Source organism: Caballeronia sp. LZ034LL, from assembly GCF_031451215.1.
Taxonomy (GTDB): domain Bacteria; phylum Pseudomonadota; class Gammaproteobacteria; order Burkholderiales; family Burkholderiaceae; genus Caballeronia.
In genome coordinates, this window is record NZ_JARUXR010000003.1 from 1,214,190 (window position 1) to 1,271,860 (window position 57,671).

46 protein-coding genes and 1 pseudogene (2 of these 47 cut by a window edge) are annotated in these 57,671 nt (G+C 65.3%); 31 read left to right on the top strand and 16 right to left on the bottom strand.

Translation table 11 applies throughout. The features are described from left to right. From QCE83_RS26680 to QCE83_RS26705, 6 genes are all read right to left on the bottom strand, one after another. Nucleotides 1-145: the start of an enoyl-CoA hydratase family protein gene (locus QCE83_RS26680; RefSeq protein WP_309818375.1), read on the bottom strand. 704 nt of this gene lie to the left of the window's left edge; only the first 145 of its 849 coding nucleotides appear in the window; it begins with the start codon at nucleotides 143-145; its stop codon lies beyond the left edge, outside the window. Nucleotides 146-156: 11 nt separating this feature from the next. Next, a complete protein-coding gene (locus QCE83_RS26685; protein WP_309818377.1) occupies nucleotides 157-717 on the bottom strand; it encodes a MarR family transcriptional regulator in 561 nt (186 codons plus the stop codon). Continuing rightward, on the bottom strand, nucleotides 714-1,487 hold the full coding sequence (locus QCE83_RS26690; protein WP_309818379.1) for a 3-oxoacyl-ACP reductase FabG: 774 nt from the start codon (nucleotides 1,485-1,487) through the stop codon (nucleotides 714-716). The genes QCE83_RS26685 and QCE83_RS26690 overlap by 4 nt, the downstream gene beginning before the upstream one ends. Before the next feature lie 2 nt (nucleotides 1,488-1,489). Beyond that, entirely contained in the window at nucleotides 1,490-3,850 is a 2,361-nt protein-coding gene (locus tag QCE83_RS26695) for a bifunctional salicylyl-CoA 5-hydroxylase/oxidoreductase (protein WP_309818381.1), read from the bottom strand. 110 nt (nucleotides 3,851-3,960) lie between these two features. Beyond that, nucleotides 3,961-4,431 carry a VOC family protein gene (locus tag QCE83_RS26700; RefSeq protein ID WP_309818383.1) on the bottom strand — a complete coding sequence of 157 codons (471 nt, stop codon included), beginning with the start codon at nucleotides 4,429-4,431 and terminating at the stop codon, nucleotides 3,961-3,963. An 81-nt stretch (nucleotides 4,432-4,512) separates the two neighbouring features. Further along, on the bottom strand, nucleotides 4,513-6,789 hold the full coding sequence (locus QCE83_RS26705) for a multicopper oxidase domain-containing protein (protein ID WP_309818385.1): 2,277 nt from the start codon (nucleotides 6,787-6,789) through the stop codon (nucleotides 4,513-4,515). Nucleotides 6,790-7,048: 259 nt separating this feature from the next. On the opposite strand from QCE83_RS26705, the gene QCE83_RS26710 reads away from it, so the two are divergent. Beyond that, a complete protein-coding gene (locus QCE83_RS26710) occupies nucleotides 7,049-7,570 on the top strand; it encodes an ATP-binding protein (RefSeq protein ID WP_309818766.1) in 522 nt (173 codons plus the stop codon). A 27-nt stretch (nucleotides 7,571-7,597) separates the two neighbouring features. Here QCE83_RS26710 and QCE83_RS35180 read toward each other — a convergent pair. Then, nucleotides 7,598-7,822, bottom strand: a pseudogene (locus tag QCE83_RS35180) (response regulator); the annotation flags it as partial. A gap of 202 nt (nucleotides 7,823-8,024) precedes the next feature. Between QCE83_RS35180 and QCE83_RS26715 the strand changes: the two are divergent. The 9 genes from QCE83_RS26715 to QCE83_RS26755 all read left to right on the top strand — a co-directional run bounded on the left by QCE83_RS26715 (nucleotide 8,025) and on the right by QCE83_RS26755 (nucleotide 16,836). Then, nucleotides 8,025-9,338, top strand: coding sequence for an MFS transporter (locus QCE83_RS26715; protein ID WP_309818388.1), 1,314 nt, complete (start codon nucleotides 8,025-8,027; stop codon nucleotides 9,336-9,338). An 8-nt stretch (nucleotides 9,339-9,346) separates the two neighbouring features. After that, entirely contained in the window at nucleotides 9,347-10,585 is a 1,239-nt protein-coding gene (locus QCE83_RS26720) for an amidohydrolase family protein (protein ID WP_309818389.1), read from the top strand. A gap of 185 nt (nucleotides 10,586-10,770) precedes the next feature. Further along, nucleotides 10,771-11,730, top strand: a complete 960-nt coding sequence (locus QCE83_RS26725) for a 4-hydroxyproline epimerase (RefSeq protein ID WP_309818392.1) — start codon at nucleotides 10,771-10,773, stop codon at nucleotides 11,728-11,730. Further along, nucleotides 11,712-12,935, top strand: coding sequence for an FAD-dependent oxidoreductase (locus QCE83_RS26730; protein ID WP_309818394.1), 1,224 nt, complete (start codon nucleotides 11,712-11,714; stop codon nucleotides 12,933-12,935). Before QCE83_RS26725 ends, QCE83_RS26730 begins: the two co-directional genes overlap by 19 nt. Beyond that, the gene (locus QCE83_RS26735; RefSeq protein WP_309818396.1) at nucleotides 12,928-13,188 is read left to right on the top strand and encodes a 2Fe-2S iron-sulfur cluster-binding protein; all 261 of its coding nucleotides are present in this window, start codon (nucleotides 12,928-12,930) and stop codon (nucleotides 13,186-13,188) included. The genes QCE83_RS26730 and QCE83_RS26735 overlap by 8 nt, the downstream gene beginning before the upstream one ends. A gap of 5 nt (nucleotides 13,189-13,193) precedes the next feature. Beyond that, nucleotides 13,194-14,453 (top strand): FAD-dependent oxidoreductase, encoded by a 1,260-nt coding sequence (locus QCE83_RS26740; protein ID WP_309818398.1) that lies wholly within the window; start codon nucleotides 13,194-13,196, stop codon nucleotides 14,451-14,453. A 45-nt stretch (nucleotides 14,454-14,498) separates the two neighbouring features. Then, the gene (locus QCE83_RS26745) at nucleotides 14,499-15,266 is read left to right on the top strand and encodes an AraC family transcriptional regulator (protein ID WP_309818400.1); all 768 of its coding nucleotides are present in this window, start codon (nucleotides 14,499-14,501) and stop codon (nucleotides 15,264-15,266) included. A 179-nt stretch (nucleotides 15,267-15,445) separates the two neighbouring features. Next, nucleotides 15,446-16,390: a dihydrodipicolinate synthase family protein gene (locus tag QCE83_RS26750; RefSeq protein ID WP_309818404.1), complete on the top strand. Its 945-nt coding sequence runs from the start codon at nucleotides 15,446-15,448 to the stop codon at nucleotides 16,388-16,390. 65 nt (nucleotides 16,391-16,455) lie between these two features. Next, nucleotides 16,456-16,836 (top strand): DUF1090 domain-containing protein, encoded by a 381-nt coding sequence (locus QCE83_RS26755; protein WP_309818406.1) that lies wholly within the window; start codon nucleotides 16,456-16,458, stop codon nucleotides 16,834-16,836. A 31-nt stretch (nucleotides 16,837-16,867) separates the two neighbouring features. On the opposite strand, the gene QCE83_RS26760 is transcribed toward QCE83_RS26755, so the two are convergent. Further along, on the bottom strand, nucleotides 16,868-17,689 hold the full coding sequence (locus QCE83_RS26760) for a GntR family transcriptional regulator (RefSeq protein WP_309818408.1): 822 nt from the start codon (nucleotides 17,687-17,689) through the stop codon (nucleotides 16,868-16,870). A gap of 235 nt (nucleotides 17,690-17,924) precedes the next feature. Here QCE83_RS26760 and QCE83_RS26765 point away from each other — a divergent pair, with 235 nt between their 5' ends. The 9 genes from QCE83_RS26765 to QCE83_RS26805 are packed head-to-tail and all read left to right on the top strand — an operon-like array spanning nucleotide 17,925 to nucleotide 24,479. Continuing rightward, a complete protein-coding gene (locus QCE83_RS26765) occupies nucleotides 17,925-18,869 on the top strand; it encodes a glutamate cyclase domain-containing protein (protein ID WP_309818410.1) in 945 nt (314 codons plus the stop codon). 10 nt (nucleotides 18,870-18,879) lie between these two features. After that, nucleotides 18,880-19,542 (top strand): aspartate/glutamate racemase family protein, encoded by a 663-nt coding sequence (locus tag QCE83_RS26770; protein ID WP_309818413.1) that lies wholly within the window; start codon nucleotides 18,880-18,882, stop codon nucleotides 19,540-19,542. Between the two features lie 13 nt (nucleotides 19,543-19,555). Further along, nucleotides 19,556-20,293, top strand: coding sequence for a substrate-binding domain-containing protein (locus QCE83_RS26775; RefSeq protein ID WP_309818417.1), 738 nt, complete (start codon nucleotides 19,556-19,558; stop codon nucleotides 20,291-20,293). Beyond that, entirely contained in the window at nucleotides 20,290-20,982 is a 693-nt protein-coding gene (locus QCE83_RS26780) for an amino acid ABC transporter permease (protein WP_309818418.1), read from the top strand. Before QCE83_RS26775 ends, QCE83_RS26780 begins: the two co-directional genes overlap by 4 nt. After that, the gene (locus QCE83_RS26785; RefSeq protein WP_309818420.1) at nucleotides 20,979-21,656 is read left to right on the top strand and encodes an amino acid ABC transporter permease; all 678 of its coding nucleotides are present in this window, start codon (nucleotides 20,979-20,981) and stop codon (nucleotides 21,654-21,656) included. The genes QCE83_RS26780 and QCE83_RS26785 overlap by 4 nt, the downstream gene beginning before the upstream one ends. Then, entirely contained in the window at nucleotides 21,653-22,381 is a 729-nt protein-coding gene (locus tag QCE83_RS26790) for an amino acid ABC transporter ATP-binding protein (protein ID WP_309818422.1), read from the top strand. Before QCE83_RS26785 ends, QCE83_RS26790 begins: the two co-directional genes overlap by 4 nt. Before the next feature lie 33 nt (nucleotides 22,382-22,414). After that, nucleotides 22,415-23,218 carry a transporter substrate-binding domain-containing protein gene (locus tag QCE83_RS26795; protein ID WP_309818425.1) on the top strand — a complete coding sequence of 268 codons (804 nt, stop codon included), beginning with the start codon at nucleotides 22,415-22,417 and terminating at the stop codon, nucleotides 23,216-23,218. 11 nt (nucleotides 23,219-23,229) lie between these two features. Beyond that, nucleotides 23,230-23,667, top strand: a complete 438-nt coding sequence (locus QCE83_RS26800) for a RidA family protein (RefSeq protein WP_309818427.1) — start codon at nucleotides 23,230-23,232, stop codon at nucleotides 23,665-23,667. Beyond that, entirely contained in the window at nucleotides 23,667-24,479 is an 813-nt protein-coding gene (locus QCE83_RS26805) for a TIM barrel protein (RefSeq protein ID WP_309818429.1), read from the top strand. Before QCE83_RS26800 ends, QCE83_RS26805 begins: the two co-directional genes overlap by 1 nt. Nucleotides 24,480-24,626: 147 nt before the next feature. Here QCE83_RS26805 and QCE83_RS26810 read toward each other — a convergent pair whose 3' ends face one another. Beyond that, entirely contained in the window at nucleotides 24,627-24,881 is a 255-nt protein-coding gene (locus tag QCE83_RS26810; RefSeq protein WP_309818431.1) for a hypothetical protein, read from the bottom strand. On the opposite strand from QCE83_RS26810, the gene QCE83_RS26815 reads away from it, so the two are divergent. Next, nucleotides 24,880-26,466, top strand: a complete 1,587-nt coding sequence (locus QCE83_RS26815; RefSeq protein WP_309818433.1) for a hypothetical protein — start codon at nucleotides 24,880-24,882, stop codon at nucleotides 26,464-26,466. The two genes, QCE83_RS26810 and QCE83_RS26815, sit on opposite strands and share 2 nt — an antisense overlap. A 323-nt stretch (nucleotides 26,467-26,789) precedes the next feature. Next, a complete protein-coding gene (locus QCE83_RS26820) occupies nucleotides 26,790-27,230 on the top strand; it encodes a cupin domain-containing protein (RefSeq protein WP_309818434.1) in 441 nt (146 codons plus the stop codon). Nucleotides 27,231-27,315: 85 nt separating this feature from the next. Here QCE83_RS26820 and QCE83_RS26825 read toward each other — a convergent pair whose 3' ends face one another. After that, entirely contained in the window at nucleotides 27,316-29,505 is a 2,190-nt protein-coding gene (locus QCE83_RS26825; RefSeq protein WP_309818436.1) for a TonB-dependent receptor, read from the bottom strand. 276 nt (nucleotides 29,506-29,781) lie between these two features. On the opposite strand from QCE83_RS26825, the gene QCE83_RS26830 reads away from it, so the two are divergent. Then, nucleotides 29,782-30,345 (top strand): carboxymuconolactone decarboxylase family protein, encoded by a 564-nt coding sequence (locus QCE83_RS26830; protein ID WP_309818437.1) that lies wholly within the window; start codon nucleotides 29,782-29,784, stop codon nucleotides 30,343-30,345. Further along, the gene (locus QCE83_RS26835) at nucleotides 30,342-31,235 is read left to right on the top strand and encodes a helix-turn-helix transcriptional regulator (protein WP_309818439.1); all 894 of its coding nucleotides are present in this window, start codon (nucleotides 30,342-30,344) and stop codon (nucleotides 31,233-31,235) included. Before QCE83_RS26830 ends, QCE83_RS26835 begins: the two co-directional genes overlap by 4 nt. On the opposite strand, the gene QCE83_RS26840 is transcribed toward QCE83_RS26835, so the two are convergent. Both QCE83_RS26840 and otnK read right to left on the bottom strand, forming a co-directional pair. Then, nucleotides 31,219-31,878, bottom strand: a complete 660-nt coding sequence (locus QCE83_RS26840) for an aldolase (protein WP_309818441.1) — start codon at nucleotides 31,876-31,878, stop codon at nucleotides 31,219-31,221. The two genes, QCE83_RS26835 and QCE83_RS26840, sit on opposite strands and share 17 nt — an antisense overlap. Next, nucleotides 31,875-33,179 carry a 3-oxo-tetronate kinase gene (otnK, locus tag QCE83_RS26845; RefSeq protein WP_309818443.1) on the bottom strand — a complete coding sequence of 435 codons (1,305 nt, stop codon included), beginning with the start codon at nucleotides 33,177-33,179 and terminating at the stop codon, nucleotides 31,875-31,877. Before otnK ends, QCE83_RS26840 begins: the two co-directional genes overlap by 4 nt. A gap of 209 nt (nucleotides 33,180-33,388) precedes the next feature. Here otnK and QCE83_RS26850 point away from each other — a divergent pair, with 209 nt between their 5' ends. The 5 genes from QCE83_RS26850 (at nucleotide 33,389) to QCE83_RS26870 (ending at nucleotide 50,361) form a co-directional block, all read left to right on the top strand. Next, nucleotides 33,389-34,768 (top strand): homoserine dehydrogenase, encoded by a 1,380-nt coding sequence (locus QCE83_RS26850; RefSeq protein WP_309818445.1) that lies wholly within the window; start codon nucleotides 33,389-33,391, stop codon nucleotides 34,766-34,768. Nucleotides 34,769-34,814: 46 nt separating this feature from the next. Continuing rightward, complete coding sequence (locus QCE83_RS26855) at nucleotides 34,815-36,164, top strand: gluconate:H+ symporter (RefSeq protein ID WP_309818447.1); 1,350 nt, start codon at nucleotides 34,815-34,817, stop codon at nucleotides 36,162-36,164. A gap of 59 nt (nucleotides 36,165-36,223) precedes the next feature. Next, a complete protein-coding gene (locus QCE83_RS26860) occupies nucleotides 36,224-37,033 on the top strand; it encodes a DeoR/GlpR family DNA-binding transcription regulator (protein WP_309818449.1) in 810 nt (269 codons plus the stop codon). Nucleotides 37,034-37,209: 176 nt separating this feature from the next. Next, the gene (locus QCE83_RS26865) at nucleotides 37,210-38,409 is read left to right on the top strand and encodes a mechanosensitive ion channel domain-containing protein (protein WP_309818451.1); all 1,200 of its coding nucleotides are present in this window, start codon (nucleotides 37,210-37,212) and stop codon (nucleotides 38,407-38,409) included. Nucleotides 38,410-39,231: 822 nt separating this feature from the next. Next, complete coding sequence (locus tag QCE83_RS26870; protein WP_309818453.1) at nucleotides 39,232-50,361, top strand: autotransporter-associated beta strand repeat-containing protein; 11,130 nt, start codon at nucleotides 39,232-39,234, stop codon at nucleotides 50,359-50,361. Between the two features lie 51 nt (nucleotides 50,362-50,412). On the opposite strand, the gene QCE83_RS26875 is transcribed toward QCE83_RS26870, so the two are convergent. Next, the gene (locus QCE83_RS26875; protein WP_309818455.1) at nucleotides 50,413-51,750 is read right to left on the bottom strand and encodes an APC family permease; all 1,338 of its coding nucleotides are present in this window, start codon (nucleotides 51,748-51,750) and stop codon (nucleotides 50,413-50,415) included. A gap of 68 nt (nucleotides 51,751-51,818) precedes the next feature. Further along, complete coding sequence (locus QCE83_RS26880; RefSeq protein WP_309818457.1) at nucleotides 51,819-52,664, bottom strand: carbon-nitrogen hydrolase family protein; 846 nt, start codon at nucleotides 52,662-52,664, stop codon at nucleotides 51,819-51,821. Between the two features lie 159 nt (nucleotides 52,665-52,823). Between QCE83_RS26880 and QCE83_RS26885 the strand changes: the two genes are divergently transcribed. Next, a complete protein-coding gene (locus QCE83_RS26885; RefSeq protein WP_309818459.1) occupies nucleotides 52,824-53,636 on the top strand; it encodes a LuxR C-terminal-related transcriptional regulator in 813 nt (270 codons plus the stop codon). Nucleotides 53,637-53,642: 6 nt separating this feature from the next. Beyond that, the gene (locus QCE83_RS26890) at nucleotides 53,643-54,290 is read left to right on the top strand and encodes an NUDIX hydrolase (protein WP_309818461.1); all 648 of its coding nucleotides are present in this window, start codon (nucleotides 53,643-53,645) and stop codon (nucleotides 54,288-54,290) included. Here the strand turns inward: QCE83_RS26890 and QCE83_RS26895 are convergent. After that, nucleotides 54,272-54,721, bottom strand: a complete 450-nt coding sequence (locus tag QCE83_RS26895; RefSeq protein ID WP_309818462.1) for a hypothetical protein — start codon at nucleotides 54,719-54,721, stop codon at nucleotides 54,272-54,274. The genes QCE83_RS26890 and QCE83_RS26895 overlap by 19 nt on opposite strands. A gap of 325 nt (nucleotides 54,722-55,046) precedes the next feature. Between QCE83_RS26895 and QCE83_RS26900 the strand changes: the two genes are divergently transcribed. Further along, a complete protein-coding gene (locus QCE83_RS26900) occupies nucleotides 55,047-56,630 on the top strand; it encodes an NAD-dependent malic enzyme (RefSeq protein WP_309818464.1) in 1,584 nt (527 codons plus the stop codon). A 90-nt stretch (nucleotides 56,631-56,720) separates the two neighbouring features. On the opposite strand, the gene QCE83_RS26905 is transcribed toward QCE83_RS26900, so the two are convergent. Further along, nucleotides 56,721-57,671, bottom strand: partial view of a lipopolysaccharide biosynthesis protein gene (locus QCE83_RS26905; RefSeq protein WP_309818466.1) — the 3' portion only. Its footprint extends 150 nt past the window's final position; only the last 951 of its 1,101 coding nucleotides appear in the window; its start codon lies off the right edge, out of view — the gene reads right to left on this strand; its stop codon occupies nucleotides 56,721-56,723.

Consider the following 57,671-nt stretch of genomic DNA (forward strand, 5'->3'; position numbering starts at 1 on the left):
CGAAGGTCAGCGGATTCTTGCGTTCGGGCCGGTTCAGCGTGATCGTCCCGACGCCGCCCGCCACCGACCAGAGGACATGTTGCGCGCGATACCCCGCGAGTTCGATGCGGTTGCCGGCGAGAAGCGCGGCGGCGGATGAGGTCATCGATCGCTCCTTCATTCCTTGAATGTCTTCAACAGATGCTGCTTGAGCTTGCCGAGGCGCTGATGCGTCTGCGACTTCTCGTTCAGTTCGAGTCCGCCAAACATCTCGACGACCCATTGCTCGTGGGCGGCGGCCATCTTGTCGAACGATGTGCGGCCTTGCGGCGTGAGACGAACGCTGATCGAGCGGCGGTCGTCGGGATCGGCGTAGCGCGATACGAGCCCTTCCTTTTCGAGCTGATCCGTGATGCCCGTCACGTTGCCGCCCGTCACCATCATGCGGCGCGACAACTCGGTCATCCTGAGTCCTTGCGGATGCCGTTCGAGTTGTGCCATCAGGTCGAAGCGCGGCAGCGTGGTATCGAACCCGGTGCGCAGGCGCTTGCGCAGTTCGGCCTGGACGAGGTTGGTCGTGGTCAGCATGCGCAGCCACAGACGCAGGCCCATGTGGCTGTCCGCGCCGGTGCTCATCTCGAGATCGACGACATTGTCCGCCGGCTTTTCGACGCCCTTGCGCGGGGCTTTTGCGTCGCTGGCGGCGGGCGCTTTTCGGTTGCGTGCGGCTTGCGTCACGTGACTTCTCCACCGGAAACGGAAATGGACTGGCCGTTCATCGAAGCCGATGCGGGCGCGCAGAGCCACAGCACGGCGCTGGCGACTTCGTCGGGCTGGATGAAACGGCGTTGCGGGTTGTTGCGCATGAGCGCTTCGCGTGCGTCCTGCTCGCTGCGTGAAGTCTTCGACATGATCTGGTCGAGCGATGAACGCAGCAACTCCGTCTCCGTATAGCCGGGACAGACGGCGTTGACCGTGACGCCCTTCGTCGCGACTTCGGCGGCCAGCGCGCGCGTCAGGCCGATGACGCCGTGCTTCGCGGCGCAATAGGCCGCGACGTACGCATAGCCGATCTGCCCGGCTGTGCTCGCGACGTTGACGATGCGGCCGAAGCCGCGTTCGAGCATCGAAGGCAGCACGGCGCGGGTGCAGAGAAACACGCCTGTGAGGTTCACGTCGAGCATGTGTTGCCACAACGCGGCATCGGTTTGCGTGAAAGGCGCGGCTTGAGCGTGGCCCGCGTTGTTGACGAGCACATCGACCGGGCCATGGCGTTCGACGGCGCGCGCGAAGGCATCGGCGACTGCGGCTTCATCGGTCACGTCTACCGGCACGCAGGCTGCGTCCGTGTAGGTGCGCATCGCATCGCGTTGCGCTTCAAGGCGGACAAGGTCGCGGCCCATCAACGTGATGCGCGCACCGGCTTGCGCCAGCGCTTCCGCGCATGCGGCGCCTATGCCGCTGCCGCCTCCGGTTATCACCGCATGTTTGCCGTTCAGAGAGGACATGGTCAGACACTTCCTTCAGCGCGTTGCGCGTGTTCGGCGGCGCTGGCACGCTCGCGTTCCAGATTGCGTTCGAGTTGCGATTTCGCGGCGGCATATTGCCGGGGCCACGCGACATCGAAATAGCCGATCTTCGCGGCTTCGTTCAAGGTCCACGATGGATTGGCCAGATGCGGGCGCGCCACCGCGCACAGGTCGGCGCGTCCGGCCGCGATGATGCTGTTGACGTGATCCGCCTCGGAGATCGCGCCCACTGCCATCGTGGCGATGCCCGCCTCGTTACGGACGCGGTCGGCGAAGGGCGTCTGGAACATGCGCCCGTACACCGGCTTCTCGTCCTTGCTGACTTGGCCCGACGAGACATCGATCATGTCGGCGCCCGCCGCCTTGAAAGCGCGTGCGATTTGCACGGCATCGTCGGGAGTCGTGCCGCCATCGACCCAGTCGTGCGCCGAGATGCGGACCGACATCGGTTTGCCCTGCGGCCAGACGGCGCGCATCGCGCTGAACACCTGCAACGGATAGCGCAAGCGGTTCTCCAGCGAGCCGCCGTATTCATCGGTGCGATGGTTCGTCAGTGGCGACAGAAAGCTCGACAGGAAATAGCCATGCGCGCAGTGCAGCTCGAGCCAGTCGAAGCCTGCTTCATCTGCCATGCGAGTGGCGCGCACGAATTGCGCCTCGATCTCGCGCAGATCGTCATGTGAAGCTTCGCGCGACCACTGGCTCACGTCGCGCAGATATTGCTGCGGCGATGCGGAGACGAGCGGCCAGTTGCCGTCCGGAAGCGGTTGATCGATGCCGTCCCAGGCCACCCGCGTCGATGCCTTCGCGCCCGCGTGACCGAGCTGCATGCCGATCTTCGCGTCCGACTGCCCATGCACGAACCCGACGATGCGCCGCCACGCCGCGAAATGTTCGGGCGTGTACATGCCGGGGCATCCCGGCGTGATGCGAGCCTCCGCTGACACGCACGTCATCTCCGTCATCACGAGCGCGGCACCACCCATGGCGCGTGCGCCGAGATGCATCAGGTGATAGTCGCCCGCGATGCCATCGACGGCGGAATACTGCGCCATCGGCGATACGACGATGCGGTTCTTCAGCGTGACGCCGCGCAGCGTGAAGGGCGTGAACATCGGCGGGACGGCGCGTTGGATCGTGTCGCGCACGATGCCCGAGCGCTCCGCGAGCCAGTCTTCGAACGAAGCAAGATAACGCGCGTCGCGCTCGCGCAGGTTTTCGTGCGAGATGCGTTGCGAGCGGGTCAGCAACGAGTAGGCGAATTGCTCCGGCTCGAACGACGCATAGCGATCCACGTTTTCGAACCATTCGGTCGAATTGCGCGCGGCGTTCTGGATGCGCAGGACGTCCACGCTGCGCACGCGGGTGTAGTGATCGAGCGCGCCTTCGAGATCGCCTTCACGCTTGGCGAACGCGGTGTCGATGCTGTTCGCCAGTTCGATCGCGTCTTCCAGCGCGAGCTTCGTTCCCGAGCCGATGGAAAAGTGCGCGGTATGCGCGGCATCGCCCATCAGGACGACGGGCGTGCGCTTGCCGTTTGCGTCCTCTCTCCAGTGAACCCACTCGCGATTCACGACACGCGGAAAGCGTATCCATTGCGCGGAGCCGCGCAGATGCGATGCGTTGGAGATCAGCGGATGGCCGTCGAGATAGCGGGAGAAGAGCTTTTCGCAGAACGCGATGCCTTCTTCCTTGCTCATGTCGGCGAGGCCTGCCGCGCGCCAGACGCGTTCCGGGGCTTCGACGATGAAGGTCGAGGTGCTTTCGTCGAAGCGATACGCATGCGCCTGGAACCAGCCCCATTCGGTCTTTTCGAACGCGAACGTGAAGGCGTCGAAGCACTTGTTCGTGCCGAGCCAGACGAAGCGGCAGTCGCGCAGGTCGATATCCGGCTGATACGTGGACGCGTATTTCTGACGGATCGCGCTGTTGGCGCCGTCGCAGGCGACGATGAGATCGGCTTCGTAGTCTTCGTCGTTCACGACGTGCGTTTCGAAGACGAGCTTGACGCCGAGTGCTTCACAACGCGTCTGCAGGATATTGAGCAGACGTTTTCTTCCGATGCCGCAAAAGCCGTGACCCGACGAGCGGACCGTGCTGCCGTTGATATGGACTTCGATGTCGTCCCAGTGATTGAAGGCATCGAGGATGGCTTCGGCGCTGGGTGCGTCGGCGGCGCGCAGGTTGCCGAGGGTTTGATCGGAGAAGACGACGCCCCAGCCGAAGGTGTCGTAGGGGCGGTTGCGCTCGACCACGATGACTTCGCTGGCGGGATGCCGGCGCTTCATCAACAAGCCGAAGTACAGACCCGCCGGGCCGCCGCCGATGCAGACAATGCGCATGCCGGGTTCTCCAGTTCGCGTTTGCTCGTGGAGATAATTTAGAATCGAATAGTTTAGATGTCAAGTAAATGGGCGGGAGGGATTTCCCGGTGCAAGCGCGCGTCGAGCGCTCAGTCCAGCCGTTCCCGCGTAACCAGCCCGCTCGCCGCGTCCCACTCCTTCGGCGTCATCCTCTTCACTAGCACGCCGATCGTCCAGATATGCCCTTCGGGATCTTTGGCGCGATAGGTTCGCTCGCCGTAGAACTGCGTCTCCGGCTCCGCAACGATAAGGGCGCCTGCAGCACGGGCGTGTTCGCAATGCGCGTCCACGTCCTCGCCCTCCGCGAGTTGCACATGGACCGATTGCGTGTTCTTGCCGTCGATGGAATGTGGGCTGCGATGATCGTCGCTCCATTCGCGCCCGATCATGACAACCGAGTCGCCGAAGGTCAGTTCGCCGTGCACGAAGTCGTCACTGGCGTCGAGGATCACGAACAGCGGTTTGAAACCGAATGCCGCTTCGAGAAAGCGAAAGCCGAGTTTCGGATCGCGGTAGGACACCGCGCTCGACAAACCTTTGGGACGATAGAGTTCGTTCATGTCGATACTCCCGGGCGAGGATTGAATGAAAAGCGTGAACGCCTGCTCATTCTATGCCTCGCGGCCGGGAGGCTTCTTCGGTCAACGTCGTGCGTAATCCCTTGCGGAACACAACGATGAGGCGAGGGCAAGCTTCGTTTCATCCTCGCCACGCAGACGCGCGAGCCAGCGGTTCGCATCCTTCGACATCGCCGTGATGGGGCTCGTCAGACGTTGCAGCATGGCTTGCCCTTTGGTGACCACCTGCACGTTTTCCATCATGCCGCGGTCTTCGTGATCGAGGATATGGCAATGCATGACGAACTCGCCCGTGTAGTCCTCGTAGACGGTGCGCATGGTGAGCGTATAGCCCGCCTTGATGAACAGCGTGTCGCGCACCACGCCCTTAAGATGGCAATACTCGGTATCGGTGCCTTCTCCGGAGTTGCAGTCGCCGTTCGCATCGAAGATGGACGTCGTGCCATTCTTGATGTCCATGATCTTGAACTTGTTGATATGGATATGGAACATGTGCGGAGCAAAAGGCGACGCCGTGATGTTCCATTCATCGGTCGTGCCGAGCGTACCGGTCACGGGAATGGCTGCGGGATCGTAGCCATCGCCATTGATGGTGAAGCCGGTCGGAAGCGTGATGTCGAACGTCGCATTGTTCACCTGTTCGATCGGACCATCCACCTCGGCGGTCGGCGCGAAGGCGGTCAATTGAAGCGAATTCAACTGGCTCTTGACCGTCGACGGCAGCAGCGGATTGGCTGCGACAAGCTGATTGCGGATATAGACCCAGTACTTCGAGTGACTGCCTTCCGTCGTGTTCGGGATGTTCACGCCGGGACCGACCCGCGCGAGCGACAGCAAGCGCCGATCCTTGACCTTGGTCGCGGTAGGCCGGAAGTTGATGGTCTGCGAACTGGGCGCGGCTTCATCGAGAATGCAATAGAGTCCCGGCGATGGGAACGCCACGAGCACGTCGCTACGATAGCCGGGATTCATCGCGTTGACGTCCTTTTCCAGCATGCTCGTCATGGTGATGCCGTCTTCCGCGAATTCCAGTTGCTTGACGACTTCGCCGCTGCACACCTGATCGAGCGTGATGGTTTGCGATGCCTTGGTGCGCGAGTTGGAGAGTGCGTTGGCGGCCGTGTTGGTGGCGGCGTTGACTTGCGCCGCGCTCAGCGAAGTCGAGTCCGCCACACCGAGCACCGCGAGATTCGCACGCACGATCTTCACGTTGATCGTGTCGCGATTACCGCCATGCACCATGCGAAAGCGGCGCACCTCGCCTGCCGGCACGAAGGTCAGCGCACTCGGAAAGACCGGCTGCACTACGCCGTTGATCTGCGTGTAGTGCCCCGAGACGATCCACGATGAATTGGCGCCGGGCGGCTGGCCCACGCGTGTATCGAAGATAAAGCCGAGTTGATTGGTATAGCCGCGAATCTGCCCGATCTTGCCCGCCGGGCAGCTCCACTCGCCGGTCGTGGAATCGAGCAGGGGCGTGGTGGAGGTGGCATCGGAGAAGCACGCGTACTCGATCTGCTGGAACAGCAGGACATGTTCACGCAGCGGCAGCGGGAGCAGACGGCGCTTGAGTATCGTGTCGATATCCGCGCTGCCTGCCTGAGTGCTGCGCGCCTGCCGCGAGCCGCGCACGATCAGCACGCCGGCCATGCCGCTCGATACGTCGATAGCCGTCGAGCCATGCAGGTGCGCGTGATACCAGAACGTCCCCGACGGATGATCGGAAGGAATCTTGTACACGTACTTGTGCTGATACGCGCCCAGCGCAGGGTTGGCCTGGACATCGGCTTTCGGATGGACCGTGAGCAGCACGTTGTCGGCAGGATCCATCGGCGAGACATGCAGGCCGTGCGTGTGGATGTTCGTGTCGTTGAAGCAATGCGGCGTGATGTGCTCGGTCTTCGGATTGTCGCTCGCCGGGCAGGTATCCGCCAGGTTTTTTGGCAGGTTGTTCGTGAAGTTGAGCGTGAGCGTCGACCCGGTCTTGATGCTGATGGTTGGCCCCACCGGACAGCCGTTGTACGAGCGCATGTTCACCGTATCGAATGCGTTCGTCGACGGGTTGTAGAGCTGGTACGTCGCCATTTGCGCCGTCAGGGAAACGCTTGCGGTATTGCCGGATGGATTCAGCCCCGCTGCGCATTGCAGGCGCTGGATGATCGAAGCGAGTCCGTTCGAAGTCGATACGACTGTGTTGTCGGCCGTGCTGTCGGCGGTGTCGTCAACATCGGTGAATGAACGTGCGTTCAGGTTAGCCTGGGCGAAACATAACCCAGGCATGACCGCAAGCGCGAAGATCAGAGCGTGGCATGCCTTGACCATCGATAGAATGGTTTTCATAACCTCTCTCCTCGTTGCGATTCATTGCGATCGCTCATCCGCGCAAAGGGAGATTAGGTAATTACACATTGCGTCGCGCGGCTATCGATTCTCCAACGTGGGGAAACGCACATAGCTTTTTCGTGCACCGCGACGCGGCTGTTTTTTCACTTCTTTATTGCCGTTTTTTGGGCGTGCATTGGCCTCATGAAGCTTCTCAACTACCTCCCCGGTAAATCTCGCGCATCTCCGCAGCCTGGGCGCTGTTCTGGAATTCGGCCTGTTCGCGCGTGAGGGGAGCGGGCGTGTCGGATTGCATGGACGCTGGGTACGGCTCGACGACTGGTTGCGCATCGATGTGCGCGACACGGGAATCGGCATCGCGCAGGTGCATCGCGAGGCGATCTTTGCCGAGTATTTCCAGATCAACAATCCGGGTCGCAACCGCTCGAGGGGATTGGGGCTGGGGTTGTCGATCGTGCAGCGTGTGATCCGCATTCAGTCGGGACACGGGATGAGCTTCGCCTCCGTGGAAGGGCGCGGGTCGCGCTTTTCGCTCTACGCAAGAATGTCCGAAGCGAAGCCTGCGGCGTGCGCGAGCGAGACGGCCATCTCAGCCAACGCGCGCGATCTCGACGGCCTTTACGTGCTGCTGTGCGATGAATTCCCTGGGCGTGAGTCCAAAACCTGGCGCGTCCCACGGCGCGTGTGCTTCCCGCGCTGGCGGCTCCGGCTCCTGACCGGCTTCGAACGCGCGTCTCATGCCGGCGATGCTCATGGCCGGCAGGAACACGCCCCCTGAGAGCACGGCGCCGATCGCGGCATGCCGCGCCGAAGGCGAGAACGACTTCGGCACATAACCCTTAGCGCGCCGTTCGATGCAGCGGCTGACGGTCTCCACGCGTTCATCGGCGGAGATCACGACCACGGGCAAGGCAGGCCGCGGGTCCTTCAGGCGGACGAGGCCCTCGCAGCCGTGGCCGTCGGGCAGTTCGAGAGCGAGGAAGACGATGTCCGGATGATCCTGCGTCGCGAGCTGCGTGCCTTGCGCCAGGGCAAGTTATGCCGAAGCTCAAAGCATGGTACACGCGCCTAGCGGTGCCGGCAGGACGATGTGCCGCATGCCCGGGACTATGCCGAATTCGTCAACCCTTGCGAGGCGATCGCGCAAGACGGGCCAAATTCGGCTCCTTACTATCCGTTTTCATCGCAGGACATCCGTCCCGAATCAACATCCCTATCTGAGACCATCGGTTATGGCAAACGGTATTTCGCAGAAGCCGCACGATGAGAAGGCGCTCGCCTCGTATCGCCGTCGCGCCATCTTTGCAACGATCATCGGCAACGGCTTCGAATGGTTCGACTGGACCGTCTACAGCTTCTTCGCGGTGACCATCGCCAAGCAGTTCTTTCCCACCGGCGACGACCTGTCCTCGCTGCTGATGGCCGTCGCGACGTTCGGCGTGGGCTTCGTCATGCGTCCGGTCGGCGGCATCGTTCTTGGCGTGCTCTCGGACCGGGTCGGCCGCAAGTTCGCGCTCTCGCTGACCATCGTCCTGATGGCGCTCGGCACCGGCATTCTCGGCCTCACGCCTTCGTACGAAACGATCGGCGTCGCGGCGCCGCTGCTGATCGTCGTCGCGCGGCTGCTGCAAGGCTTCTCGGCGGGCGGGGAAATGGGCGGCGCCACGGCGTTCCTCACCGAGTACTCGCCGCCGGAGAGCCGCACCTACTATGCGAGCTGGATCCAGGCGAGCATCGGCTTCGCGGTGTTGGTGGGGACCGGCATTGGCACGCTGGTGACGTCCTTGCTCGAACCCGCGGCGCTCAATGCATGGGGCTGGCGCATTCCGTTCCTGCTGGGCATCCTGATCGGCCCGGTCGGCTACTTCATCCGCAGCCGTCTGGAGGAAACGCCCGTCTACAGCGCCATGAGCGAGAAGGAAAAGACCCATTCGCCGCTCACGGAAATCGTGCGCACCTATCCGCGCCAGACCTTCGCCAGCTTCTCGATGGTCATCCTCTGGACCGTCAGCAGCTATGTGTTCCTCTACTACATGCCGACCTATTCGGTGCGGTCGCTGCATCTGCCGCAATCGGCCGGGCTGATCTCCGGCATGCTGGGCGGACTCGTGTTGTTCGTCGCCTCGCCGATCGTCGGCAAGCTCGCGGACCGCTTCGGCCAGCGCCCGTTCCTCGCCGGCGCCGCCTTTGCCATCATGCTGCTCGCCTATCCGATGTTCGCGTGGGTCGTCAACGCGCCGAGCCTCGGTTCGCTGCTCGTGTTCCAGGCCGTGTTCGGCTTTCTCATTGCGGTCTATACGGCGCCGGTCCTCACCGCGATGGCCGATCTGTTTCCGGCGCGCGTGCTGTCCACCGGGCTTGCCGTCGCTTATAACTTTGCCGTGATGATGTTCGGCGGCTTCGCGCCGTTCTTCATCACCTGGCTCATCGCGAAGACGGGCAGCAGCATGGCGCCCGCGTTCTACGTGATGTGCGCCTGCGCCGTCAGTCTGGCGGGAACGTTTTATCTGGGCGACAAGCGCGACCGCTTGGCCGTCGCAAACTAGGAGAGTGCATGTCCATTACGGTTTTGAAGAACGGTAACGTCCTCGATCTGGAGAAAGGGGCGTACCTGGAAGGGTATTCGGTGGTCATCGAGGGCAATCGCATCGTCGAGGTCACCGACGGCCGCGCCGAATTCAACGATGCGCAGGTCATCGACGTGAAGGGCAAGACCGTGATGCCCGGCTTCATCGACTGTCACGTGCACGTGCTGGCGTCGAACGCGAATCTGGGCACCAATGCCGCCCAGCCGAACATTCTCGCCACCATTCGCGCCTTGCCGCTGCTCGACGCGATGCTCACGCGCGGCTTCACGACCGTGCGCGACGCGGGCGGCGCGGACTGGGCGCTCATGCATGCGGTCGAGTCGGGGCTGATTCCGGGGCCGCGCATCTTCCCGTCGGGCAAGGCGCTGTCGCAAACGGGCGGCCACGGCGACTTCCGTCCGCGCAGCGATACCTTCGAGCCGTGTTCATGCTGTTTCCGCGCGGGCGCCATTGCGCGCGTGGTGGATGGCGTGGACAACGTGCGGCTCGCGGCGCGCGAGGAAATCCTGCGCGGCGCGACGCAGATCAAGATCATGGCATCGGGCGGCGTGGCGTCGGAGTTCGATCCGATCGCCAACACGCAATACTCGGAAGACGAGATTCGCGCGATCGTCGCGGAAGCCGAGGCGGCCAATACCTACGTGATGGCGCATGCCTACACGGGCCGCGCCATTGCGCGCGCGGTGCGCTGCGGCGCGCGCACGATCGAGCACGGCAATCTCGTCGATGAAGCCGCTGCCAAGGTCATGAAGGAACACGGCGCGTACGCCGTGCCGACGCTCGCCACCTATGACGTGCTGGGCGTGTATGGCGAGAAGCTCGGGCTCTCGGCGGATTCGATCGCCAAGGTCGAAGGCGTGCGCGTGGCGGGCCGCGAGTCGCTGAAGATCTTCCGTGACGCCGGCGTGCCGATGGGCTTCGGCTCCGACCTGCTCGGCGAGATGCAGGAGTTCCAAAGCAACGAGTTCCGCATTCGCTCGGAAGTGATCGGCAATCTCGAAACGCTGCGCTCGGCCACGATCATCGGCGCGCAGGTGCTGAACCGCGTGGGTCAGCTGGGCGTGATCGCGGCGGGTGCGCTGGCAGACGTGCTGGTGGTCAACGGCGATCCGCTCGTGGACATCGAGGCTGTCGCGAACGGCGCCGAGCGCATCGAGTACGTGTTCCAGAACGGCAAGCGGGTGAAGCACGCGCCGCCGATGTAACGCGGTCATTCACGCTCGCTGCAATGCCTGCGCCGCCCGCATCGTCCGCATCGTCCGGATCCGTCGGGCATGCGGGCGGCGCCGTTTGATGGATGCCGCGCGGCGCCGCCGCTGTGCCGAAATCGTTATCGGCGCGGGTGTGTTTCGCCAAGACCGCGCGGTGGCCCTTGCTTATGATTTTCGCCATGAAAACACTCTCTCATATCGACATCGTCGATTCGCATACCGGCGGCGAACCCACGCGCCTCGTGATCTCCGGCGGTCCCGATCTCGGCCGCGGTCCGCTCGCAGAACGGCTCGCGATCTTCCAGCGCGACTTCGACCGCGTGCGCGAAGCGGTCGTCAATGAGCCGCGCGGCTCGGACGTGATGGTCGGCGCGCTGCTGTGCGAACCGCACGATCCATCGTGTTCGGCGGGCGTGATCTTCTTCAACAACGTCGGCTATCTCGGCATGTGCGGTCATGGGACCATCGGCCTGATTGCCTCGCTCGCGCATCTGGGCAGGATCGCGCCGGGCGTGCACCGGATCGAGACGCCGGTGGGCGTCGTCGAAGCCGAACTGCATGACGACGCCAGCGTGACCGTGCGCAACGTGCCCGCATATCGCTATCGGGCCGACGTGGCGCTCGATGTGCCGGGCGTCGGGCGCGTGCATGGCGACATCGCGTGGGGCGGCAACTGGTTCTTCCTCGTCGCCGATCATGGCCAGGCGCTCGACCACGCGCGCGTGGAAGCGCTCACCGACGTCACGTGGGCCATCCGTGCCGCGCTCGAAGCGAACGGCGTGACGGGCGCAGACGGCGCGCTCATCGACCATATCGAACTGTTCGCGGATTCGCCCACGCCCGGCATCGACAGCCGCAATTTCGTGCTCTGTCCCGGCAAGGCCTACGACCGGTCGCCCTGCGGCACGGGCACGAGCGCCAAGATCGCGTGCCTCGCGGCGGACGGGTTGCTCGCGCCGGGTGTGTCTTGGCGGCAGGAGAGCATCGTCGGCAGCGTGTTCGAGGCAAGCCATGAACGCGACGACACACTCGCGCCGGGCTTCATCCGGCCCAGCATTCGCGGTACCGCGCACGTGAACGCCGAAGCGCGGCTGATCTTCTCGAACGACGATCCCTTCGCATGGGGCATCCGCACGTGACCATGAGTGCCGGGTCGGGGCTTCGGCATCCGGATGTGATCGTGGTGGGCGCGGGCATTGTCGGGGCGGCGTGCGCGCATGAACTCGCGCTGCAGGGCGCGGATGTGCTGGTGCTGGATCGCGCGGGCATCGGCGGCGGCGTGACGGCGGCGGGCATGGGCCATGTCGTGGTCATGGACGATACGCCGGCCGAGTTCGCGCTCTCTTCGTGGTCGCGGCGCCTGTGGCTCGATCTCGCGCCGCGCCTCGATGCGCGGCAGGCATTCGTGCGTTGCGGCACCGTCTGGGTCGCCGCCGACGACGAGGAATACGATCTCGCCGCCGAACGCCGGGATGCGTTGATGCGTCAGGGCATTGCGTGCGAGATGCTCGACGCGCAGCAGTTGCGCGAGGCGGAGCCGTTTTTGCGGGACGGCTTGCGCGGCGGCATGATCGTCCCCGACGATGCCGTGGTCTACGCGCCCTCGGCGGCCGCGTGGCTGCTTGGCAATGTGCCGGACATGGGCGCGTCGTCGGGGCGTGGAAGCATTGCTTGCCGGACTGGCGTGCAGGTCACGCGGCTCACCGGCGACGGCGTGATGCTCGCCGATGGCGAACGCCTGTGCGCGGGCGCGGTGCTGCTTGCCAACGGTCTGCAGGCCACGGAACTGCTGCCCGGTCTGCCGATGCAGGCCAAGAAAGGGCATCTGCTCATCACCGACCGCTATCCCGGCACCATCCGCCATCAGATTCTCGAACTCGGCTACATCAAGAGCGCGCACAACACGACCGGCACCTCGGTGGCGTTCAATGTGCAGCCGCGTCCGACCGGGCAGTTGCTGATCGGTTCGTCGCGACAGTTCGACAGCGTCGATCCGGCCATCGAGCCGGCCATTCTGGCGCGCATGCTGCGACGCGCGAGCGAGTATCTGCCGCAACTGCCGACGCTCAATGCAATCCGCGCGTGGACCGGTTTCCGGCCCGCCACAAGCGACGGTCTGCCGCTGATTGGCCCGGCGGATGGTGCACAGACCGTGCCGCTGTGGCTCGCGACGGGTCATGAAGGGCTCGGCGTGACGACCGCGCTCGGGACCGCGAAGCTGATTGCCGCGCAGATGACGGGCGCGCAGGGCAGCTTGCCCATCGACGCGACGCCTTTCCTGCCGGCGCGCTTCGGCGATACGCGTTCCGTGCACGGGGTCAGCGAGGGAGTCGCGCATGTCTGAAACGCAGTTGACGGTGCTCATCGATGGACATCGTGTCAGCGTCGTGCGCGGCAGTTCGGTCGCGGCGGCGGTAGCGCTTGCGGCGGGCGGCGCGAATGGGATCACGCGACGCTCGGTGAGCGGCGCGGCGCGTGCTCCGCTGTGCGGCATGGGCGTATGCCAGGAATGCCGCGTCACGATCGACGGCGTGCGGCACAGACTCGCCTGTCAGACCGTGTGTGCACAGGACATGTCGATCGAGACGGGACACTGACTGGGATGAAGTACGACATTCTGATCGTCGGCGCGGGGCCGGCGGGATTGCAGGCTGCACGCGTGGCGGGCGAAGCGGGCGCGAAGGTCGCGCTCGTCGATGACAATCCGTTGCCCGGCGGCCAGATCTGGCGGCAGGGACCGAACCATCCTGCGAAGGGCGCGGCGCGAACGGCCATCGATAGGCTCACGCGTTCCGGCAACGTTACGCATCTCGGCGGGACACGCGTGGTTCAGGCATTGCCCGAGCGACAGCTTCTCGTCGAGGATGCATCGAGCGGATACCGGATCGGCTACGAAAAGCTGATCGTCGCCACCGGCGCACGCGAGCGCTTCCTGCCTTATCCCGGCTGGACGCTGCCGGGCGTGACGGGCGCGGGCGGATTGCAGGCGCTCATCAAGGGCGGCGTGCCGGTGCGGGGCGAGCGGATCGTGATTGCCGGAACCGGACCGTTGCTCTGGGCAGCGGCAGTGACCGCGCGTGAGCAGGGCGCGCAGGTGGCGGCCATTGTCGAACAAGCCGCTCCGGGCGACGTGAGACGCTTCGCCGTGGGGCTGGCAAGCACGCCTGCGAAGCTCGTTCAGGCGTTGCGCATGCGCCTCGATCTGCGCGCGACGCCTTATTACTGCGGCGCTCACGTTGCTGAAGCGGAAGGCGAGTCACACATCACGCACGTGCGCATTCGGCGTGGCAATGAAGACATAAGGATCGCGTGCGACCGGCTTGCGTGCGCCTATGGCCTCGTGCCGAACACGCAGACCGGGCTGGCGCTGGGTTGCCAACTCATGACCACGATGGACGGCACGACTGCCTTGCAAGTCGACGAATGGCAGGCGAGTTCGGTGCCGCATGTCCTTGCGGCCGGCGAATGCACGGGCGTCGGCGGCATGGAGCTTTCCGCGCTCGAAGGCCGGATCGCGGCGCATGTAGCGCTCGGTCAGCGCGATGACGCGCAAGCACTGTTCGGGCAGCGCGCGCGCTACCGGCGTTTCGCACGGCGCATGCACGATGCCTTCGCGCTCGATCCGTCACTGCGCGCAGTGGCGGCTCCCGACACGATCCTGTGCCGTTGCGAGGATGTCCGCTTCGGCGAGGCGGCGCAGTATCGGACGTGGCGGGACGCGAAGTTGCAGACACGCTGCGGCATGGGACCGTGCCAGGGCCGGATCTGCGGCGAGGCCGCTGCGTTCTGCTTCGGCTGGGGACCGGAAGGACAGCGTCCGCCGTTCTCGCCGGCGCGCATCGGGACCTTGCTCGAAGCATGATGAGCGAAGGCATAATCGCCGCTCACTGATTCGCTCAAAAGCGCAATGCCCGACATGCTTCTGCCCGCCGCCGCCGAACACCACTCGATGCAGCAAATGGTGGCTCATTTCTCGCTCCTTGAGCCGCTGTTCGACGCCATGCCCGACGTGGTGTTCTTCGTCAAGGACAACGAGGCGCGCTATCTGATCGTCAACAGCACGCTGGCGATGCGCTGCGGCCTGAAGAAGAAGGAAGCCTTGCTCGGCAAGACCGCCGAGGACGTGTTTCCGGCGCGTTTCGGCGAGGTCTACACGGCGCAGGACGCAAATGTCGTGCGCTCGCAAAACCGCCTCGTCGATCAGCTCGAACTGCATCCTTACCCGGGACGCCGGCCCGGCTGGTGCCTGACCTCGAAGGTGCCGCTGCACGATACGCAAGGCCGCATCCTCGGCGTGGCCGGCATCTCGCGCGACCTGCGGGCGGCGGAGGACACGCATCCCGCGTATCGCCGCCTCGCCGTGGCCGCGCAGCATATCCAGGAAAACTACGCACAGCCTCTGAGACTCGCCGATCTGGCGACGCTCATCGACATGTCGGTGGCGCAGATGGAACGCTACTTCGACAAGATCTTCCATCTCACGCCGCGCCAGATGCTGCTGAAGACCCGGCTCGATGCCGCGTCGCGACTGCTTGCAGGCGACGACAGCATCACCGGCGTCGCCACGCAGTGCGGCTATAACGACCACAGTGCCTTCACGCGTCAGTTCAAGGCGACGGTGGGCATCACGCCAAGTCAGTACCGCGCGCTGCTGCGCACCGCCGAGCGTCGCTAGGGGCCACGAAGGCCGCGCGCCACTGTGCCGATTTCGTCTTTTCGTGGCGCGAATGCACGCAAGCCGCAGGCGTTTTGAATGGCGATACTTCAGATCATGGCCAAGGGCATGAACCCGCCGCCGAAACGTCACGCGGGCACGCCCGCCATGCAGAAACATTCAACGTCCAGAGGAAGCACATGAGCAAGAACATTTTCACGGGCGCCATTCCGGCGCTCATGACGCCGTGCACGGCCGAGCGCACGCCCGACTACGACGCACTCGTCGCGAAAGGGCGCGAGCTCGTCGGCCTGGGCATGAACGCCGTGGTCTACTGCGGCTCGATGGGCGACTGGCCGCTCCTGACCGAAGCGCAGCGCCAGGAAGGCGTGGCGCGCCTCGTGGCCGCCGGTGTGCCGACCATCGTCGGCACGGGTGCGGTGAACTCGAAGGAAGCGGTGTCGCATGCGGCGCATGCGGCCAAGGTCGGCGCACACGGCCTGATGGTGATTCCGCGTGTGCTGTCGCGCGGCGCGTCGCCCGCTGCGCAGAAGGCGCATTTCTCCGCGATTCTCGAAGCGGCTCCCGCGCTTCCGGCCGTGATCTACAACAGCCCGTACTACGGTTTCGCCACGCGCGCTGACCTGTTCTTCGAACTGCGCGCGAAGTACCCGAATCTGATCGGCTTCAAGGAATTCGGCGGCGCCGCGGACATGCGCTATGCCGCCGAGCACATCACCAGCCAGGACGACACCGTCACGCTGATGGTAGGCGTCGATACGCAGGTCTTCCATGGTTTCGTCAACTGCGGCGCGACGGGCGCGATCACCGGTATCGGCAACGCGCTGCCGCGTGAAGTGCTGCTGCTGGTGGACCTGTGCGGCAAGGCGGCAAAGGGCGATGTCACCGCGCGTCGCCAGGCGCGGGAACTCGAGGCGGCGCTTGCCGTGCTGTCGTCGTTCGACGAAGGAACCGATCTGGTGCTGTACTACAAGTACCTGATGGTGCTCAACGGTGACAAGGAGTACACGCTGCACTTCAACGAAACCGATGCGCTCAGCGAAGCCCAGCGCCGCTATGCCGAGACGCAGTACGATCTGTTCCGCAAGTGGTTCGCGGGGTGGTCGAAGGAAGTGATCGCCTGACGCGTGTTATTCGTACGGGCCGCGTGACGTGTTCACGCGGCTGCTTTTTCCTCTGGAGCCGTCTTTTGAACATCGCCAAAAGAGCCATTGCATTCGGCATCGCGCTGCTTCCTGTGGTGTGCCACGCGCAGGCAGGCGGCTGCGACGCCAAGCGCCGTTCACTGGAGCAGGAGATTGCCTACGCCCAGGCGCATGGCAACAAGCAGCGCGTCGATGGACTGGAAACCGCGCTCGCGCAAATGAACGCGAATTGCACCGATGCCTTGCTCAAAGACCAGGCGCAACGCAAGGTGACGCAGGCTCAGCAGAAGCTGGCTGAACGCGAGCGCGATTTGCGCGAGGCGAAAGCGGACGGCAAGAGCGCGAAGAAAATCGCCGAGCGTCAGAGAAAGGTCGATGACGCCCACGCGGATCTCGAACGCGCGCAGGCGGAAGCGGCGCAGTAACGCTAGCTGCCGGCGCCTGACGAGGCGACCCTCATTCAGGCGTCTTCATATCCAGCTCGAAGTGCGGCGCGTTGCGGCTTTCAAGCAGATGCAGGAAGCGATCCTGCGTCGCCCGCGCGTGCGCAGGGAGATACTGCACCAGCGCCGCGCGATCCTTGCGCTTCACGATATCGATGATCTGCTCGTGTTCGCGCAGGTTCAGGTCGAACTGTGCGTTCTGTTCGTCCGGCGTTGCTTCGGCTTCCATCTTGTAGAGATGCACCAGCAACCGCCGGACATGACGGTGCGTCGATTGCGCGAACTCATAGAAGAAGCCGTTGCGTACTGCCTGATTCATCCGCATATGGAAGCGCTCGTTCAGCGCGGTGATGTTGAGGAACGCGCGCGCTTCCACCTGCTTCACATACTGCGCCTGGATGGCTGACAGGTCGTCGGCCAGTCCCGGTTCGAACCGCATCAGTTGCGCGAGGATGTTCTCCGCCAGCTGATGCGCGACCAGAATTTCGCCGATCTCCTCGAAGTCCAGCTTGCGCACAAAGGTCCCGCCGCGATTCGGCAGGATATTCACGAAGCCTTCCGCCACCAGCCGGTTGACCGCCTCCCGCGCGGGCGTGCGGCCGAGCATGAAGTCGTTGAGCAGCATCGGTTCGTCGATACGGCTGCCCGGCGGAATCGACAAGTCGATGATGCGGGACCGGATGGCGTTCACCGCGGCATCGGTCTGGCTCATCGACGCTTCTCCTGCCGCGCCGTCGACGGCGTCCTCCGGCAAGGCCTGCGCCTTCTCGTCACCCTTCTTTCGCGTGGTGGTCTTACGCGCGCTCTTTGCCGTTGCGGCACGTGTTCTGGGCATGAACCTGCTCTCCTGCGACCGATCGTCGGAATTTACATATACGGCAAGTATATAGAAATTCCGTATCGACCCGGAATCCGCGTCATGAAAGCCTTCGAGCGACCTCAGAACACGTTATTTTAAAAAGTATACGCCACGTATATTAGCGTGCTATGTTTGTTCCAACGGTGCTTCGGTGCGGCCTTCGAGGTGCGCCTGAACGCCGCTTCCACGACTCGAAGAACAGGGACATCGCATGACAGAAATCATTGAAGGCATCGAAACGCTCGTCGGACAAAAGGTCCGGCGCGACATCAGCCGTCTCGTGGCATTCGCCAGGGGCAACCTCGCGCGCGCGGCCGAGTCCATCGCGACGCATGCCTCGCCGCATGTCGGCATCGTGTGCGGATTCTTCGTGCGCCATGCCGAGCCGCCTTCGCCGGAAACCGACGGGCTCAACGGCATGGCGCAACTGGCCGCGGGTCTCGTCGAAGCGGGCATTCGTGTGACCGTCATCACCGATGCGCCCTGCGCCAAAGCCGCATGGGCCGTGACAAAAGTGCTGCCGGGCAAGGTGGCACTGGAAGTCGTGGCGGTCGACGATACGGCAGTGCGTGATCTCCGCGCGCGGCTCGAAGCGGCGGAGCATCCGCTCACGCACCTGGTCGCCATCGAACGCTGCGCGCTCGGCTCGGACGGACGTGCGCATCGCGAGCACGGCTGGGACATCTCCGACGACACCGCCGCGCTCGACTATCTCTTCACCGATGAAGGCTGGACCGCGCCGTGGAAGACCATCGGCATCGGCGACGGCGGCAACGAGATCGGCATGGGCGTGTTGCCGAAGGAGATCGTCGAGCAGGACATTCCGAACGGGCCGCTGATCGCCGCGCGCACCCCGGCGGACTATCTGATCGTGTCGGGCGTCGCCAACTGGGGCGCGTATGGACTGCTGGGCGCAATCGCGGGCTTGCGGCCCGAACTCGCGACGCGCCTGCTGAAGCACTTCAACGGCGCCTTCGAACATCAGGTGCTGGAGGCGGCAGTGCAGATCGGACAGGCTATCGACGACAGCCGTGTGGACCGGCTCGGCCAGTTGCAAATGACGATCGACCGCCTGCCGCTGGAGGATCACGTAGCGATCATCGACGGCATCAGTGCGCTGGTCGCGCGCGGTGCGGCGTCGGGCGTCCCGGTCTGAGGCAACGCTCATGCGACCCGACCCGTCCATTGTCCTGCTGCATGCCACGCCGGTGGCGATCGAACCGGTTGCGCGGGCGTTCGCTTCGATGTGGCCGGAAGCGCGCCTGTCGAACCTGCTCGACGACGGCCTGACCACCGCCCGCGCGCAGTCCGAGGAGCTGACGCCGGCGCTCGCGCAGCGCTTCGTCGATCTGGTGCGCTACGCCCACGCTACCGGCGCCGATGCGATCCTCGCGACGTGTTCGGCGTTCGGGCCGGCCATCGAGGCTGCGGACCGCGCGTTGCCGGTGCCGGTCTGCAAGCCGAACGACGCGATGCTCCAGGATGCGCTCGCATGCGGACGGCGGTTCGCGATGCTCGCCACGTTCGCGCCCGCGTTGCCGACGATGCAGGCCGAGTTCGCGGAGGAGGCCGCGCGGCTCGGCGTGGAGGCGACGCTGGACACCTTCGTCGTCGCCGATGCAATGACGCGCCTGCGTGCCGGCGATGCGGACGCGCACAACGAACTCGTGGCGCGTGAAGCCGCGAAGCTCGACGGCTACGACGCCGTGTTGCTCGCGCATTTCTCGACGTCGCGCGCGCTGGAGCGGGTCAGCGCGGCGGTTCGCGTGCCGGTGTTTGCTGCGCCGGAGAGCGCGGTGCGGCGACTCAGAAGCCGTCTCGGACTGTAGGGGAGATATCGACATGACGATCCCGACTTCTTCTCGGACGCCGCTCGTGCTGATGAGCACGCTGGCCGTGCAGGGTGCGCTGGCCGAGGAAGTGCTGCCGGCGTTCGAAGCGCAATTCGGCTCGCACGTGCAGCCTGTCTTCGACCCGACCAACGTCCTCATCCAGCGCATCGCGCAAGGCGAACGCGCGGACGTGATGATCGCAGTGAGCGCGTGCATCGAGGACCTGATCGCGCAACGGGTGCTGAGCCCACATGGCGCGCGGGAGATCGCGCGCACGGGCATCGGCGTCGCGGTGGCGCACGACGCATCGCTGCGGCCGCTTGCCACGGCCAACGATCTTCGTCATGCGCTGCTCGACGCACGTTCCGTGGCGTACTCGCGCACCGGCGCAAGCGGCGTGTACTTCGCCGACTTGCTGGAGCGCATGGGCATCGCGGAACGCATCAATGCGAAGGCGACCGTGATCCCGAAAGGCTTGACGGGCGAATGCATCGTGCGCGGCGAAGCGGACCTGGCCATCCAGCAGTTGAGTGAACTGGCGATCGTGAAGGGCATCCGGATAGCCGGTCCGTTGCCCGACGAGGTCCAGTCCCATACCCGCTTCTCCATCGCGGCGTTCGCCCATGCGACGCGGCGTCCGGAAGCCGAAGCCCTGTTGAACTGGCTGGATGCGCCGCTTGCGCGCAGCGCCTATGTCCGCCACGGCCTCGAATGTCTCGACCGATCTTCATCGGAGCGTTCATCATGAACTATCACTTCGACTTCAGTTTCCTGCACGAGTACTGGCGCGATCTGCTCTACGGCGTCTGGCTCACGATCCGCATGACGCTGATCGCCACCTTGCCCGGCTTCGTGCTCGGCATCGTGCTGGCGGTCGGCCGTCTGCACGGAAGCGCGGCCGTCTCGCGTGCGATCCGCGCCTATGTCGAGGTCATCCGCAATACGCCGCTCGTGCTTCAAGTGTTCTGGATCTTCTTCGGACTGGCCGCGATCCGTCTGCATGTCCCGGCGTTCGGCGCGGCCATTGTGGCGCTCGTCGTCAACGTCAGCGCCTATACCGCCGAGATCATGCGCGCAGGACTGGAAGCCGTGCCGCACGGGCAGATCGAAGCGGCCTCGTGTCTGGCGATGTCGCGCCGCCAGGTGCTGTGGCACGTCGAGATTCCGCAGGCCATCGAGAAGATGTATCCGGCGCTGGTGAGCCAGTTCATTCTCATGCTGCTGGCCACGTCGATCATGTCGCAGATATCGGCGGAAGAACTGACGGGCGTCGCAGATCTCATCCAGTCCATCACCTTTCGCGGCTTCGAGGCGTATGTCGTCATCGCCGTCGCCTATCTCGCGCTGGCCAGCGCGCTGCGCTGGCTGCTGCTCGCGGCAGGCGGCGCGCTGTTCCCGCGCCTGCGCATGACCGGCGCGCGGGGAGCACGCTCATGAGCTTCTTCAATCTCACCGATGCGCAACTGGCCTTCATGCTGAAGGGCGCGCTCTCCACGCTGGAACTGTCGGTCGCGGGCGCGCTGGGCGGCGCGCTGATCGGTCTGCCGGTGGCGCTGATGCTGGTGTCGTCGCGCGGCGTGCCGCTGGCGCTGAGCCGCGCTTACGTGCACATGTTGCAGGGCATTCCCTTGCCGGTGGCGATGTTCGTCGCGTACTTCGGCATCGGGCTGTTCGGCTTCGACGTGCTGCCGGTGATCGCGGCCTCGATCGCGCTCGCCATCAATGCGGGCGCCTACCTCGCGGAGATCTGGAAAGGCGCGATTCTCGCCGTGCCCGCGACGCAATGGGAAGCGGGCGAATCGCTGGCGCTCTCGTACCTGCAGCGCATGCGCTACGTGATCCTGCCGCAGGCGTTGCGCATCTCGGTGCCGCCGACGGTCGGCTTCATCGTGTCGCTCATCAAGAACACGTCGTATGCGGTGGTGATCGGCATGGGCGAGCTGACCTATTCATCGCGCATGGTCAACAACACCACGTTCGAACCGTTCCTCATCTTCACGCTCGCGGCCGGCGTGTATTTCCTGCTCTGTTATCCGGTCGCGCGCATCAGCGTGCATCTGGAACGTGCCGGCCGCTTCGGCGCGCGCTCCACGGGAGACTCCACACAATGAACACCATGGTCAGTTTCCGCGGCGTGCGCAAGGCGTACGGCTCGACGGAAGTGTTGAAGGGCATCGATCTCGACGTGCAGCGCGGCGAGGTGATCGCGCTGATCGGCCGCTCCGGTTCCGGCAAGAGCACGGCGCTGCGCTGCGTGAACGGTCTCGAGCGCATCAGCGGCGGTTCGCTCGAAGTCTGCGGACACCGGCTCGACGCTGCCGACGTGGATCTGCGCGCGTTGCGGCTCGATGTCGGCATCGTGTTCCAGAGCTACAACCTGTTTCCTCATCTGACCGTGCAGCAGAACATCACGCTTGCGCCGCTCAAGGTGAGGCGGACCGGACGCGCGGAAGCGAACGAACTGGCGGCGCACGTGCTGGATCAGGTAGGACTCGGCGCGCGCGGGGCGGCGTATCCGCATGAACTGTCGGGCGGTCAGCAGCAGCGCGTGGCCATTGCACGGTCGCTTGCCATGCAGCCCGCGGTGATGCTCTTCGACGAAGTGACCTCGGCCCTCGATCCCGAACTGACCGGCGAAGTGCTGCGCGTGATGGAGCGGCTGGCGCACGACGGCATGACGATGCTGATCGTCACGCACGAAATGGCCTTCGCGCGTTCGGTGGCGCGCAAGGTGGTCTTCATGAACGACGGCGTGATCTGGGAGCAGGGCGGCGCGGAGATGCTTGCTTCGCCCCGTTCCACCGAGCTTCAGTGTTTCGTCGGCAACGGCTTGTAGTTCCTGTTTATCTCTCCTCTAGAGGCACATGAAATGACGTTCAAAAGCAACCTCAAGGGCCTGCTGGCGATTGCGCTGGCCTTGTGCGTGACGGCCGGCGCGGCTCGGGCGGACACGCTCTCGGACATCAAGTCGCGCGGCACGATCAACGTGGGCATCGACTTCACGCATCCGCCCTACGGCATGATCGACAAGAATGCCGTGCAGACCGGCACCGACCTCGATATCGCGCGCCTGATCGCGAAGGATCTGGGCGTGAAGCTCAATGTCGTGCCCGTCAACGGACCCAACCGCATTCCGTTCCTGCTGACGGGCAAGGCGGATATCGTGGTCGCCTCGTTCTCCGTGACCGACGAGCGCAAGAAGGTCATCGGCTTCAGCCGCGCCTATGCAACCGAGCCGATCTTCGTGGTCGCGCCCGGCAAGAACACGCTCAAGGATGTGACGAGCCTGTCCGGCAAGACGGTGGCGACCGCGCGCGGCACGACCGCGGATCTCGATCTCGTCGCCGCCATCAAGGACAAGAACGTCAAGGATGTGAACATCGTGCGCTATCTCGACGAAGCAACTGAACGCACGGCGGTTTCGTCGGGCCAGCAGAGCATCTTCGTGGCCGCGCTGGCGGATGCGCTCGCCGTCAAGCAGGCCAGCCCGGCCGGCCACTTCGAGTATCAGTTCCAGGTGGCGGAAGATCCGCTGGCAATCGGCCTGAAGAAGGATGACGCGGCCATGCAGGGATGGCTCGATTCCTGGGTCGCGAGCAATCTGCAGAACGGCAAGCTCAACGCGATCTGGAAGCAATACTTCGGCATCGACCTTTCACGTTCCGTCTATTGAGGTACGACGCCATGACAGCTTCGAATGCACAGGCGCCGAGCACGCTGCTCACGCCGGTCAGGGTGGTGGGAACGCTCGCGTTCGTCAGCGGGCAATTGCCGCGCGAACAGGGCGAGTTGAAATATCGTGGCAGGGTGGGCGATGCCGTGAGCCTGGAAGACGCCGAGTCTGCCGCGGCGCTTTCGGCGAGAGCGTGTCTTGCCGCGCTCGAACGCGCATTGGGTTCGCGTGAACGCATCGCGGCCATCGTCAAGCTGACGGGCTTCGTCGCCTGCACGAGCGAGTTCACGGCGCAGGGCAAGGTGATCGATGCCGCGTCGCGCGTGTTCATCGATGAACTCGGCGGGACGATCGGCGCGCACGCGCGCAGTGCGATCGGTGTGCAGCAATTGCCGCATGGCGCGCCGGTGGAGATCGAGCTGATCGTCGCATTGCGTGAGGCGGCGTGATGACGGCCGCGAGCGAAGCCCAACCCTTGCGATTCTGCGCGAATCTCAAGTGGCTGTTCACTGAACTGCCTTTCATCGAGCGCTTCGAGGCTGCGGCCAAGGCGGGCTTCGCCGCGGTGGAGTACGCGTCGCCGTACGATTTCGATGCGGCTACGCTCCGCGCGACGCTCTCCGCGACCGGCCTCGAACAGGTGCTCATCAACACGCCGGCGGCCATGCCGGGCCACCCGGGCGCCAATGGCTTCGCGTGCATGCCCGGTGAACGCGAGCGCTTTCGCGAGGGCGTGCAGCGGGCGCTGCGGTATGCAGCGGAACTCGGTTGTCCGCTCGTTCATGTGATGGCGGGTCTCGCTCCCGCAGACGTGTCACACGCGCAGGCAAGCGCTACGTTTCGCGAGAACCTGCGCTGGGCCTCCGATGCCGCGCAAGGCAGCGGCGTGACGCTCTTGCTCGAATGCCTCAACCAGACCGATGCGCGAGGCTACTTCCTGCGTGACCTCGATCATGCGAGCCAGATAATCGAACAGAGCGGGGCATCGAATGTGCGTCTGCTCTTCGATGCCTACCACTGCCGCATGATGGGCCAGGATGTGGTGGAACAGTTCGCGCTCCACGCGCGGCATATCGCTCATGTTCAGTTCGCCGATGTGCCGGGCCGCCATGAACCCGGTTCCGGCGACATGCCATGGAAGGAACTGACAGCGTGCATTCGCGGTCATGGGTATGGTGGCTGGATCGGATGCGAGTATCGGCCCAAGGTATCGACACTCGAAGGCCTCGGATGGCGGACCGCGTTTCCACGCGATAGATGAACGTACGTGCTGGCATCGACACGGCGCTTGCATCGCTCTTCTTTCTGCCGTAAAAGTTCGCTAGCCACGCCGAAGCTGCGCAGCATGCTGTCCATCGTTTCAATCGAACCCGTAAATTTCACAATATGCGCGCTAGAGTGCGCATAGTCAGACCACACCCGTTCCATCGCTCTGCGTCTTTAAAGCTTCACGCAACGCCAGCACAACAGCGGATTGCAATTCTTCGTATGAAACCTCGTGCGCAAACGTTTCAGCTCGTGCCCGATTGTTGCTTCCGACCTCGCCGCGCCACACACACGTGGGCATCCTCAGAACTGATGAATACGTCATCCAGGGAGTTTCGATGGAGAGACCATCCGCCAGCTCGCCGCGTTCGCCCGAACTTGCGCCGAACGCTTCCATGCCCGTTTCGTCCGGCAAGGCCGGCACGTTCATAAACGATTTGCTGTGTGGAAGCAGGCCGCTGTCCGGCCGTGCTTTCTGGGGCATCTGTATCGCGATCGGCCTGCTTGCGCTTGCCTTGCGTCTGATTACGCTGGGCAGCCGCTCATTGCAAATGGACGAGGCCTACAGCGTATGGTTCGCCGCGCGGCCATGGTACGAGCTCTGGCACGTCGTCCCGCTGTACGAGATTCATCCGCCGATGTACTACTCGCTGCTCAAGATCTGGATCGGCTGGTTCGGCGATTCTGAATTCTCGGTGCGCGTGCCATCGGTCATCATCAGCACGGCCACCGTGCTGGCCGTCGCCGTGAGCGGCAGGCTGTTGCGCGCGGGTCCGGTGATCGAGCGCGCGGGACTCATCGCGGGGCTGCTCATCGCGGCCAACAAGGGCAGCATTCTTTATGGCGAACTGGCGCGTCCCTACGCGTTCGAAGCCTTCGCAGCAACAGTCGCCATCCTCTGTTCCGTGATCGTGCTGAGGGAACTCACCGACAGCCGCGCACCGGAAGAAGGCAACGCTGCACCTCAACGAGGACGATTGCTGCCCGCGCTCGTCGTGCTTTCGCTTGCCGCATGCGGGACCTTGTGGTCGCACAACACGGCGGTGCTCGTTGCCTTTGCAGTCGGGCTTGGAATGTTGGTCGCGACGCTCGGCTGGGCACGCGGCAACCGCCTCATGGCGGCCTTGATCATCGGGGCGCCGTTCGTGGTGGCGCTGGCGCTCTGGTCGCCTTACGTCCACTTCCTCATTGCCGCGACGAAGTATGTGCAGTCGTCGTTCTGGGTCAAGCTCGAATGGATCGACTTCCTCAAGGCATGGTCGCTGGCCGCCGGCGCGCGGCTCACGCTGCTGCCCGTATTGCTGCTCTGTGCCGGGGCATGGCTGATCCTGTGGCGCACCTGTCGCGCCGTGGCGGTGCATGTGGCGATCGTCCTGCTGCTGCCCTTCGTGTTCATCGTCGCCTACAGCGTGCTTGTACGGCCCATCTTCATGGACCGCCTGTTCGAGTGGATGGCCGCGCCCATCATGTTCCTGACGGCGCTCGGCATCGTGTGGGCTTTGCCGCGCAATCGCATTCGACTCGGCGTGCTCGTCCTGTTGCTGCTGCTGTCGGGCGTGCAGGCGGTGCAGCTGTATCGCGGCGTACAGGAAGACTTCCGGGCAAGCGTGGCGGAAGTCGCGAATCATCGCCGCAGCGGCGACCTGCTAATTGTCAGTCCGAATGAAGTCGACGTGGCCGTGCAGTATTACGCGAAAAATTATCGTGACTTCCCGGACGTGCTCGTCATGCCTTCGGCCTTTCCTGCGATCGGATTGAAGCGGCCGTATATGAGCAATGTCGCCGCGCCTGGGATCATTCCTGAGGATCGCGAGATTGTCAGGGCCGCGCTCGCGACGCACGGACGCGTCTGGCTGATCCAGCGCAATCCCGGCGGCTTCGATCCCGACTCCGTGGTGCGCAACGAAATACTGTCACTGCGCAAGCCGGTGCAGGTTCACGACGAGCATTCGCCTGAGCTGCAGCCCGAGCTGTTCCAATAGCTTCACGGAAGAATTCGAGTTATGTGCGCCAGCGCACATAACTCGGACGCCATCCTCGCTATGAGCCGACAGAGATTAGCAAAACGCGCGTGCGGGAATGAGGATTGCAAATGTTCGCACGGCGTGAAACACCTCTCCGCGATGAACGTTTTCATTTCATGGGTGTCTTGTAAGACAGCCCATCAGGACGAGCCAGTATCGCTGATGTCACTGCAACGCGAGGCAACCTGAGCCATTGCAGGTTCGCCCTATCACCGAATCGCACGCGCGAGCTTCTTTCAGCGCTGCTCATGATCGGTCATCAGCCACGGTAAAGGAAAGTCATGAACACTCCTGTTTTTGAGGCCGTCCGGCTGGACGATGTCCTGCTGAAGCCCGATCCGATCGATCCCGCGTGGATCATCGAAGGACATCCGGTAGCACGCAGCGGCCAGTGGTCGCGCAGCCGCGACACGACCACGTCGTCGTGGGTCTGGGATTGCACGGCCGGCCGCTTCAGATGGTATTTCGATGCCGACGAAACCATCTATGTGATCGAAGGCGAAGTGATCGTCACGTCGGAGGGACAGGCGCCGCGTTCACTGCGTGCCGGAGACGCGGCGCTGTTTTATGCAGGCACCTGTTCCGAATGGTATGTGCCGAAGTACGTGCGCAAGCATGCGATCCTGCGTCCGCATATCTCGAAGCCGGTGTTGCTGGCGCTCAAGATGAGCCGCCGGCTCAGGCGCAGGCCGAGCGGTTATCTGCCTCGTTCATCGCTCTGAACGAAGCGGCCTTGCAAGCGAACAGGCCGGACCCTCGACAGGTCCGGCCTGATTCATCACTCGCAGTGCTTCAGCACAACAAGCGTCAGAAGTTGAACTCGGCGGACAGCAGCACCGTGCGCGGCGCGGCATTCGTGATGTACGTGCCTTGCTGGATCCAGTAGCGGCTGCCGAACAGGTTCTCGATGTTGGCGCGGAAGGTCACGTCCTTGCTCGCAATGCGCGTGCTGTAGCGAAGGCCCGCGTCATAGCGCGTCCACGACGGCAGGCGCAGCGTGTTGGTCGCGTTGTAGTACTGCGCACCCGTGTGGATGATGCGGCCATTCACGCTCAGGCCCGGCACCCACGGCAGGTCATAGTCGGCGCCCAGGTTGAGGGCGAACTTCGGCACGCCGGCCGGATCGTTGCCGTCGTTGGCGCCGCCAGCGGTGCCTTCGAGCTTCGGATCGTAGAACGTCGCGCTCGCCATCATGCGCAGGTTGCGGAACACTTCGCCGTACGCCGCGAGTTCGAGACCGCGCACCTTGGTGCGGCCGTCGTAACCGTAGACCAGTGTCGTCGGGTTCAGGACGCCATTCGGCTGCGAGATCTGGAACACCGACACCGAGGTCATCACGCGTCCCCAGTCCGCCTTCACACCCGCTTCGTACTGGTTCGACTTGTACGGTGCGAAGACCTGTCCCACGTTCACTGCACCGGCAGGCGCGCTGCCGCCGTTGGTCAGACCCGAGGTGAAGTTGCCGTACACCGAGATGTTGTTGAGCGGCTTGAACACGATACCCGCGAGCGGCGTGATCGCTTGCTGATCGATCGTGCCGGTGCGCGAACCCGACGACACATCGTAGTTGTCGAGGCCGATGGTCTGACGGCGGAAGCCGCCCGTGATCAGCAGGCGGTCATTGAAGAACGACATCGTGTCGATGACCTGCTGGCTGTTCAGACGCAACTGCGCGCTCCGTTGCGCGTCGCCGCGCGGCGTGGTCATCGGCGGGAGCGGCGTCGGGTTGTACAGGCTCGACGGCACCGCCTGGGCTGCCGTGCCGAGCGCGTAGAAGTAGCCGTCTTCCTTGTTCAGGCTCGTGATGCCGGTGACCAGCGTGTGCTTCACGCCGAAGGTATCGAAGTGGAAGCGCAGGCCCGCATCGATCGTCTTCGTGCGGTTGTAGGCGTCGTAGTAGCCGTTGCGAACCGAGAAGTTGCCCGCGTTGGTCATGCCGCTCGCCGACGGGAAGTTCTGCGCCGACGTGCCGTAGTGCTCGCCTGCCGCGCCATAGACGGTCACGTGCGGGTTGATGTCGTATTCGAGGCGCGTCATGACGGCCGAATCGCGCAGCTTGAGCTTCGAGCCGGGATAGAGGTTGGCATAGCCGGACGGCACGGCCGGCACCGCGGTGGCCGTGCCCAGGCCGATCTGCGAGCGGAGCTCGTCCGTGTTCTCGGAGACGTTGTACGCGTCGAACGACCAGCGCAGGTTCTTGCCGCGATAGTCGAGGCCCACGGCGCTGTCGCCCTGCAGCTGATTGCCGTGCGCGATGCTCGTCTGGCCATCCTTGATCTGGCCGTTCACACGGATGCCGAACTGCCCTTCGTCGCCGAAGCGCCGGCCGACGTCAGCCGCGACACCGAACTGTCCTTTCGATTGATACAGCGCGGTGAGACGCGTGAGCGGGGTGTCGTCGGCGCGCTTGGTGACGATGTTGATCGCGCCGCCGACGCTGCCCGACGGTCCCATCCCGTACATCAGCGAGCCCGGGCCCTGCAGCACTTCGACGCGGTCCAGCAGGTTCACCGGCACGCGCGCCGTCGAGACCATGCCGTAGAGGCCGTTCAAGGCGACATCGGTGGCTTGCACCGCGAAGCCGCGAATCTCGAACACGTCGCCGAAGCCGCCGCTGCTTTGCTGCGTACGCACCGACGCGTTGTTCACGACGACATCGCCGATCGTGCGCGCCTGCGTGTCCTGGATGAATTGCTCGGTGTAGTTGGTCGTGTTGAACGGCTGGTCCATCACGTTCGACGTGCCGAGCACGCCGATACCGCCGCCCCGCGCCACCTGGCCGCCCGCGTAGGGCGCGGGCAGGTCGCTGGTGGACGTGCCCTTCACCACGACGGCGGGCAGGGTGGCCGGCTGAACCGACGACGCTGCGTCCGTGCTCTGCGCGTGAGCGATGCCGGCGGTTGCCGAGGTGGCGATGAAACCGAAGAAGAGATGCTGGACGGCGCGGGAAACGGCGGTGCGTCGGCAATTCGACGCCTGGGTTTGGCGATGAGACATGACGTGCTGGATCTTCTGGCTGGAGGGGTGAGGGCGACGCAACGTGAAACGTTCCGAATGAGAATCGTTCGCAAGTGTAAGTTAAGCGTTCACTGGAGGAAACGGTTTGTTACGAAATTTCCGGGGAGAATGGATTCATGTCGGAGGAAAACGTTTGCGCGGGGAACATCTGTTGCGCCGTAATTACACTCGATGTAATTGGCACGCCGCGCCCGCGTCACTACTGTGTGGTCATCGCGCGGCCATTCCGGCGGCGCTGGCCAACAGGAGAGATTCATGTCCAGCCACCTCATTCACACGACGGCATCCGCACCGGCGCAATCGCGGCCTGTGCTCGAGCAACTGCAACAACGCTTCGGCCTGATTCCGAACATCGCGGGGGCGATGGCGGCATCGCCGGTACTGATCAACGGCTTCATCGGGCTGTTCGAGCGCGTGCATGCGAGCAGCCTGACCGAGCCGCAGATCCAGACGCTGCTGCTGACCAACGCCGTGGTGAACGCGAGCGAATGGCCGGTCGCGTTTCACACGGCGCTCGCGCTGAAGGAAGGCGTAGCGCCCGCCGATGTCGACGCCATCCGCCATGGCGCCTTGCCCGCTGACGCCACGCTGGCGGCTCTGTCGGGGCTGGCGCGCGCGCTGATCGAAAGGCGTGGCCGGATCACGGCGCACGACCAGGAACGCTTCCGCGCAGCGGGCTTCAGCGACGAGCAGATGCTGGAGGTGATCGCGGTGGTGGCGGCATCGACGATCACGAACTACGCGGGCAGCGTCACGCAGCCGCCGCTCGAACCGCAATTCGAAGCCTTTGCCTGGCGTCAAACACAGGAGATCCGATGAACGACACGCGGTCCGACCGCCCGGCGCCGCCCTCCGGTCTCGGCGACCTGCTGCGCTACTGGCGCGACGTGCGTGGCGTGAGTCAGCTCGATCTTTCGCTGGACGCAGGGATTTCGCAGCGGCAGATCAGCTTCATCGAAAGCGGACGCAGCGTGCCGGGCCGCGACACGCTGCTGACGCTCGCCCAGACCCTCGACGTGCCGCTGCGCGAGCGCAACGCGCTGCTGCTCGCAGCGGGCTATGCGCCGATGTATTCGGAAGCGCCCTGGAGCGCGCAGGAGATGCATGGCGTGATCCGCGCGCTGGAACGCGTGGTGCGCCAGCACGAGCCGTTTCCGGCCATCGTGATGGACCGGCACTGGAATGTGCTGATGACCAATGACGCGGCGCCGCGCTTTTTCGGCTGTTTCATCGACATCGCCGCGCGCACGGGGCCGCGCAACATGCTGCATCTGATGTTCGATCCGCACGGCATGCGGCCGCACATGATGTATTGGGAAGAGCTCGCGCGCAGTCTGCTGCAGCGTGTGCAGCGCGAGTCAGTGGGCCGCGTGCTGGACGCGGGCACCATGCGGCTGCTGGATGAACTGCTGGCCTATCCCGGCGTGCCGCAGGACTGGCGTACGCATCACGAGCCAACTGCCACGCCGGCCACGCCGGCCACGGCGGGCGCGCCGGCCATGCCGGTCATTCCGATGGTGTTTTCACGCGGCGCGCGCGTGCTGCGCTACTTCTCGCTCGTCACGACGGTGGGCACGCCGCAGAGCGTGGCGGCGCAGGAGTTGCGCCTCGAATGCATGTTCCCTGCCGACGATGAAACCGAGGCGCATCACCGGCAACTCCTGGCCGACGATGCGCATCATCGCGGAACCACTACCAGCGGACGTTGAACGTGCTGCACAGCTCGTCGATGGCGGATTGTTGGAGCGGTGCGGGGCGCGGCGTGGTCATGAGCCACAGGCGCGCGGTTTCTTCCAGTTCTTCCAGCGCCCAGGACGCGTGCGAGACGCTGCGTTCCCATACCACCGGACCGAGGCGCTCCAGCAACACGGCGCGCACCGAAGCTGCACGCGCCGCGATTTCAGCGGCCACCTGGGGATCGCCCGGACGCCGATAGCGCACCAGCGGCACATGTCCGACCTTCATCACGTAGTACGGCGTGATGGGCGGCAACACGTCTTCATCGCTCCACACGCCCGCGAGCGTCAGCGCGACGAGCGAGGTGGAATGGGTATGCACGACGCCGCGCGTGTCCGCGTTGTTCGCGTAGATGCGCCGATGCAGCTCCAGCGTCTTCGAAGGCCGGCCGCCGGAGACGTGCTGGCCTTGCGCATCGACCTTCGCGATATCGGCGGGGTCCATGCGGCCGAGGCAGGCGTCGGTCGGCGTGATGAGCCAGCCGTCCTCGCAGCGCGCGCTGATGTTGCCCGCGCTGCCCACCGTATAGCCGCGCGCATAGAGACTCGCGCCGACCGTGCAGATCTCCTCGCGCAGTGCCGCGTCGCTGCCGGTGTTGATCATCGCGCTGCTCATGAACGTTCTCCCTCGGCATAACGCAGCGCCTTCGCGAAGAAATCGCGTGCGCCGAAATTGCCCGACTTGAGCGCGAGCACCAGCGGCGTCTCGCCCAGCGCGACCGTCACGGGCACGCCCGGATCGATCGGCGGTCCGATCTGCAGCATGTTGACGTCGAGCGCCTGCACCACCGCGCCCGACGTCTCGCCGCCCGCTACCACGAACTTGCGCACGCCGCGCGCTTTCGCTTCACGCGCGATGGCCGCGAGCGCGTCTTCCACGAGCTTGCCCGCCGCCGCGACGCCGAGTTCGCGCTGCACTTCGCCCACTTCCTCGGGCGCGGCCGTCGCGTAGATCAGGACGGGCTGTCCCGCATTGCTGTCGATGAATGCGAGTGCCGCTTCAACCACTGCCTCGCCGCGCGCGAGTGAACGCGGATCGACGCGGAAGGCGGGACGCGCGGCTTGCCATTCGGCCACCTGCGCATTGGTCGCCTTCGACGCGCTGCCGGCCAGCACGAGCGCCGGGCCGCTGACGGACGGCAGGTCGGCGGCCTGTTCGTTCGGTTCGATCAGCCCCGCGCGGCGGAAGTTCTCCGGCAGCCCGATGGCGACGCCCGAGCCGCCCGTCACGAGCGGCAGGTCGGCGCAGGCTTCGCCGAGGGTGCGCAGGTCGGCGTCGGTGAGCGCGTCGGCGATGGCGAGGCGCACGCCGTCCGCACGCAGCCGCGCGATGGCTTCACGCACCGCCGCGGCGCCGGCCGCAACAGTGGCGCTGCCGATCAAGCCCACTTTCGATTGCGACTGCCGTTGCAACACGCGCACGAGGTTGGGATCGCGCATCGGCGTGAGCGGATGGTTTTCCATGCCCGACTCGTTCAGCAGCGCATCGCCGACGAACAGATGGCCGCGATACACCGTGCGCCCGTTCTCCGGAAACGCCGGGCAGGCGATGGCGAAGTCGCCCTCGCTGCCGTTTTCCGCGAGCGCATCGAGCAGCGCTTCGGCGACCGGGCCGATATTGCCGGCGTCGGTCGAATCGAAGGTCGAGCAGTACTTGAAGAAGAACTGGCGGCAGCCTTGGGCGCGCAGCCAGTCGAGCGCGGCGAGCGATTGCGCGACAGCGTCCTGCGCGTCGATGGTGCGCGATTTCAGCGCGACCACCAGCGCGTCCACGTCTTCGGCCACGGCGGATGCGGGCACACCGATGGTCTGGATCGTGCGCATGCCGCCGCGCACGAGGGTGCTGGCGAGGTCGGTGGCGCCGGTGAAGTCGTCTGCGATGCATCCCAGTACGGGACGGCGTGTGCGTGTGTGCATGGTGTTCCCTCCGTGCATCGATTGTACGGCGCGATGATCGATTCGTGTTAAACCGTGTTAAAAAAATTGACGTGAGTGGTAAAGAGCGTTAACGTCTGCGTTATTCGACGTAGACGATGTCCGCGTTCCTTTTTTCCCTTTATTTCCCTTTATTTGCCCGTCGTCGGCGGAAAAATCTGCCGGCCACGCCTTTTTGCGCGGATCCCAAGATGAATTTCGAGCTTCTCTTCGCCTCGCCGTCGTCGGCCCAGACAGTCCAGCCGGTGCGCTACGCGCTGACCGGTGCCAAGGGCGGTTTTGCCCGCACGCTGCTGGCGCAGACGCGGCTGATCGACCGGCTGGTGCCCGCCGCGCTGTGCGATCTCGACGTTCCCGGCCTGCGCGCGATGTGCATCGAACTGAGCTTCGCCGAGGCGTCGCTCGTTGAATGCACGGACGCGGCGAGCGTCGCCGCGCTCGCGCCCGGCCAGATCGCGCTGGTCGCGGATGTCGCGCTGCTGGCGTCGTCGGAATGGGACATCCTCGTCGAGGCGACCGGCAATCCGTCAGTGGGGTATCGCGTGGCGGTGGCGGCGCTCGAAGCGAAGCGCCACGTCGCGATGGTCAGCAAGGAAGTCGATTCGGTCGCGGGCGTCGCGCTCGCGCGGCTCGCGGAGCGCCAGGGCGTCGTGTATACGACGGCGGACGGCGACCAGCCGTCGAACCTGATCGGCTGGGTGACGTGGGCGCGCGTGCTGGGTCTCGACGTGGTCGCGGCGGGCAAGTCGAGCGAATACGATCTCGTGTTCGACGCCGACACCGGCAACGTCACGCAGCTCGACCAGACCTTCCCCGCGCCGGAACTCGCCGGCCTGATGACGCTCGGCGACGACATCGCCGCGACGCTCGCCGCGCGCCGCGAGGCATTGCGCGGCCGCAAGACCTCGGCGACGGCGGACTACTGCGAAATGAGCGTGGTCGCGACCAACACGAACCTCGTGTCGGACGTCGAACTGCTGCATTACCCGGTTGCGCGCACCACCGAACTCGCGGACATCTATGCGCTGCGCGAAGACGGCGGCGTGCTGTCGCGCGGCGGCGTCATCGAAGTGTTCAACATGCTGCGCCGTCCCGACGAAGCGAGTTTCGCGGGCGGCGTGTTCGTCGTCGTGCGCACCTTCGACGCGCCGACCTGGGAACTGCTCGCGCAGAAGGGCCACGTGGTGAGCCGCAACGGCCGCTATGCGTGCATGTATCTGCCGTATCACTTCATGGGCGTCGAAACGCCCATCTCGCTGCTCGACGCAGTGCTGCACGGCCGGCCTTCGGGCGCCGCTAAGCCGGCGCAGTGCGTCGTGCTGGCGGGCCGCGCGAACGTCGATATCGCCGCGGGCACGGTGCTGCACATGGGCGGCCATCATCACGACGTGACCGGCGTGCAGGCCGTGCTGCTCGATCGCAGCCGCGCGCCGGGCGACGTGTCGCCTCTCTATCTCGCGGCCCACACGACACTGGCCCGCGACGTGAAGGCAGGCGAGCTCATCACCATCGCCGACCTGCGCAACCCCGACGAAGCGCTGCTGCGCGCGTGGGAAGAAGGCTGCGAATAAGCGTAGCGGACTACAAGACACACTGAAACAGAAGGAAGGGGAGACCATGCGGGGAGAATTTGGAACGATCACGATGGCGGTGATCGCGATCATCGTGCTGATCGTATTGATTGCGCGGTTCAAGCTGAGTCCGTTCATCGCGCTGACGCTGACGGCGCTCGGACTCGGCCTTGCGGCAGGCGTGACGCCCGAGCATGCCATCGACAGTTTCACGAAGGGCTTCGGCGGCGCGCTCGCGCGTACCGGCCCGGTGGTCGGACTGGGCGCGGTGCTAGGCGGCATCATGATCGGCACGGGCGGCGCGGACCGTATCGCCAATGCGTTCGTCGGCAAGCGGCCGCTGTGGCTCGCGCCGTGGACGGTTTGCGCGGCGGCGCTGCTGATCGGCATGCCGCATCTGTTCGACGTGAGCTTCATCATGCTCGCGCCGCTGGTCTATACCATCGCGCGCCGCACCGGTAGCCATCTGCTGTATATCGGCTTGCCGCTCGCTGCCGGCCTGTATGTGTCGCACGGTCTGCTGCCGCCGCATCCGGCGCCGACGCTCGCCGTCAACGCCTATCACGCGAACACCGGCCTCACGCTGCTGTACGGCCTGATGATCGCGATTCCGGCGGCCATCATCACCGGTCCGCTCTTCACGACGCTCGCGCGCCGCTTCTTTGGTCCGGCGCCGGATCTCGCGAAAGGCCCCGGCGGCACGCGTACCGATACCGAAAGCTCCGGCGAAGTCTCGCTCGCCTTGTCCGTGCTGTGCCTGCTGATTCCGCCTGCATTGATGCTGATCGGCACGGTCGGCATGGACTACAGCGTGAAGGGCACCGGGCAGTATGTGTTCTTCCAGTCGCTCAACGACCCGATTCTCTCGCTGCTCGCCGCCGTGATCTTCGCGTTCTTCGCGCTGGGCATCAAGGGACGCTTCCCGCTCGCGGACATGCAGAAGATGATCAGCAAGGGCATCGCGCCGCTGTCGGCGATCCTGCTGATTCTCGGCGCGGGCGGCGGCTTCAAGCAGATGCTAACGTCGATCCATCTCGACACCATCATCGTTTCGCATACCTCGACGTGGGCCGTGAGCCCGCTCGTGCTGGCATGGCTGATCGCGGCGCTGCTGCGCGTGTGCGTCGGCTCGGCGACGGTTGCGACCGTTGCGGCGTCGGGCATCGTCGCGCCGCTGCTGATGTCGCATCCGGGCGTCTCGCCGGAACTGATGGTGCTGGCGACGGCGTCCGGCGCGGTGATGCTGTCGCACGTGAACGACTCCGGCTTCTGGCTCTTCAAGGAGTATTTCCAGCTGACGGTGGCGCAGACGCTGCGCACCTGGACGCTGATGCTGTGCGTGCAGTCGCTGGTGGGACTGGGCGGCGTGCTGCTCATCAATATGTTCATCGGCTAAGATAGGCGACCCGCCGCGCGCACGGTGCGTCACGCGGGACGCCTAACCCAGAACCCTTCATGTCGAGCCAAGCCAAACCCGATGCCGCCGAAGTCCCGCTGATTCCCGATCAGCGGCGCGAGGCCATGCTGCGTCAGTTGCGCCGGGACAAGGTGCTTTCGGTGCATCAGTTGATGGAGTCGTTCAACTGTTCGCACATGACGGTGCGGCGCGATATCGCCGCGCTCGAGGAAGCCGGCTTCGTCTATACGGTGCCGGGCGGCGTGCGCATCGCGAGTCACCTGAACACCGAGCCGAGCCATCAGTCGAAGGCGGTGGTCGAGCAGCCGCAGAAGCAGGCCATCGCGCGCCGCGCCTGCGAAGCGCTGCGCCCCGGCATGTCCATCTATCTCGATGCCGGCACCACCATGCTGTCGTTCGTGCCGCATATCGCCGAACTCTCGAACATGACGGTCGTGACCAACGACTTCGAGATCGTGCGCGAACTCGCGAGCGCGCAGCATGTGAACGTCATCCACATCGGCGGCCAGCTCGATCACAAGAACCTCTCGAGCGTCGGCACGCTGGCGGCGGCCACGCTGCGTCAGGTCGTGCTCGACGTGGCCTTCATCTCGGCGAGTTCATGGGATCTGCGCCGCGGCGTGACCACGCCCTCGGCGCCGAAAGTGGAAGTGAAGCTCGCAGCCATGGATGCCGCATCGCGCACCGTGCTGACGGTCGCCAGTTCCAAGTACGGCACGGTCGGGCTCTACAAGGTCGCGAGCCTCGAGCGCTTCGACCAGGTGATCACCGACGATGGCCTCGCGCCCGCCGCGGCGACCGGCATCCGGCAATCGGGCATCGATCTCGCGCTGGCTTCGGTGGCGTGACGCGCCGCGTTCGTCGCTTTCTTGGCTTCAATGCGGTCTGCCGCGCCCTGCATGCCCGAGTAACACCACTACAATGAGCGCCGCACCCGGCGCGTCAATTTCCATTCGAATGGCCTGAGGAATCGGGCGGACCCGCCGTGCATGGCGACAGCGTTCGCCCCCTTCCTGGAGCGTCCATGTTCGGTAACTTGCGTATCGAAAGAGGCCCTGACTGGCAGGTCCACGTCTCCACGGACAGCTGGATGGTTGCGACACTGCTGGTCGTCGCGCTGCTGCTCGGCATCCTGCTCGCAAGCACCGTCTGCTATTACCTGACGCGCTGGATCATGCTGATGATCGTCAGCCGGCTCGCGCGCAAGGAAGGGCGCAAGTGGCTGGTCGCGGCGGAGCGTCATCGCGTGTTTCACCGGCTCGCGCCGCTCGTGCCCGCGGCGATCGTGTTCTGGGCGGCGCCGCTGCTCACCGGGCTGACCTTTCCGATCATCCCGGCGCTCGGCCAGCCGCTCGCCATCCTCGCTGCATGCTTCATGGTCGTGACGCTGGTGCGCACTGCGCTCGCGCTGCGCGACAGCATCGAGGAACGCTACAGCCACTTTCCGTCCGCGAGCGAGCGGCCCATCAAGAGCTTCCTGCAGATCGCCACCATCGCGGTCTATCTGGTCGCGCTGATCGCGATCGTCTCGATCGTGCTGGAGCGCTCCCCGGTGTATCTGCTGACGGGCCTCAGCGCGATCACCGCGCTGCTCATCATCATCTTCCGCGATTCGCTGCTGGGCTTCGTCGCCAGCATCCAGCTCGCGGCGTACGACATGCTGCGCGTGGGCGACTGGATTGAAGTGCCTGGTTTCGTCGCCGACGGCACGGTGATCGATATTGCGTTGAATACCATCAAGGTTCGCAACTTCGACAACACCATCGTGATGTTGCCCAGCCAGGTGCTGCTGGCGAACAGCGTGAAGAACTGGCGCGGCATGACGGAAGCGGGCGCGCGGCGGCTGCGGCATGCCATCCATTTCGATGTCGATACGATTCGCTATCCCGACGATCGCCTGCTCGCACAACTGCATGAAGCGTTCGATCTCCCGCTTCCCGTGCCCGACGACGAACGCCGCACCAATCTCGGGCTGTACCGCCGCTATCTCGGCGCGTGGTTCAGGGCGCATCCGGCGGTGCGGCGCGACATGCCGGTGGTGATCCGGCAGGTGCAAACGGCGGCGCCGGTGCTGGCGCTGGAAATCTGCGTGTATCTCGCGGAAATTCGCTGGGAGCGCTACGAAGCGCTTCAGTCCGACATGCTCGATCACGCCTATGGCGTCGTGCCGATGTTCAGCCTGCGCTGCTGGCAACCGGAACGCGGTACAGCCGTCGCGCCATGAGCGGCTAACGTTAATGCGGCAGTGCGGCATTATCGATCGAGTGTTAATCGATTTAACTTTCTCGATTAAAAGATTGAATGGAATTTGATTGATCTGGGAAAGACGATTGCTTCCACAATATAAATTGCCGATTGTCTGATTATCCCGGGTTATTTTTTCTGCCTGTTGTCTTTTGTTCAATTCTTTGACGGCTGAAAAACGGGGATGCAAAAAGAATGAAACTCGACGATTAAAAGAGAATTGCGTCGGACGGTTTCGTTTGTCGAAACAATAATAAGGTTTGATTGATATGAACATTGCTTTAAGGAGAATAATTTTCCTCCCGAAGGCGTGCGTTGAGAGACAACCAAGCTTGAAGGCTAAAGACAGGGTCGCCTATGCTTGCGCTAAGCCGTTAAGAGAGAAGCTCGACGAAACAGGAGTCCTGGCTTTGTTTTATGCGGGTGTGAAGCGAAAGCGCCGTCAGCCTGAGGAACGACGCAAACGTTGCCACAACCCGTGCTAAAAGGACCACTTCGTCGGCTCAAAACCTGAGAGAACTGCGTGCGCCTGAAAACCGCTCCCGCCACACCGGGAGCGGTCGACCATGCACGCAAGCCGGAGCTGACGATGGCCGTCGAAAACAGCTTTGCAAGAAAAAATGATTTGGTCGCACCTACACGCTTCGGTCGATTTAACTCCCTTTCCTTATTCCTTGGTTTTTCCCTGGCGATAATCGCGGGCCTTGCAAGCACTGACGCGCAGGCGCTGTGCCTCGGCACGACCTCGGTTTCGTGCACGGGCGCGAATGGCTCTTTTGTCGGCACGACGCCGCAGCAGACGGTGACGGTCCAGTCCGGCGCGACGCTCGCGCCTGGCCTCGGCACGGCGCTGACTATGTCCGGCGCCAATCCGACGCTCGTCAATAACGGCACCATCGATCCTTCGCTGCTCGGCGTCCTGAGCGTGCTGGCGACGGGCGCCGTGGTGGGCAATTCGTCGGCGAACACGGTCGGGATCACCAACACCGGCACGATCCGGGGCACGACGGGTCTCGTCGGCGTCAATCTCGCCGACCTGACCGGCCTCGCGCTGGTCGCGCAGAACGGCACGGGCGGCACCACGACGATCAACAACAGCGGCACGCTGGGCTCGACGGCGCTGCTCGGCCTCACCGTGATTCCCAACGATGCGGCCACGGTGGCGTCCTACGGCGGCGCGCGGACGGACTTCACCAACACCGGCACGATCAACGGGCGGGTCGCGTTCCAGGCGCCGACCTCGGGACCGGGCAACACCTTCACCAACGGCGGCACGATCAACGGCAGCGTGTCGATGGGCGCAGGCACCACGAACACGTTCACGGCGCAGACGGGCTCATCGGTGAGCACCGCGCCCGGCGCGAGCCTGAACGTGCTGGGTGTCGCGGGGCTGTCGCTGGGCTTTGCGGTGCCGGGCATCGTCGATGGCGGCGCGGGCGGCAACAACACGCTCGCGCTGACGCAGGCGTCGGGCGGACCTGCGACGGGCACCATCAATACGGCGAACTACATCAACTTCCAGCATCTCGGCGTGAACAGCGGCACGTGGACGCTCAACGGCGCCTCGACGGTGCTGGACACGACGCTGCTCGGCGGCTCGACGGCCATCTTCAACGACGGCGGCGCGTTCGGCACCGGCACGATCACCTCCACCGGCGGCACGATCCAGGCGGGAACCGCGGGTCTGACGGTCGGCAACGCGGTGAACCTCGGCACGGGCGGCCTCACGGTGCAGGGCACGAACGGCACGACGCTCTCGGGCGTGATGTCGGGCACCGGCGGCCTCACGAAGAACGGCACGGGCACCTTGACGCTTTCGGGCGCGGACACCTACACCGGCGGCACCAGCATCAACGCGGGCACGCTGGCGCTGGGCGCGGGCGGCAGCCTGGCGCCGGCCGGCGCGGTGACGCTCACGGGTGCGGGGGCGGGCTTCAACATCGCCGGGGCGAGCGGGCCGCAGACCATCGGCGGGCTGAATGGCGTGGCAGGTTCGCTGATCGGACTCGGAGCCAACACCCTGACGTTCGGCGATGCCAACAACGGCGCGTTCGGCGGCACGATCAGCGGCACGGGCGGCATCGTCAAGAATGGTGCGGGCACCGAAACACTGACCGGCGCGAACACCTACACCGGCGGCACCACGATCAACTCCGGCAAGCTCGCGCTGGGCGCGGGCGGCAGCCTGGCGCCGACCGGCGCCGTGAATCTCGCGGGCGCGGGCACGTCGTTCGATTTGAGCGGCGCGTCGGGCGCGCAGACCATCGGGGCGCTGAGCGGTATCGGCGGAACCTCGGTGCTGCTGGGGGCGAATTCGCTGAGTCTCGGCGGCGCGACCAGCGCGGCGTACGGCGGCACGATCAGCGGCACGGGCGGCATCACGAAGACCGGCACCGGCACCGAAACGCTGACCGGCGCGAACACGTATACCGGCGGCACCACGATCAGCGGCGGCACGCTCGCGCTGGGCGCGAGCGGCAGCCTGGCCTCGACCGGCACGGTGAATCTCAACGGCGCGGGCGCTGCGTTCAATATCGCGGGCGCGAGCGGCCCGCAGACCATCGGGGCACTGAGCGGGATCGGCGGGACGTCGGTCGCGCTCGGCAACAACGGGCTCACATTCGGCGATGCCAGTAACGCCACGTTCGGCGGCGCGATCAGCGGCGCAGGCGGCATCACCAAGGCGGGCACGGGCACCGAAACGCTGACCGGCGCGAACACGTTTACCGGCGGAACGACGATCAACTCCGGCACGCTCGCGCTGGGCGCGGGCGGCAGTCTGGCCTCGACCGGCGCCGTGACGCTCGCGGGCGCCGGTTCGGGCTTCAACATCGCCGGGGCGAGCGGGCCGCAGACCATCGGCGCGCTGAACGGCGTGGCGGGCTCGACGATCGGACTGGGTGCGAACACGCTGGGATTCGGCGATGCCGGCAACGGCACGTTCGCGGGCGCCGTCAACGGGACGGGCGGCATCGTCAAGAACGGTACGGGGACCGAAACGCTCACGGGCGCCAACACCTACACAGGCGGCACGACGATCAACGCGGGCAAGCTGGCGCTGGGCGCGGGCGGGAGCCTGGCATCGACGGGCGCGGTGAATCTGGGGGGCGCGGGTGCTTCGTTCGATCTCAGCGGCGCGACCGGCGCGCAAACGATTGGCGCGCTGAGCGGCGTCGGCGGAACCTCGGTGGCATTGGGCGGAAACGGCCTCACGTTCGGCAACGGCACTAACGCGACATTCGGCGGCTCGATCGGCGGCACGGGCGGGATCACCAAGGCGGGCACGGGCACGGAGACGCTGACGGGCGCGAACACCTATACCGGCGGGACGACGATCGGCGCCGGGACGCTTGCCTTGGGCGCGGGCGGCAGTCTGGCGTCGAACGGGGCGGTTACGCTCACTGGCCTGGGTTCGGGCTTCGATATCAGCGGCGCGAGCGGGCCGCAGTCGATTGGCGGTTTGAACGGCGTCGCCGGATCGACGATCGGTCTCGGCGCCAACACGCTTGCCTTCGGCGATGGCAATAACGGCACGTTTGCCGGGGCCATCAACGGCACGGGCGGCATCGTCAAGAATGGCGCGGGCGTCGAAACCTTGACGGGCGCGAATACCTACACCGGCGGCACCACGATCAACGCAGGCGGCATTGCGTTGGGCGCGGGCGGCAGTCTGGCCGCGACAGGCGCGGTGAATCTCGCGGGGACGGGCGCATCGCTGGATCTCACGAATGCGAGCGGCGCGCAGACGATCGGTGCGTTGAGCGGTGTCGGTGGCACTTCAGTGCTGCTGGGCGCGAACCCCTTGACGTTTGGTGACGCGACGAACGCCACTTTCGGCGGCGCGATCAGCGGCGCGGGCGGTCTGATCAAGAACGGCACGGGCACGGAAACGCTGACGGGCGCGAACACCTACACCGGCGGTACGGCGATCAACGCCGGCACGCTCGCGCTGGGCGCGGGCGGCAGTCTGGCGTCAAATGGTGCGGTCACGCTTACGGGCGTGGGTTCGGGCCTCGATATCAGTGGGGCGAGCGGACCTCAATCGATCGGCGGCCTGAACGGCGTCGCCGGTTCGACGATCGGTCTCGGCGCCAATACGCTCGCGTTCGGCGACGGCAACAACGGCACGTTTGCCGGCGCCATCAATGGCACGGGCGGCATCGTCAAGAATGGCGCGGGCGTTGAAACGCTCACGGGCGCGAATACCTACACCGGCGGCACCACGATCAATGCAGGCGGCATTGCAGTCGGTGCAGGCGGCAGTCTGGCATCGACGGGTGCGGTGAATCTGGCAGGAGCGGGAACATTGCTGGACCTGACGAATGCAGGCGGCGCGCAGACAATCGGCGCGTTGAGCGGTGTCGGCGGTACTTCGGTGCTGCTGGGCGCGAACCCGTTGACCTTCGGCGATGCCACCAATGCGAACTTCGGCGGCGCGATCAGCGGCACAGCCGGCATCGTGAAGAACGGTACGGGTACCGAAACACTCACCGGCGCCAACACCTTCACCGGCGGCACGACGATTAACACCGGCACGCTCGCGCTGGGCGCGGGCGGGAGTCTGGCATCGACGGGTGCAGTCACGCTCACTGGACCAGGGGCGGGCTTCGACATCGGCGGGGCGAGCGGGCCGCAGACCATTGGCGCGTTGAACGGCGCGGCGGGTTCTGTGGTTGGTCTCGGAGCGAATACGCTCGCCTTCGGCAACGCCGCCAACGGCGCGTTCGCGGGCACGATCAACGGCACGGGCGGCCTCGTCAAGAATGGCGCGGGCGTCGAAACGCTCACGGGCACCAACACCTACACCGGCGGCACGACGATCAACGCAGGCGGCATCGCACTGGGCGCGGGCGGCAGTCTGGCATCGACGGGTGCGGTGAATCTCGCGGGAGCTGGGACGTCGCTGGACCTGACGAATGCAAGCGGAGCGCAGACGATTGGCGCGTTGAGCGGTGTCGGCGGGACGTCGGTGCTGCTGGGCGCGAATCCGCTGGCCTTCGGCGATGCCACCAACGCAAACTTCGGCGGCGCGATCAGCGGTACGGCCGGCATCGTGAAGAACGGTACGGGCACCGAAACGCTGACCGGCGCCAACACCTTCACCGGCGGCACGACCATCAACGCTGGAACACTCGCGCTGGGCGCGGGCGGTAGCCTGGCATCGACGGGCGCGGTCACGCTTGCGAACGCGGGAACGGGCTTCGACATCGGCGGCGCGAGCGGGCCGCAGACGATCGGCGCGTTGAACGGCGTGACGGGTTCGGTGGTCAGTCTCGGAGCCAACACACTCACATTCGGCAACGCCGTTAACGGCACCTTCGGCGGTGCGATCAACGGCACGGGTGGTCTCGTCAAGAACGGTACGGGCACGGAAACGCTGACAGGTGCGAACACCTATACAGGCGGCACTGCGATCAACGCCGGCACGCTCGCGCTGGGCGCGGGCGGCAGCCTGGCATCGAATGGCGCGGTCACGCTTACGGGCGTGGGCGCGGGTCTCGATATCAGCGGCGCCAGCGGGCCGCAGAGCATCGGTGGCCTGAACGGCGTAGCCGGATCGACGATCGGTCTCGGTGCCAATACGCTCGCATTCGGCGATGGCAACAACGGCACGTTTGCTGGTGCAATTAACGGCACGGGCGGCATCGTCAAGAATGGTGGAGGCGTTGAAACGCTCACGGGCGCAAATACCTACACCGGCGGCACCACGATCAACGCAGGCGGCATCGCGTTGGGCGCCACGGGCAGTCTCGCTCCGACAGGCGCGGTAAATCTCGCGGGAACGGGCGCATCGCTCGATCTGAGCAACGCAAGCGGCGCACAGACGATCGGTGCATTGAGCGGTGTCGGCGGCACTTCGGTGCTGCTGGGCGCGAACCCGTTGACCTTCGGTGATGCCACCAACGCGAACTTCGGCGGCGCGATCAGCGGCACGGCCGGCATCGTGAAGAACGGTACGGGTACCGAAACACTGAGCGGCGCCAACACCTTCACCGGCGGCACGACGATCAACGCCGGCACACTCGCGCTGGGCGCGGGCGGGAGCCTGGCATCGACGGGTGCGGTCACGCTTGCGAACGCGGGAACGGGCTTCGACATTGGCGGGGCGAGCGGACCGCAGACCATCGGCGCGTTGAATGGTGTCACGGGTTCGGCTATCGGCCTGGGCAACAACACGCTTGCATTCGGCGACGCCGCCAACGGCACATTCGGCGGCACGATCAACGGCACCGGCGGCCTCGTGAAGAACGGCACGGGCACGGAAACGCTGACGGGCGCGAACACCTATACCGGCGGCACGGGCATCAATGCGGGCACGCTGGCGCTGGGCGCGGGCGGCAGTCTGGCATCGAACGGCGCGGTCACGCTCACGGGCGTCGGCGCCGGTCTCGATATCAGCGGGGCGAGTGGGCCTCAATCGATTGGCGGTCTGAATGGCGTCACTGGCTCGGTGATCGGGCTGGGCGACAACACGCTCGCATTCGGCGACGGCAACAACGGCACGTTCGCCGGTGCAATCAACGGGACGGGCGGCATCGTCAAGAATGGTGGAGGTGTCGAAACCTTGACGGGCGCGAACACCTACACCGGCGGCACCACGATCAATGCGGGCGGCATTGCTGTGGGCGCAGGTGGAAGCCTCGCTTCGACGGGCGCAGTGAACCTGGCAGGATCGGGCGCATTGCTTGATCTCACCAATGCAGGCGGTGCGCAGACCATCGGTGCGTTGAGCGGTGTTGGCGGTACTTCAGTGCTGCTGGGCGCCAATCCCTTGACCTTTGGCGATGCAACCGACGCCACGTTCGGCGGCGCAATCAGCGGCGCGGGCGGCCTTATCAAGAACGGCACGGGCACGGAAACGCTGACGGGTGCGAACACCTATACCGGCGGTACTGCGATCAACGCCGGCACGCTGGCGCTGGGCGCGGGCGGCAGTCTGACGCCCAACGGCGCGGTCACGCTCACGGGTGTTGGCGCGGGCCTCGATATCAGTGGCGCCAGCGGTCCTCAATCGATTGGCGGCCTGAACGGCGTCACCGGTTCGGTGATCGGCCTCGGCAACAACACGCTCGCATTCGGCGACGGCAACAACGGCACGTTCGCCGGCGCGATCAATGGCGCGGGCGGCATCGTCAAGAACGGCGCGGGCGTCACGACGCTGACAGGCGCGAACACCTACACCGGGGGCACGACGATCAACGCAGGCGGCATCGCGTTGGGCGCCACGGGCAGTCTCGCTCCGACAGGCGCGATCGATCTCACGGGAACGGGCGCATCGCTCGATCTGAGCAACGCAAGCGGCGCGCAGACGATCGGTGCGTTGAGCGGCGTCGGCGGCACTTCGGTGCTGCTGGGCGCGAACCCGTTGACCTTCGGCGACGCCGCCAACGCCACCTTCGGCGGCGCAATCAGCGGCACCGGCGGCGTGACCAAGAACGGCACCGGCACCGAAACACTCACCGGCGCCAACACCTTCACCGGCGGCACGACCGTCAACGCGGGCACGCTGGCCATCGGCGCAGGCGGCAGCCTGGTCGCGACCGGCGCGCTCAATCTCGCCTCGAACACCGGCTTCGACATCAGCGGCGCCAGCGGACCGCAGACCGTCGGTGCGTTGAACGGCGCAGCGGGTTCGGTCGTCGGCCTGGGCAACAACACGCTCGCATTCGGCGACGCCGCCAACGGCACCTTCGCGGGCACGATCGACGGCGCGGGCGGCATCGTCAAGAACGGCGCGGGCACCGAAACGCTCACCGCCGCCAACACCTTCACCGGCGGCACGACGATCAACGCCGGAACGCTCGCACTGGGCGCGGGCGGCAGCCTGTCGCCGACCGGCATCGTCGATCTGGTGAACGCAGGCGCGGCGCTCGACGTAAGCGCCGCCACCACGGCCCCGGCAATCGGTTCGCTCGCGGGCGCGGCCGGCACCAACGTGACGCTCGGCGCCAACACGCTGCAACTCGGCGACGCGAACGACGCCACCTTCGGCGGCACGATCTCCGGCACCGGCGGCCTGGTCAAGGCCGGCACGGGCACCGAAACCCTCACCGGCGCCAACACCTTCACCGGCGGCGCGACGATCAACGCCGGCACGCTCGCGCTGGGCGCGGGCGGCAGCCTCACGCCGACGACCTCCGTCACGCTGAACGGCCCCGGCGCGGGCTTCGACATCGGCGGAGCGAGCGGACCGCAGACCATCGGCGCGCTGAACGGCGTGAGCGGCTCCGTCTTGAGCCTCGGCAACAACACGCTCGCCTTCGGCACCGCGGCGGACGGCACCTTCGCGGGCGCCATCGACGGCGCGGGCGGCATCGTCAAGAACGGCGCGGGCACGGAGACGCTGACCGGCGCGAACACCTTCACCGGCGGCACGACCGTCAATGCCGGCACCATCGCGGTCGGCGCAGGCGGCAGCCTGGCATCGACCGGCGCGGTGAATCTCGCGAACGCCGGCACCGCGCTCGATGTGAGCGGCGCAGGCGCGCCGCAGTCCATCGGCGCGCTGAGCGGCGTCGGCGGCACCTCGGTCGCACTGGGCGGCAACACGCTGACCTTCGGCGATGCAGGCGACGCCACCTTCAACGGCACCATCGGCGGGACGGGCGGCATCGTCAAGCAGGGCACGGGCACGGAAACGCTCACCGCGGCGCAGACCTTCACGGGCGGCACCAACATCGGCGCGGGCAGGCTGGTGCTCGCGGGCGCGGGCGACCTCGCGCCGGGCAGCGCCGTCAATCTGTCGGGTACCGGCGCCGATCTCGACCTGAGCGCCGCGAACGGCCCGCGCTCGATCGGCGCGCTGAGCGGCGTCGGCGGCACCGCGGTCACGCTCGGCAACACCGCGCTGACGCTCGGCGACGCCAACAGCACCACCTTCGGCGGCGCCATCAACGGCACCGGCGGCGTCACCAAGGACGGCAGCGGCACGCTCACGCTCACCGGCGGCAATACCTTCACCGGCGGCACCACCGTGAACGCGGGCACCATTGCGGTCGGCGCGGGCGGCAGCCTGGCATCGACCGGCGCGGTCAACCTCGCGAATGCCGGAACCGCGCTCGATGTCAGTGGCGCGGACACGCCGCAAACCATCGGCGCGCTGAGCGGCGTGGGCGGAACCTCGGTCGCGCTGGGCGGCAACACGCTGGCCTTCGGCGATGCGGGCAACACCACGTTCGGCGGCACCATCGGCGGGACGGGCGGTATCGTCAAGCAAGGCAGCGGCACGCAGACGCTCACGGGCGCGCAGACCTTCACCGGCAACACGACGATCAACGCCGGCACGCTCGCACTCGGCGCAGGCGGTTCGCTGGACAGCGCGAGCGTCGTCGACATCGGTCAGCCCGGCGCGGCGCTCGACGTGAGCGGCGCCAGCACGAATCCGACGCTCGGCGGCCTCTCGGGCGTCGCCGGCGGCAGCGTGCTGCTCGGCTCGCACAGCCTGAATCTCGCGGTCAACGGCAATTCGGTCTACGGCGGCACCATCAGCGGCACGGGCGGCATCGTGAAGACCGGCACCGGCTCGCAGACGCTCGATGGCGCCAATACCTTCACCGGCGGCACCTCGCTCGCGGGCGGCACGCTCGTGCTCGGCAATACCGGCGCGCTCGGCTCCGGCGGCCTCAGCGTCGATGCTCCGTCGACCCTCGATACCTCCACGGCGCTCACCATCGGCAACGCGGTCACGCTGAACACGGGCGCGACCTTCGGCGGCAGCAACGACCTCACGCTGACCTCGCCGGTGACGGGCGGCGGCGGCATCACCAAGGACGGCGCCGCCAACCTGACGCTCGCCGGCAACAACAGCTACGGCGGCGGCACCACGCTCAACAGCGGCTCGATCACCGCGAACACCGGCACCGCGCTCGGCAGCGGCACCGTCACCCTCAACGGCGGCGCGCTCAACACGGGCACCACGCAAGTGGCCATCTCGACGCTCAACGGCGTGTCCGGATCGGCGGTCAATGTGGGCACGGGCGGCATCGCGGTGGGCGGCGGCGACTACGGCGGCACCATCGGCGGCGCGGGCGGCGTGACCAAGACGAGTCCCGGCACGCTCACGCTCACCGGCGAGAACACCTACACGGGCGGCACGACCATCAACAGCGGCACGCTGCAGGTGGGCAACGGCGGCACCAGCGGCAGCATCACCGGGCCGATCAACAACAACGGTTCGCTGGTGTTCAACAGTTCGGGCAACGTGACCTACGGCGGCAGCATCAGCGGCAGCGGCACGGTGACGAAGGTCGGCGACGGCACGCTGTCGCTGACCGGCACCAACACGAGCACCGGCCCGGTGGCGGTGGGCGGCGGCACGCTCGACGTCGCCGGCGCGATGCCCGCCGCACCCGTCACGGTCGGTTCGGGCGGCACGGTGTCGGGCAGCGGCACGGTCGGCAGCGTCGTGGTCCACGACGGCGGCACGGCTGCCGCCACGACGCCCGGACAGGCGCTCAACGTCGCCGGCAACGTCACCTTCGAGCCCGGCTCGAACTACAACGTCGGCGCGAATCCGCAGCAGCACAGCGGCCAGATCCTGGCGGGCGGCACGACGACGATCCAGGGCGGCACGGTCAACGTGCAGGCCGGCGGCGGCAAGTGGGGGCTCGACAACAACTACACCATCCTCACCTCGCAGGGCGGCGTGAACGGGACCTTCACCAACGCGACGTCGAACCTCGTGTTCCTCACGCCGACGCTCGGCTACGACGCCAACAACGTGTATCTGTCGCTGGTGCCGAACGGCGTGCTGTTCCCGTCGATCGCGGCGACGCCGAACCAGCGCGCGGCGGCCACGGCCATCGCCCAGCTCGGCGTCGGCAATCCGGTGTTCGACGCCATCTTCCTGTCCGACGCGCCGAGCGCCCGCTGGGGCTTCGCGACGCTCGCCGGCGAGATCTACGCGAGCACGCGCAGCATGCTGGTCGACGACAGCCGCCTCTTGCGCGACGCCGTCACCGACCGTCTGCGCCGCGGCCTCTCGCCGGAGGACGGACCGCTGGCGGCGCTGTCGTCATCGCAAGGCGCGATGTGCGACGACACCTCGACGAGCGCGGCCGGCACGACGCATCGCGGCTCCAGTGCGGCCTGCGCCGAGCGCGCACCGTGGCGGCCGACAGTCTGGGCGCAGGGCTATGGCGCGCATGACCGGCTGAACGGCCCGAGCGGCGTATCCGATGTGACGCAGACCACCAGCGGCTTCTTCGCCGGCGTCGATACGGCGGTGAACGATCACTGGCGCGTGGGCGCGGCGGCGGGCTTCGGTCACGGCTCGATCAGCGACGACCTCAACGCCAGCGCTTCGGTGGACAGCTATCACCTCGCGCTGTACGGCGGCGCGCAGTACGGCCCGCTGGGCGTGCGCATGGGCGGCGGCTACTCGTGGAATCACGCGGACACGGATCGCACGATCGGCTTCTCGGGCTTCAACGCGAAGGAAAGCTCGGGCCAGACGACCAAGATCGGACAGGTCTTCGGCGAGGTGGGTTATGGCATCGCGGCGGGGCCGGTCGCGGTGGAACCGTTTGCCGCGCTGGCCTACGTGAACGTGTCTTCGGACGGCTTCGAAGAAAGCGGGCCGGCTGCGCTCAAGGGCGATTCCGAGAACCAGGGCATCACCTATTCGACGCTCGGCGCCCGGGCTGCATGGCGCTTCTATCCCGGCGCACGCGGCATGCTGACCGCGCGGGCGATGGCCGGCTGGCGGCACGCGATGGGCGACACCACGCCGGTCTCGCGCGTGGCGTTCGTGGCGGGCGGGAATGCGTTCGACGTGACGGGTGTGCCGATCGCGCGGGATGCCGCTGTGGTGGAACTGGGCGTGGATGCCGCGATCACGAAGAACCTGAGCTTCGGCGTGCAGTACTCCGGCCAGTATGGCGGCGGTGCGCAGGATCACACGCTGACGGGGAATTTGCAGTGGAAGTTCTGAAGCATGGTGGCCGCGCGTTCGGCGCGCGGCCTGCCTTGTACGCGTGACGACCTACAGCGCCACTTCCGGCGGCGCCTGCCGGAAGAACTTCGTGATCCAGCACAGGTAAGCGATCCCCACCACGAACCAGACTCCGCCGAGCACGAGCGCCCGCGTCTCCAGGCTTGCGAGCAGCCAGATATCTGCGATTGCGCCAATGGCCGGGAACACCAGTCCGCCCAGCATGCCGATCCGGCGCTCGCCATGATTCCCTGACAGCCAGATGCGGATCACGCAGAGATTGACGGCCGTGAACGCGAGGAACGCACCGAAGTTGATGAACGACGTCGATGTCGCGACATCCATCTTCAACGCGATCAACCCGACCACGCCCGCAATCGCGATGTTGAACGCCGGCGTCTTGAAGCGCGGATGCACGAAGCCGAAGATGCGCCGCGGCAGGATCTCGTCGCGTCCCATTGCATACAGCAGCCGGCCGACGCTCGCCTGCGCCGAGATGCCCGAAGCAAACTGCGCGAGAATCAGGCCCGCGAGGAACACGCTGACGAAGAGATCGCCGCCGATCATCTTCGCGACTTCGAACGCGGCCGAATCCGTATCCTTGAACTCGGCGCCGGGGTGCGCGAGCTGCATCGTCCAGGCCGCGATCACGAAGATGGCCCCGCCGATCAGCGCAATCAGCACGATGGCGCGCGGCATGTTCTTCTTCGGCTCGATGGTTTCCTCCGTGAGCGTGGACACCGCGTCGAAGCCGAGATACGAATAGGCGGCAATCGCGGCGCCTGCCATGGTCACGCCGAGCGGGACGTGCGGCTTGAAGAACGGCTCGGCCATCGCGATGCCGCCCGGCCCGGCAACCGCTGCGGCGTAATGCCAGCAGAGCGCGACGAACAGCGCGACGATCACGAGCTGCAGGATCATCAGCACGATGTTGAAGCGCGCGGCCAGTTCGATGCCGACGATGTTCAGTCCGCTCGTCAGCACGATGAACGCGACGATCCACACCCACGACGGCACATGCGGGAACGCGGCGTTGAGATAGGCCGCGCCGATCAGCCAGATCACCATCGGCAGGAAGAAATAGTCGAGCAGTGTCGCCCAGCCGATCATGAAGCCGAGATGCGCGTTGAAGGTCTTGCGCGTGTAGGTATAGGCCGAGCCCGCCACCGGAAAGAGCCGTGCGAGCTTGCCATAGCTCAGGGCCGTGAAGACGATCGCGATGAGTGCGAGCAGATAGGCGAGGGCGGCCGTATCGCCGCTGGCTTTGGCGAGCACGCCATAGGTGCCGTACACGATCAGCGGCGCCATGTAGGCCAGGCCGAACAGCAGCACCGACGGCAAGCCGAGCGTGCGTTTCAGATGCGTGGGTTCGGAAGATGAAGTCTGCATGATGTCTCCTGGCCGCAGCGGCGGCCGGTGTCGTTGTGATTCTGTGATTCGACCAGCGTGTGGTGCGGTCAGCCGGCCTTGCGGGTGCGTGCTTCGAGCAGCAGCGAACGGGTGCCGTCGGCTTCCTGCACGGCCGTCAGGCCTAGCGGAACGCGCGCGTCATGGTGGTAGTTGTAGTGCTCGCGGCTGGCTTCGAGTCGCCTCAGGTCGATGTCCGTTTTCGTCACGCTCTCTGCGCCGCCCAGTTCGATGACGGTTTCGCCGAAAGGATCGATAAGCGCGGACAAGCCGGGGAACGTCAGCGCTTCATCGCCGGAGCCGCAGCGGTTGACCATCAGCGCGAACATCTGGTTTTCCATCGCGCGCGCGGCGATGGCGCGGCGATGCACCGGACCGAACGGATCCATGTTGCCGTTCGTCACGAGCAACAGGTCCGCATCCAGCGCGCCAATCGCACGCGCGGTCTCGGGAAACTCGATGTCGTAGCAGATCAGCAGGCCCACGGTGAGGCCGTTCCACATGCAGGTGGAGAAGCGGTCGCCCGGCGTGTAGATGCCGATGTCCGACGCCCACAAATGCGTCTTGCGATAACGCAGCGCAATCTCGCCGCGTTCGTCGATGAGCACCGTCGTGTTGTGAAAGTGCGCGCCTTCGCGCTCGGTGAATCCCACCGCTGCGGCCACGCGGCGTTGACGTGCGGCGTCGCGCACCGCGGTCAACGCGGGGCCGTCGAGCGCCTGCGCCAGTTGCTCAACGTTCTCGCGCACCGGAAAGCCTGACAGCGTGGTCTCGGGAAACACGATCAGCTTCGTGCCGCCGGAGGTGTCGGCGTTCGAGATCGTCTGTACGACCTTGCGCGTGTTGTGCGCGAGATCGCCGTCGATCAGTTGCAGTTGCGCCAGCTCCACTTGCATTGCCCGTCTCCTTCCATATTCCTTTCAGACGCACTGAACACGCCAGATGCGTCGCGCCATGTGATGATTCGCGCTTGGACTGCCGGCGTCACGGCCGATTATCAAGGTAATATTTTTGGCGAGAAATTACCCATCCGGGGTACCCCACAGGAGCACTGCATGGAGCTGGAATGGCGGGATCTCGCCTTTCACCGGGAGATCGGCTCGGCCATCGAGGCCCTCGACGGCCCGCAATTCTGGGCGCGTCTCACGCGCGTGCTGGAGCGGCACGTGGCCTTCGACAGCTGGGTCGCACTGCGCTTCCTGCGCGATGACACGCCGCACGTGCTGGCCGAGCAGGCCTTGCCCGACGGCAAGATCGACGTGCTGTTCCAGCACTATCTGTCCGCGATGTATCAGCTCGATCCGTTCTATCTCGCCGCCTTCGAGATGCGTCAGTCGGGCTTCTACACGCTCGCCGACGTCGCGCCCGACAACTTCCGCATGACCGAGTATTACCAGCGGTACTTCAAGCGCAATATCGTCGGCGATGAAGTGCATTTCAACGTCTACATGGGGCAGAACGAAACGATGGGTCTGTCGCTGGGCAAGACGAGCCGTTATGACGATCGCGAGACCGCGCTGCTCACGCTCTATGCACCGTGGGTGCTGGCGCTGATGCAGCAGCGCGTGCGCTTCGAGCGAGAAGCGGTGCACGAGGCGCATGCGCCCGTGGAAGGCGATGACCAGCACATGGCCGCGCGCTTCGGCACGCTCGGCAGCCGGAGTGGACGCAGCGTGCTGACGGCGCGCGAGACTGAAGTGGCGATGCTGATCCTGCGCGGCTTTTCCTCACGCGCGATCTCCGAGAAACTGGCGATCTCGTTTGAAACCGTGCGGGCGCACAAGAAGCACATCTACGCGAAGCTCGGCGTGAGTTCACAGTCCGAGCTCTTCGCGATGTTCTATGAGTCCGACATGGATGCGAAGTGAGTCTCGATGAATAACCCCTTGCACACGACACCCGTCGCGCAGGCGCAGCTGCGCTTGCAACAGGCGCGCCGCCTGCTCGCGATTGCCCAGACCGGACTTCACTACGCCACCGGCGACTTCGACCGCGAGCGTTATGAGGAAATTGCGCAGATCGCGCATGCGCAACTCGCGGAGCTGGCGTCGATGGATACGCAGCACGTCGCGCAACTGTTCGCCTTCGAGTCGGGCTACGCGAATCCGAAGCTCGACGTACGCTGCGCCGTATTCGATGACGAAGGGCGCATCTTGCTGGTGCGCGAACTCGCGGATGGCAGGTGGTCGCTGCCGGGCGGATGGGCTGATATAGGCGTATCGCCGGCTGCGAACGCGGCCAAGGAAGCGCGCGAGGAAAGCGGCTTCACCGTCGATATCGTGCGCCTGCTTGCCGTGTGGGACATGAATGCGCATGCGCACCCGCCGTCCGTGTTCCATATCTGGAAGCTGGTGTTTCTCGGGCGCATTGCGGAGGCCGGCGAGATCATCGGCAGCGAGACGAACGAGACCGGATTCTTCCCGCTCGATGCACTGCCGCCGCTCTCGCTGGGCCGCATCCTGCCCGAGCAGATCAGGCGGCTCGATGCGTTGCGCCGCAGCGATCAGGTCGACTTCGACTGAAGCGCCTGCGCGCCCGGACCCACTCTGTGAATGTTGGCGGCGTACACCCAGTCGCGCGCGTGGTGGGCGATGAAATCCATGAACGCGGGCGGGCCGCTGCAATAGATCTGCGTGTTGGCGCGTGCGGGACTGAGCGCATGCGTACACGCCTGTTCGAAGAGCGCATGAGGCAGATCCACATGACGATGCACCTTGCCGTGATGACGCAGGGCGTCGATCTCGTCGTGCTGCGCGCTGCGCTCCGCGGACCGCACGAAATGATGCAGCTCGAAGCGTTGTCCCGCAACGGCAAGCCGCCGTGCAATGCCCGCAATCGTCCTGGTGCTCGTGCCGCCCGCAAACAGGATGGAGCGCGGGGTGTGCTGCTGCTGCTCCGGAATCGCGGATAGGCCCCGCGGGCCTGTGATGACAGGACTCAAGGTGTCGCGCATGTCTTCTCCATGGATCGTTCGTTGGTGTGCCACGAATCGAGGCGGCATCGACAGCAATGCGCCTTCTGACCGAGAGTAGGTGCAGGCCGGGACGGCAACAAGGCGCGTGGCCGCATGTCTGTCATATAGGCATGCTGATAAGCGGTCTCCTCGTTTCATCTGATCGAAGACGTTTCGTGCGACGTCCGGTCAAGCACGAAAAAGCGTGCGTTTTCGCTTCATCGGTCCGTGAAGTCTGCCTACACTACGTGCTTCGGCTTACGTCAAGGGGAAGCGATCATGTCTCTTCAGACACATGGCTATGACGTCCTGCACAATTCCGCGCTTGAATCACGGGACGGCGTTCACGCTCGAAGAACGCAAGGCCTGGCGCATCGAAGGGCTGTTGCCGCCCGGCGTGAGCTCGCTCGAATTGCAGATCGCGCGCACGCATGCCGAGCTGTCGCACCTCGACAGCGACCTGCAGCGCTACCTGTTTCTCTCCGACTTGCAGGCCCGCAACGAAACACTCTTCTATGCGTTGCTGATGTCCGATCCGGCCACCTACATGCCGATCGTCTACACGCCGACAGTCGGCGAAGCGTGTCAGAAGTTCGATCAGATCTTCCGGGCCACGCGCGGCCTCTATATTCCGATCCACGCGCGCGGCCGCGTCAGGGAGTTGCTCGGCAACTGGCCGGAAACGGACGTTCGGTTCATCGTCGTGACGGATGGCGAGCGCATCCTCGGGCTCGGCGATCTGGGTGTCGGCGGCATGGGCATTCCAATCGGCAAGCTGGCGCTGTACACCGCCTGCGCAGGCGTGCCGCCGATGCACTGCCTGCCCGTCACGCTGGATGTCGGCACGAACAACCAGACCTTGCTCGAAGACCCGCTTTATCTTGGCCTGCGGCAGGAGCGCGTGCGCGGCGCGGACTACGATGCGTTTCTTGACGAATTTGTGAACGCGGTCCAGGACGCGTATCCAAAATGCTGCATCCAGTGGGAGGACTTCGCGAACTTCAACGCGGTGCCGTTGCTGGCGCGCTACAAGGACCGGGTCTGCACCTATAACGACGACATCCAGGGCACCGCGGCCGTCGCACTGGCCGGCATCTACGGCGCATTGCGCATCTCCGGACAGAAGCTGACCGAGCAGCGTTTCCTGTTCCTCGGCGGCGGCTCGGCGGCGACGGGCATCGCCGAACTCATCAGCGAAGCCATGGCGCTCGAAGGCGTCGACATCGACGCGGCCCGCGCGCGCAACAGCCTCTTCGACATCAACGGACTGATGGTCCGCTCGCGCACGGATCTCGCGGCGTTCCAGCAGCCCTTCGCGATCGATCACGAACCGCTCGACAGTTTCGTCGATGCAGTGCGCGCGCTCAAACCCACCGGCATCATCGGCGTGAGCACGGTGCCCAAGCTGTTCAGTCAGCCCGTGATCGAAGCAATGAGCGAGATCAACGAACGCCCGATCATCTTCCCCTATTCGAATCCGACTTCGCGTTCCGAGTGCACTGCCGAGGAAGCGTACCGCTGGTCGAAAGGGCAGGCGATCTTCGCGAGCGGCAGCCCGTTCGGACCGGTCGAGATCGAAGGACGGCAGTTCGTGCCGGGACAGGGCAACAACGTGTACATTTTCCCCGCGATGGGCATGGCGGTCTTCGCCACTGAGGCAACGCGCGTGACCGAAGACATGTTCATCGTCGCGGCCAAGGCAGTCGCCGAGCAGGTCAGCGACGAAAGTCTCGGCAAGGGTCTGATCTACCCGCCGCAGAGCGGAATCTTCGAGGCGTCGATGCACGTGGCCGCCAAGGTGGCGGAATACATCTTCGAGCAGGGACTCGCGCGCGTGAAGCGGCCGGACGATCTGCTGGCCCACATGAAAGCGGTCGCCTATGTGCCGGCGTATCGGCCGCTCAGTTGAGATAAGTCGCGCCCCAAACGCAACGAGCGACCGCCAGGGTCGCTCGTCGTGCTTTGAACTACGCGGGATCTGCGGATCCCGCGTCATGCATTACATCGGGTGGGATGCAACGAAGTTCTTGTAGGCCGTGTAAGCCGGCTTTTGCGTCTTGCCGTCGCCGCGCAGCAGGCCGAAGTTGCCTTCGCTGTCGTCATACAGTTCGAACTGCTGGATCGACTGGATGTTGTACTTCGACGCCACGCTCTGGAACTGCGCCATCATCGTGTTGCCGGACATGTAGTTCGCGATCTGCTGATCCGAGCCGTAGTTCGGACGGACGCCGAATTCGTTGATCCAGATCGGACGGCCCATCGACTTGAGCACGGCCAGCATGTCGTAGCAACCCGAACCGCCGCATGCGTGCGTCATGTCGCCCTGATCCGAGTACCAGTGCCACGCGGTGATGTCCCAGTTGACCGTCGGGTGACCGTGCGTGCCGTCCGGCTGCGAACCGTCGAGCAGCATCTGGAAGAACGAGTAGTGCAGCCAGGTGCCGTTGATGATGATCTTCGCCGAGCCGTTCACCGACTTCACACCCGCGATCAGGCCGCGATACACGCCGCGTGCGACGACGAACGGCTGGTTCTTGTAGTGCTTCCAGTTGGTGCCGTCGACATTGCCGTTGAGCGCTTGCGCTTCGAGTTCGTTGGCGACTTCGTAGTATTGCCAGTTGTAGGTCTGCGCGACCTGGCGGCCCAGCGTGTAGCCCGCGTTATAGGCATCCTGCTCGTTGTTGTAGTTGGCGCCGAGCATCAGCACCGGATAGACCGTCACGCCGCCGGCGGCCATCGTCTGCGTCATCTTCGCGACGACTGCGGCCGAGGCCACGTTGTACACGTCGTTACGATAGATCTTCGCGCCGAGGTCCTTCAGCTGTGCAAGCTGGGTTGCCACCGGCGTGCCGTCGTAGGCACCGCCGTTGGTGTTGCGGCCATTCACGCCGTAGAAGATGGACGAGCTGGTCGCCGCCTTCGCGGTGGATTCCGGTAGATCGCTGGCCTT

Bases quoted from the DNA above. Each gene is read 5' to 3' on its own strand.
- QCE83_RS26690 (WP_309818379.1), bottom strand. From the start codon at position 1,487: ATGTCCTCTCTGAACGGCAAACATGCGGTGATAACCGGAGGCGGCAGC.
- QCE83_RS26695 (WP_309818381.1), bottom strand. From the start codon at position 3,850: ATGCGCATTGTCTGCATCGGCGGCGGCCCGGCGGGTCTGTACTTCGGC.
- QCE83_RS26700 (WP_309818383.1), bottom strand. From the start codon at position 4,431: ATGAACGAACTCTATCGTCCCAAAGGTTTGTCGAGCGCGGTGTCCTAC.
- QCE83_RS26705 (WP_309818385.1), bottom strand. From the start codon at position 6,789: ATGAAAACCATTCTATCGATGGTCAAGGCATGCCACGCTCTGATCTTC.
- QCE83_RS26715 (WP_309818388.1), top strand. From the start codon at position 8,025: ATGGCAAACGGTATTTCGCAGAAGCCGCACGATGAGAAGGCGCTCGCC.
- QCE83_RS26720 (WP_309818389.1), top strand. From the start codon at position 9,347: ATGTCCATTACGGTTTTGAAGAACGGTAACGTCCTCGATCTGGAGAAA.
- QCE83_RS26725 (WP_309818392.1), top strand. From the start codon at position 10,771: ATGAAAACACTCTCTCATATCGACATCGTCGATTCGCATACCGGCGGC.
- QCE83_RS26730 (WP_309818394.1), top strand. From the start codon at position 11,712: ATGGGGCATCCGCACGTGACCATGAGTGCCGGGTCGGGGCTTCGGCAT.
- QCE83_RS26735 (WP_309818396.1), top strand. From the start codon at position 12,928: ATGTCTGAAACGCAGTTGACGGTGCTCATCGATGGACATCGTGTCAGC.
- QCE83_RS26740 (WP_309818398.1), top strand. From the start codon at position 13,194: ATGAAGTACGACATTCTGATCGTCGGCGCGGGGCCGGCGGGATTGCAG.
- QCE83_RS26745 (WP_309818400.1), top strand. From the start codon at position 14,499: ATGCCCGACATGCTTCTGCCCGCCGCCGCCGAACACCACTCGATGCAG.
- QCE83_RS26750 (WP_309818404.1), top strand. From the start codon at position 15,446: ATGAGCAAGAACATTTTCACGGGCGCCATTCCGGCGCTCATGACGCCG.
- QCE83_RS26760 (WP_309818408.1), bottom strand. From the start codon at position 17,689: ATGCCCAGAACACGTGCCGCAACGGCAAAGAGCGCGCGTAAGACCACC.
- QCE83_RS26765 (WP_309818410.1), top strand. From the start codon at position 17,925: ATGACAGAAATCATTGAAGGCATCGAAACGCTCGTCGGACAAAAGGTC.
- QCE83_RS26770 (WP_309818413.1), top strand. From the start codon at position 18,880: ATGCGACCCGACCCGTCCATTGTCCTGCTGCATGCCACGCCGGTGGCG.
- QCE83_RS26775 (WP_309818417.1), top strand. From the start codon at position 19,556: ATGACGATCCCGACTTCTTCTCGGACGCCGCTCGTGCTGATGAGCACG.
- QCE83_RS26780 (WP_309818418.1), top strand. From the start codon at position 20,290: ATGAACTATCACTTCGACTTCAGTTTCCTGCACGAGTACTGGCGCGAT.
- QCE83_RS26785 (WP_309818420.1), top strand. From the start codon at position 20,979: ATGAGCTTCTTCAATCTCACCGATGCGCAACTGGCCTTCATGCTGAAG.
- QCE83_RS26790 (WP_309818422.1), top strand. From the start codon at position 21,653: ATGAACACCATGGTCAGTTTCCGCGGCGTGCGCAAGGCGTACGGCTCG.
- QCE83_RS26795 (WP_309818425.1), top strand. From the start codon at position 22,415: ATGACGTTCAAAAGCAACCTCAAGGGCCTGCTGGCGATTGCGCTGGCC.
- QCE83_RS26800 (WP_309818427.1), top strand. From the start codon at position 23,230: ATGACAGCTTCGAATGCACAGGCGCCGAGCACGCTGCTCACGCCGGTC.
- QCE83_RS26805 (WP_309818429.1), top strand. From the start codon at position 23,667: ATGACGGCCGCGAGCGAAGCCCAACCCTTGCGATTCTGCGCGAATCTC.
- QCE83_RS26815 (WP_309818433.1), top strand. From the start codon at position 24,880: ATGCCCGTTTCGTCCGGCAAGGCCGGCACGTTCATAAACGATTTGCTG.
- QCE83_RS26810 (WP_309818431.1), bottom strand. From the start codon at position 24,881: ATGGAAGCGTTCGGCGCAAGTTCGGGCGAACGCGGCGAGCTGGCGGAT.
- QCE83_RS26820 (WP_309818434.1), top strand. From the start codon at position 26,790: ATGAACACTCCTGTTTTTGAGGCCGTCCGGCTGGACGATGTCCTGCTG.
- QCE83_RS26825 (WP_309818436.1), bottom strand. From the start codon at position 29,505: ATGTCTCATCGCCAAACCCAGGCGTCGAATTGCCGACGCACCGCCGTT.
- QCE83_RS26830 (WP_309818437.1), top strand. From the start codon at position 29,782: ATGTCCAGCCACCTCATTCACACGACGGCATCCGCACCGGCGCAATCG.
- QCE83_RS26835 (WP_309818439.1), top strand. From the start codon at position 30,342: ATGAACGACACGCGGTCCGACCGCCCGGCGCCGCCCTCCGGTCTCGGC.
- QCE83_RS26840 (WP_309818441.1), bottom strand. From the start codon at position 31,878: ATGAGCAGCGCGATGATCAACACCGGCAGCGACGCGGCACTGCGCGAG.
- otnK (WP_309818443.1), bottom strand. From the start codon at position 33,179: ATGCACACACGCACACGCCGTCCCGTACTGGGATGCATCGCAGACGAC.
- QCE83_RS26850 (WP_309818445.1), top strand. From the start codon at position 33,389: ATGAATTTCGAGCTTCTCTTCGCCTCGCCGTCGTCGGCCCAGACAGTC.
- QCE83_RS26855 (WP_309818447.1), top strand. From the start codon at position 34,815: ATGCGGGGAGAATTTGGAACGATCACGATGGCGGTGATCGCGATCATC.
- QCE83_RS26860 (WP_309818449.1), top strand. From the start codon at position 36,224: ATGTCGAGCCAAGCCAAACCCGATGCCGCCGAAGTCCCGCTGATTCCC.
- QCE83_RS26865 (WP_309818451.1), top strand. From the start codon at position 37,210: ATGTTCGGTAACTTGCGTATCGAAAGAGGCCCTGACTGGCAGGTCCAC.
- QCE83_RS26875 (WP_309818455.1), bottom strand. From the start codon at position 51,750: ATGCAGACTTCATCTTCCGAACCCACGCATCTGAAACGCACGCTCGGC.
- QCE83_RS26880 (WP_309818457.1), bottom strand. From the start codon at position 52,664: ATGCAAGTGGAGCTGGCGCAACTGCAACTGATCGACGGCGATCTCGCG.
- QCE83_RS26885 (WP_309818459.1), top strand. From the start codon at position 52,824: ATGGAGCTGGAATGGCGGGATCTCGCCTTTCACCGGGAGATCGGCTCG.
- QCE83_RS26890 (WP_309818461.1), top strand. From the start codon at position 53,643: ATGAATAACCCCTTGCACACGACACCCGTCGCGCAGGCGCAGCTGCGC.
- QCE83_RS26895 (WP_309818462.1), bottom strand. From the start codon at position 54,721: ATGCGCGACACCTTGAGTCCTGTCATCACAGGCCCGCGGGGCCTATCC.